This is a genomic window from Tabrizicola sp. T74 (genome assembly GCF_057219935.1).
Genome location: NZ_JBXVVT010000002.1, coordinates 105,962 through 160,827, shown reverse-complemented (window position 1 = coordinate 160,827; position 54,866 = coordinate 105,962). Strand labels below are relative to the sequence as shown.

Here is a 54,866-nt window from a genome sequence, read left to right as displayed (position 1 = left end):
TGAAGCTGCGCGCGTCGGCCATGAACCCGGGGATCATGACCAAGGGTTCGGGAGGTGTCGGATTCCGAAGGACAAGCACACTCACAACACGGGCCTTCCGCGCAGGATTTCTGCAAGCAGCGAGGTTGGTCTTTGTCGAAGCGTATCCGACAAGCCTATGGAATCAAGACAAGATTTCAACGGTTCTCGTTCGATCGGCGGAAAGGCCGCATCAGCGGATGTTCGAAACCTTCAAGCCTAGGCTGTCCTCCACGGGCAGCGCCTCACGCGCGCGGATCACGTCCTCGATGGCTTCGGTGATCATCGCCAGGCAGGGCGGCGTGGAAAACCGGTGGTCGGCGTCCTTGACCAGGGTCAGCCGCAGGTCGGGGCTGCTGATCTGGTGGAAGAGCGAGATTGCCACGGTCGGCGGCACGTCGGTATCGGCGCTGCCTTGCAACAGGCGGACCGGGACGGGCAGGTGCAGCGGGCCGTTCATGACAAGGTTCTGGCGACCATCCTCGATCAGGCGCAGGGTGATGGGGTACGGGTCGTCCGAGTAGTCGGAAGGGCGGAGGAAAACGCCCTCTTCCAGCAGCGTGGTGCGTTCGGCGAGGGTGAACTCGGCCTCCCACATCCGTTCGGTGAAATCCGGGGCGGCGGCAATGCCGATCAGGCCTGCAACGCGGTCCGGCATGTCGCGGGCGAGGAGCAGCGAGATCCAGCCGCCCATGGACGAGCCGACGAGGATCTGCGGGCCTTCGGTCAGCACTTCGATCACCGCCGCCGCATCCTCGCGCCAGTCGGTGATGGCGCCGTCGACGAAAGCCCCGTGCGACTGGCCGTGGCCGGAATAGTCAAAGCGCAGGAAGGCACGGCCCGTCGCTTCGGCCCAGGATTGCAGGGCCTGCGCCTTGGAGCCAGTCATGTCGGACCGGAAGCCGCCCAGAAAGACCACGCCGGGCCCTTTGCCGGGGGTCTGGTGGTAGGCGATGTGGCGGCCTTGCGGGGTGGTGAGAAAGGTTGTCATGGCAGGAAGATAGCAAGCGGAAGGAGGTTGCGGCAGGGTGGTCGCAACCCACGGGCGAAGAACCGCGCATGGCTTGACTTGGGCGCTTCGCGGGGGCATCAAGCGGCCCGACATAACCCGCAACCGGGCGTTTCGTAGGCGCCAAACTGACGAGGAGACGGCCGATGGCCCAGATTTCCCTGACATTTCCCGACGGCAACAAGCGTGTCTATGACGCGGGCGTGACACCTGCGGAGGTGGCGGCAAGCATTGCTCCGTCGCTGGCGAAGGCGTCAATTTCGGCGATGGTCGACGGCAAGCATTGGGACTTGGCTTGGCCCATCCACTCGGATGCCACGATTTCGCTCAACACGATGAAGGACGACGCCCCGGCGCTGGAGCTGATCCGGCATGACCTGGCGCACATCATGGCGCGGGCAGTGCAGGAGATCTGGCCGGAGGTGAAGGTCACGATCGGGCCGGTCAGGGATCAGGGCTGGTTCTACGATTTCGACCGGGAGGAGCCGTTCACCCCGGAAGACCTGGGTGCCATTGAAGCGAAGATGAAGCAGATCATCAACGCGCGGGACCCGGTGCGGACCGAGGTTTGGGAGCGGGCGCGGGCGGTGGAGTACTACCGGGGCCGCGGCGAGCCATTCAAGCTGGAGCTGATCGACCGCATTCCCGAGGGCGAGGACCTGCGGATGTACTGGCACGGGAACTGGCAGGACCTCTGCCGGGGGCCGCACCTCCAGCATACGGGGCAGGTGCCGGCGGATGCCTTCAAGCTGACTCACGTCGCGGGGGCCTACTGGCTGGGCGATGCCAGCCGCCCGATGCTCCAGCGCATCTATGGCGTGGCGTTCAAGAACCGCGACGACCTGAAGGCGCATCTGACGATGCTGGAGGAGGCCGCCAAGCGCGACCACCGCAAGCTTGGCCGCGAGATGGAGCTTTTCCACCTGCAGGAAGAAGCGCCCGGCATGGTCTTCTGGCATCCGAACGGCTGGACGATCTATCGCCAGCTTGAGGATTACATGCGCGGCCGGTTGCGGCAGGCGGGCTACCGCGAGATCAAGACGCCACAGGTCGTGGACCGGGTGCTCTGGGAGAAGTCGGGCCACTGGGAAGCCTACCGCGAGAACATGTTCATCGTGGAGGTCGACGAAGAGGGTGCCAAGGAAAAGCGCATCAACGCGCTGAAGCCGATGAACTGCCCCTGCCATGTGCAGGTGTTCAATCAGGGCCTGAAGTCCTACCGCGACCTGCCGCTGCGGCTGGCGGAGTTCGGGTCGTGCCACCGGTATGAATCGTCGGGCTCCATGCACGGGCTGATGCGGGTGCGCGGGTTTACCCAGGACGACGCGCATATCTTCTGCACGGAAGACCAGATCGAACAGGAATGCGCGGGGTTCATCCGGCTGTTGTCCAGCGTCTACAAGGACCTCGGCTTCGACAGTTTCGAGATCAAGCTGTCGACGCGCCCCGAAGTGCGGATCGGCACGGATGAACAGTGGGACAAGGTCGAAGGCGCGCTGCAGGGCGCGATCGAAGGCCTTGGACTGCCCTACGAAATCAACCCCGGCGATGGGGCATTCTATGGGCCGAAGCTGGACTTCAAGCTGACCGACGCCATCGGGCGGCAGTGGCAGTGCGGGACCTTCCAGGTCGACGCGCAGTTGCCGCACCGGCTGGGTGCGGAATATGTGGGCGAGGATGGGGCGAAGCACATGCCCTACATGCTCCACCGCGCCGTGCTGGGGTCTTTCGAGCGCTTCATCGGCATCCTGCTGGAGAACTATGCCGGGAAGCTGCCGTTCTGGCTGGCCCCGCGACAGGTTGTCGTCGCCTCCATCGTCTCGGACGCCGATGCTTATGTGCATGAGGTCGTGGCGGCCCTGCGCAAGTCTGGGGTCCGGGCCGAGGCGGACGTGCGGAACGAGAAGATCAACTACAAGGTCCGCGAGCATTCGGTTGGCAAGGTCCCGGTGATCCTGGCCATCGGCATGCAGGAGGTCGAGGCGAAAACCGTCTCGGTCCGGCGGCTGGGCGAGAACCGGACTGAAACAATTTCGCTGGATCAGGCGGTCGCCACTTTCGGGTTCGAGGCGCTGCCGCCTTCGGGAAGCTGACGACAAGCCATTGGAAAGACGCGTAAATGCCGCGGTTCGCCGCGGCATTTTCGTTTGGTGCTGTGCGACAGGTGTTCACGAAACCGTTGGCGCGGCGACCGTCCTGTAACCTTGGCCGCCCTCGCCCGAACTGTCCTGTGCATCGCAATCAGGCAATCGCCCGGTGCAGGAACAGTAACCCAGACCAACCCAATCAGAGGGAGCTTCACATGTCCTATCAGTCCAAATCGCTCGTCATCGCCGGTGCCCTTGTCACGGCGCTTTCGGGGATCGCCGGCATGGCCCAGGCCCAGGAAAACGAAAAGTGCTTTGGCGTGGCACTTGCCGGCCAGAACGACTGCGCCGCGGGCGAAGGCACCACCTGCGCCGGGACCTCGAAGGTCGACTACCAGGGCAACTCGTGGAAGCTGGTCCCGGCCGGCACCTGCGAAACGATGGAACTCCCCGCCGGAATGGACGGGATGGCGCGCAAGGGCTCGCTGACCGCGCTGGAGCGTGACCTGCCGAAGGCCTGACGCCCAACGCCCCCCGGCCCGTCACTGACCGGGGGGCGCACTTTACCTTGGGGGGACACGATGCTTGACCAGACCCTGAAAGGGCTGCCCGCACAGCCGGGCGTAGGTTACAAACCGCAGCATTTCGCCGCGATCATGGCCGATCCCGGCCCGGTCGGCTGGCTGGAAGTGCATGCCGAGAATTACATGGGCGAGGGCGGACGTCCGCTGGCGCAGCTTCGCCACCTTGCCGAACGTTTCCCCATTTCGGTGCATGGCGTCGGCCTGTCCATCGGCGGCGAGGGGCCCTTGGACCGTGACCATCTGGCCCAGCTGAAGCACCTCTGCAGCTGGCTGAACCCCGCAAGCTTTTCCGAACACCTGGCCTGGTCGACCCATGACGGGGCTTACCTGAACGACCTTCTGCCTGTTCCCTATACGGCTGCCACTCTGACCCGTGTGGCCGACCATATCGACGAGGTGCAAGAGGTGCTTGGGCGGCGGATGCTGCTGGAAAACCCCTCGACCTACGTGGCTTTTGCCGAGACGGCGATGGGCGAGGTGGACTTCCTGACCGAGATCGCGCGGCGCACGGGCTGTGGGCTGCTTCTGGACGTGAACAACGTCTATGTCTCGGGCACCAATCAGAATTATGACCCGGTGGCCTATCTGGACGCCTTCCCGCTGCATCTGGTGGGCGAGGTGCATCTGGGCGGCCATGACGAAGACCGCGATGATCAGGGGCGCAGGCTGCTGATCGACAGCCACGGGGCCGAGGTGGTCGACCCGGTCTGGGCATTGTACGCGCGGGTCATCGGGCGGGCGGGCGCACTCCCGACGCTGATCGAATGGGACAATGACGTGCCGGACTGGCCGGTCCTTGCGGCCGAGGCGGGGCGTGCGGCCCGGGTGCTTGAGGCCGTGCGATGAGCCAGTCGGCCTTTGCAGCGGCCCTCCTTGACCCCGAGGCAGCGATCCCCGCGGGTCTGGTCGATCCTTGGGGGGAGCCGGCACCGAAGCGGTTTTCCGTCTATCGCAACAATGTCGCATCCTCGCTGACCCGGGCATTGGAGGCGGCGTTCCCGACGGTGCGCAAGCTGGTGGGGGAGGAGTTCTTTGTGGCGATGGCCGGGGTGTTCCTGCGGGCGCATCCGCCCCGGTCGCGCATGCTGATGCTGTACGGGGCCGAGTTCCCGGGCTTTCTGGAAGGCTTCCCGCCAGTTGCGCACCTGGGCTATCTGCCCGACATGGCGCGGCTGGATCAGGCGATGCGCGAAAGCTATCACGCGGCGGACAGTCGGGCGCTTCCCGAACCCGAGTTCCAGCGGCTGGTCGGGGCGGATATCGCCGGGCTGCGCCTGCGGCTGGCGCCTTCCCTGCGGTTGGTCCAGTCGCGCTGGCCGGTGGTGTCGATCTGGGCGGCGAACCATGCGGGCGGGCCGAAGCCCGTGGCAGTGGCCGAGGACGCGCTGGTCCTGCGCCCCGAGTTCGACCCCCAGCCGCATTCGCTGCCCTTGGGTGGCGCAGCCTTCGTCGAGGGGTTGCTGCAGGGCCGGACCCTGGGCGACAGCGTGGATTCTGCCGGGTCCGATATGGACCTCGCTGCCCTTCTGGGCCTGCTGATCGCGGGCCGTGCCATCATCGGAGTTTCGGAATGACCCTTTACACCCGTGCCGCTTCGGCGCTGAACCGCCGCGCCGACTGGCTGTTGCCCACACTTGCCCGCCTGGTCTTCGGTGGTGTGCTGGCAGGCTATTTCTGGGCCTCGGCGCAGACCAAGTTCGACGGCCCTTTCACCCCGTCGATGGGCGCCTATGCGCAGATCTTCCCCAAGGCCTTCGAGGCGGCGGGCTATGACGCCAGCCAGTTGGGGCTTTGGCACTGGCTGGTGGTAATGGCGGGGGGCTATGCCGAGTTCGTCCTCCCCGCGCTGATCCTTCTGGGCCTCATGACCCGGGTCGCGGCGCTGGGGATGCTTGGCTTCGTCGTGGTACAAAGCCTGACCGACATCTGGGGTCATGGCGCGGCGGCGGGGGCCTGGTTCGACCGCGCCTCGGACGCGCTGATCCTGGACCAGCGGGGGCTGTGGATTCTGCTGCTTTTTGTGCTTGTGCTGAAGGGACCCGGGCCTTTGTCGGCGGATCGCCTGCTTGGGGTTGAGCGGACTCGCCTTGCTGCTTGATTTTCGGCGAATCCTAGGCATCATCGCCACAGTGACGACAGATTTCCTGCACGGCTCTCGGAACGAAGCCCTGGAAGACCTGGTGCCACGGCCCGCGGTAATGGCGCCGCGGGGGGTTCTGAGAGGAGAAGCGGAATGCCGACAGGCACCGTGAAGTGGTTCAATTCGACCAAGGGCTATGGCTTCATCGCGCCGGATGACGGCGGCAAGGACGTGTTCGTCCACATCTCGGCGGTGGAGCGTGCGGGGCTGAAGGGCCTGAGCGACAACCAGAAGATCGGCTACGAGCTGCAGTCGGGCCGCGACGGCAAGCAGTCGGCCGGCGATCTGCGTCTGCTTTAACCGGTCAGCGCGGCTTCGGTCGCGCTGTCCCAGCCAAGGAACCAGCGATCCCCATCCTGGATGACCGGCCGTTTCATGACGGTCGGCTGTGCCATGATCTGCGCCTCGGGGTCGGAGGCTTTCAGGAAATCGTTGAAGCTGCGGTAGGTGGTGGACTGCTGGTTCACCGCCCTGGACCCGAACTCTTGCACGATACGGTCGACCTCTCCTTGCGTCAGCGGGGTGGCCCGGATGTCGCGGAAGGTGACGTCTTTTCCAGCGGCCTGCAGGGCCTTCAGCGCCTTCTTGCAGGTGTCGCAGGTGGGGATGCCGTAGAGGATCATTCTCGCTCCTTGTCCACGGTGGACGGATTCATGGCCCGTTTGTTTTCAAGCACTTGGCCGTGGGCCTTCACCGATTGGTAACATATCCCCCGGGGGCCGCAAGGGGATCAGCCGTGGATTATCCGGGTGATGGTGACCCCGGCCCAGGCGGAAAAGGCAGTCAGGACTCCGCCCCAGGTGGTGTCGGTCACCACCATCGTCCAGTGCCAGTCCTTCATCACCGCCCAGGAGGTGAACTCGTAGGTGCCATAGGCCATCAACCCGATGATGAGGGCAGGCAAGATGATCGGCGCGCCGGTCTTCAGGGCCGGGAGCGAGACGAGGTAGACGAGGCCGCCCACGTAAGCCAGGTAGAAGAGCGCGGCGGGGGCGATGCGGATCGGCTCGGCCAGGTGCGGGCCGATGTGGCGGGTGAAGAGGGGCTTCATCACCAGCGTCAGCATGATCGCGTCGAGGATCAGGAAGACGGCGGCAGTCGCGACGTAGAGGGTGAGGGTCATCGGCGGCTCCTTCGGCGGAAAAGGTAATACGGAGGGCAGGCCGGACCAGTGCCCGCTTGCAACCATTCGCGAATCTGCGCGTTATCCAAGGGAAATGCGGCGCGAGACCGCGCTGGAAGATGAGGAAGATCGATGCGGACCCTGACCCTGCCCCTGATGCTTGCCACCAGTCTGGCCCTGACGACCCCTGCCCCGGCGCAGGACATTGAAGACATCATCGGCGGTATCGCCGACAGCCTGCTGCAGCAGGAGCTGGACAAGCAGGCCTATATCGCCGCGCAGAATGCGAACACGGTGGCGGCCTATCAGAACTATCTGAAGAAGTACCCCAAGGGCATCTACCGGGGGAACGCCGAACGCGCCCTGGCCCGGTTGGGCGCCCCCGCCGACGGGACGGCGGATGCGGTGGCGGCGGCGGAGGCGAAGCTGGGGATCACCCGGACGCAGCGGGTCGCGGTGCAGCGGGAGCTGACGCGGCTGGGCTATCCGACGGGGGGCACGGATGGGGTCTGGGGGCGGAACACCCGGTCGGCCATCGCGACCTGGCAGCGCGACCGGGGCGAGAAGGTGACGGGCTACGTGACCGAGGCGCAGTTGCGGGCTCTGACGCGCGGGGCGGTGGTGGTGCCGCCAGACGAGGTTGATCCGGGGACGCTGGCGCCGGCGGAGATCGAGGCGTCGTTGAAGCTGACCCGCACCCAGCGGGGGACGATCCAGAAGCAGCTCATCACGCTCGGCTATGATGCCGGGGTGGCGGACGGGTTGTGGGGGGCGAAGACCAGGGGTGCGATCAAGGCCTGGCAGAAGGCCAACAAGAAGACCCAGACGGGGTATGTGACGGCCTCTCAGGTCAAGCTGATCGCCGACCAGGCCGGGAAGGTGGCGCCGCCTCCGCCGACCAATGAGGCGGCGCTGGAGGAGCAGCTTCTGGAGTTGTCGGTCGAGGAGCGGGCTGACCTGCAGGCGCGGCTGATCCGGCTGGGGTACGAGACGGGGCGGAGTGACGGGACCTTCGGGGCGGCGACGCGGCGGGCGATCGGGGCCTGGCAGGCGGACGAGGGGGAGCGGATCACCGGCTACCTGACGGCCGACCAGGTGCGGCTGATCTGGGCGCAGACGGGGCGGTAGGGGCCGCAAGGGCATCCTCTGTCCACGGTGGACATTTTCGGATTCGCGTTTGGGTCCAAGGTCTTGGGCGTGGGCGTTAGGGGTTTGTTAAGGGGGTGGTTAATCGCCCCTTAGCCGAGCTTCGCCTTGTCCCGCAGCCAGTCGGCGAGGTCGCCATCCGCCATCAGACCTTGCGCGCAGCGGATGATGATCTGGCCGATTTCCTGCGCATCCCAGGTGATCTCGATCCCGTTCAACGTCAGGCAGGTATCCATTGATTGGTGGGCGGTGCGCTTGTTGCCGTCGTTGAAGCAGTGACCCCGGGCAATAGCCATCGCATAGGCGGCGGCCAGATCGAAGGCATCCGCGACCATGCCGTAGGCAAGGCGGTTGTCGACGCGGGCGAGCGCGGAGTCCAGCGACTTGTCCCGCGCCCGACCAGGAAGTTCGCCGGGGTTCAGGATCGCATCGTGGATCGCCTCGACCAATTCTGGCGAGAGGAGCCGCAGGTTCATTTGTCCTTGAGGTAGTCAAGAACCGGCTGGTTGATCGCGCGACGACGGTTCACGGCCTCCATCACCTCATCGAGGGTGGCGGTGCGGTGGTCGCCTGTGTCCACCGCCTCTTCCGGGACGAGGTAGGCCACCACGGCGGAGTTCTTGAGGATCGCCACCGGCTTGCCGCCCGAGCGTTCGAGGACTTTGTGCGGCTCACGCAGTTCGGTCATCGTGGCGATGTGGGGGGTGAGGAGGCGGGTCATGGGGGTGTGTCCTGTGATGTGCGGTGGAATGTATATTATAATGTGGGTTTTGGCAAGGGTGAGCACCGGCACCGCGCGCCCCGGCGCGTGGGGCGAAAGCAGTCCAGTGGACTGATTTCAGGTGCGAGGGGCCGGGTGGGGTTGCGAGGGCCGGGCGGGCGGTGGGTTTGGTGTCATCCCCGCGGAGGCGGGGATCCAAGGGGGCGCCGCAGAAGATGGATCCCCGCCTGCGCGGGGATGACAGGGGGAGAGAGGCGCACGGGTTGGTCGGGCATCCGCGGGAGTGGCCGTTTTCGTCGTGGGTGAGACCCGACCCCGCATTTGCGGGGTGAAAACGGTCCAGTGGACCGTTTTCAGGGTCGAACGCCCGCGCAAGCTTGCGCGGGCGGGTAGGCGATGCGGGCGGGGCGGTGTGGTAGGGCGGGGTTCACCCCGCCAACGCGCCGGACAAAGAGTCGGGGTGAACCCCGACCTACATTTTCGATGACTGCCCGCTAGGCATTCCTGGGAAAGTCGCCGGAAGCTTCCAATACGATGCTTCGCGCAGCTTCGAGCACGCAAAGTATAAATTTTTCAAACTCAGCGGTATCAAACCGAAGTAGTGTCCCAACACGCCCATTATAGTCGGTTCGGCGACAGAATTCAGCATCTGCTATGCCACGATTGTGGACGATAACATTTCGAACTCTGCTCAATTTGTACAAATTTTTGGACTTCAGCGCTAAAGCGAGTTGCCCCGAGTTTGGGTAAAGAGACGAAAATGCTTTCTCAATTGAACGAGAGCTACTCATGTCGCGGCGCGATACAAGTATGTCACCAAGCGAACCAGATACGTTAAAATCTCTTTCTTCTAGCGTCTCAATATCGATTTGCTGGATTTCTCTCCTGAAATCGGAATCGACAAGCAATCTTCGATAGAGTTCAGGTTTTGCGTTTAAAACAGATCGAAGAATTTCTCTAGAGAAGCTTTCAAAGGATGTCCATACGAGTACCAATGATTGTCGCGTGAGATTATCTGCTTGCTCTGCAAATGCTAGTTTTTCGACCAGATGGAATATGCGGCCCGCCACGGCAGAAATCCATTGATCTCCGTCACTCACGTACTCTCGCGTCCGTATTATTGCCTTCTGAAGAGCGGCTTTCTCCTGCTCTTCTGTCAAATCCTTATCTCCGTTGCCCGCTCTTACTCCAGCAGCCATCTGGAGAATCCGCTCTGCCGCATGATGCCTACGAAAGTGTGACTCCTGCTCAAACTGAGAGCATATATCGTATATCACAGTCGAAAGAGACATGCATGACTCTATGCTTTTGTAGAAGTTCGAGTATATCTCTGATAGGAACGTTTCGGTGGGCGGTAAGGTTTCAATTGGAGGAATGTTAAAGGGCCGTATTACCTTTTCCTGGAGCAAGCCAACAAGTTGTCGGGTCTCGAGCCGGAGATCGCTTTTTGAGTTTGGCTGATCTTCACTCACCCCCAAACCTCCACAAACTCCCTCCACTCACCTTTGCTCATGCCGGAGGCCTCTTGCGTCACCGTCTCCCCGGCGAGGCGACGCTTCAACACCGCAATGGCCTTCGCCGACAGCGTCACTCCGCCCATCCGGTAGTCCTCGAAGGCCGCGTAGGCCAGGGGGACCCAGTCGCGCACGGTGGCCGCGATGGCCTCGGCGTAGACGCGGATTTCGTATTGGGCGTGGGGGTCGGCGCGGAGGCGGAGGAAGTGGAAGAGGTTGTGCAGGTCGACCTTCCAGTACCACTGGGTGTAGATGTTGGCGGGGAGGTTCATGCGGGCGAGCTCACGCGCCAGGCCCTGCTGGCCGTCCTGGGAGAGCATCGCCTCGTAATGGTCATAGGCGCGGTTGGCGTCGGATTTCAGCAGGTCGAGGACGCGGGCGGCTTCCTCGCCCTGCAGGACCTCGCCCCGGCCCTGGTTGTTGACGGTGGACTGGGCGGCGAGGTGTTCGGGGGCGGGGATGTAGAACTCACGGTCGAGGATCGAGTAGCGGGCGGAGTATTCGTTGACGTTGGCGGTGCGGTGGCGGATCCACTGGCGGGCGACGAAGACGGGGAGTTTGACGTGGAGCTTGATCTCGCACATCTCGAACGGGGTGGAGTGCCAGTGGCGCATGAGGTAGCGGATCAGGCCTTCGTCGTTCTGGACGTGCTTGGTGCCGGCGCCGTAACTGACGCGGGCGGCCTGGACGATGGCGCTGTCGTCGCCCATGTAGTCGATGACGCGGATGAAGCCGTGGTCAAGGACGGGGTGGGCGCGGTAGAGATGCGCCTCCATCCCTTCCGACACGGCGCGGAGGGTCATGCGGGGGGTGGCGCGGGCGGCCTCGATCTCAGCAAGTTGGTCGGGGGTGAGCATGGCGGCCCTCATGGTTGTTACGAGTCGGGGGTTACTATAGCTTGGGGTGCAGGCGGGTGATACCGCAAGATGGATGGAGATGGCGATGATCAAGTATCTGCACACGATGGTGCGGGTGAAGGACCTGGAGGCCTCGCTGGCGTTCTACCGGCTGCTGGGGCTGGAGGAGACCCGGCGCTATGACAACGAGGGCGGGCGGTTCACGCTGGTGTTCATGGCGCCCCCGGGTCAGCCGGAGTGCCCGGTGGAACTGACGTACAACTGGGATGGCGACGAGGGGCTGCCGAGTGACAGCCGGCACTTCGGGCACCTGGCCTATGAGGTGGACGACATCTATGCCACGTGTGCTCACCTGCAGGCGAACGGGGTGGTGATCAACCGGCCGCCGCGGGACGGGCGGATGGCCTTCGTGCGGTCGCCCGACAATGTGAGCGTGGAGCTGTTGCAGAAGGGTGGGGCGAAGGCCCCGGCAGAGCCCTGGGTGAGCATGGGCAACACCGGGCACTGGTAAGGCGGGGCACTGGTAAGGCGGGGCACTGGTAAGGCGGGGCACTGGTAAGGCGGGGCACTGGTAAGGCGGGGCACTGGTAAGGCGGGGCCCGATGTGAGACGGCCCGCCCCGGGGTGGGGCGGGCCGCTTGAAACCTGGGTGTGCGCCTTAGTTCGAGGCGGCCGGGGCCGGCGAGAGCGAGGCGATGAAGGCCCAGACGTTCTTGGCGTCTTCTTCCTTCGGGAGCTTGAAGCTCATCTTCGACTTGGCGGCCTTGTCGCCGGACTTTTCCTTCAGGAACTTGGCCGGGTCGGCCACGTAGGCCACGAAGTCGGCCTCGTTCCAGGCAAAGCCCGAGGCGCCGAGCGCGACGATGGATTCGCCGTACTTGAACTCCGGGTAGGTGCCGGCGGCGCGGCCCGGGAGGCCGTAGAGGTTCGGGCCGGTCTTGGAGTTCTTGCCGGCCAGGACCTCGCCCGCCTCATTGGCGATGACGTGGCAGGTCTGGCACTTGGCGAAGACCTTTTCGCCGGCGGCGGCGTCGCCCGTGGGTGCGTCCTGCGCCAGCGCGGGGCCGGCGAGAAGGGCAAGAACGGCGGCGGTGAGTTTCAGCTTCATGGGTGTCCTCCCGATGTTGGCGGCCATGACAAATGGTCCGCCCAAGTGAAAAGGCAAGGGCGCGCCGAACACGTCGGCGAGATTTCCCTTAGGCAACGGCGTGGGCGATGGCGCAGCGGCTCCAGAGCGAGGAGAGCGCGGTGATGAGATGGGCGATATCCTCGGCGGAATGGAGCGGGCCGGGGGTGATGCGGAGCCGTTCGGTGCCTTTCGGGACGGTGGGGTAGTTGATCGGCTGGACGTAGATGCCCCAGTCGGCCATCAGCATGTCGGAAATCATCCGGCACTTGACCGGGTCGCCGATCATCACCGGGATGATGTGGCTTTCGTTCATCATGTGCGGGATGCCGTGGGCGTCGAGCTGGGCGCGGACATGGGCGACGTTGGCCTTCTGCCGGGCGCGTTCGGCGCCGGAGGCCTTGAGGTGGCGGATGGAGGTGGCGGCAGCTGCGGCACAGGCCGGGGGCAGCGCAGTGGTGAAGATGAAGCCCGAGGCAAAGCTGCGGACGAAGTCGATGAGTTCGGCGCGGGCGGTGATGTAGCCGCCGACGACGCCGAAGGCTTTGCCGAGCGTACCCTCGATCACGTCGATGCGGTGGGCTAACCCGCGTTCTTCCGACACACCGCCGCCGCGGGGCCCGTACATGCCGACGGCGTGGACCTCGTCGATGTAGCTGAGGGCACCGTGGGCCTCGCAGACTTCGACGATTTCGCGGATCGGGGCGATGTCGCCGTCCATCGAGTAGACGGATTCAAAGGCAACGATCTTCGGGCGGTCACCGACGGCGTGGAGCTTGCGGTCAAGGTCGCGCCAGTCGTTGTGCTTCCAGATGACCTTGTCGGCGCGGGAGTGGCGGACGCCTTCGATCATGCTCGCGTGGTTCTTTTCGTCGGACAGGATCACCGCGTTCGGGATCTGCGCGCCGAGGGTGGAAAGGGCGGCCCAGTTCGAGACGTAGCCGGACGTGAACAGTAACGCCCCCTCTTTCCCGTGGAGATCGGCAAGTTCGCGTTCCAGCATCACGTGGTGGTGGTTGGTGCCCGAGATGTTGCGGGTGCCGCCCGCGCCGGTGCCGCAGGTTTGCACGGCCTCGACCATCGCGGCTACAACGTCGGGGTGCTGGCCCATGCCGAGGTAGTCGTTCGAGCACCAGATGGTGACCTCTTCCTTGGTCCCGTCCGGGCGGTGGCGCTCGGCCTTCGGGAAGCTGCCGCAGCGTTTCTCAAGGTCCGCGAAGACACGGTAGTTGCCCTCGGACTTGAGGGCGGTGAGGCGGTCCTGGAAATAAGTGGCGAAGTCCATGTCTGCTTCCTGTCAGGTGTCGTGTTTCGTTGGGACGGTGGGGGCTTCGGGAAGCATCCAGCGCCAGAGTTTGTGGTCTGGAACAGGGACCACCATGAAGAGGTGTTCGATCAGGGCAAGGGCGGTGAGAACGGCCAGCAGAAGATAGCCGATGAAACTGGCGTCATTGGCGGCATGCGAGGCTTGGGCGGCCCACCAGCCGGTCGCGAGCGCCAGGGCCGCGATGGAGACCGGAAGAAGGGCGGTCGCGCGGGCCTGACGGAAGTGGCTGGCGATATGGGCGAGCGGGCGCGGGAGAAACTCGGTATTGATGCGCGGCGCGCCGAGGAAGAGGTTCAGCTTGGCCGAGACGCGGGCAAAGAAGAGCGTGGCGAAGGTCAGCGCCGAGAACGGGTTCGGGGCGTTCAGGGTGAGGTGGGTCAGCGCCAGAAGGCCCGCGATCAGCGCGAATTCGTGCCAGAGGATCGAGCCCACGGCGCGCCAGATCCGTTCGGGCAGGCGGGCATCGGGCGGGCAGGGTTTGCGGTGTGGCCCGGTGACGATTCCGGACAGGAAGGCCAGCTCGATCCAGCCCCAGAAGGCGAGGGCGGAGAGGAAGCTGAGGTAGACGGAGCCCACGGTCAGGTGGTCGACGGAGGTATGCGCCCCCGCGATGCCACCGACGAGGAGCGGCAGCCCGAGGAGGACGGACCAGAGATGGGCGTCCGGTCCGCCGTGATCGGCCTTCCGGACGCGCCAGAGGATCAGCCCCGTCGAGGCCCACCAGAGGAAGATGGCAGACAGGGCGATGATCCAGGGATTGGTCATGTGCGGCACCCCCGAGACAGGGGTGCCGCACGCGATGCCCGGACGCGCCCATCCGGCATCGCACCTTCCGCCGAGGCGGAGGTATGGGGTCTAACGGTCAATACGACGGCTCCAGCCGCACGGAGGCGGGCGGGGTGCTGCGCTTGACCGGGATCAGGTAAAGCCGCGCGAAGGCGAGCATGGCGCGGGCCGAAGCGGTGGCATGTTGCAGGCGGCCCGAAAGCCCGCCCTTCTTCTTGCCACGCTCCATGTCGATCATCGCGGCGTTCATCCGGTTCAGGTTCGGAATCCAGGCCGGGTGGTCGATGTCGATCTCCATCGGGAAGACTTGCTTGGCGATGGTCGAGGTCTTGCGGAACACCTCCTGGTCGTACCAGTCGATGTCGACGCCAAGCGCGTTGTGGAAGTCCTTCCGCGCGTGGTCGCGGACCCACATCGTCGAATAGACGGCGACGAGGAAGAAGCGAATCCAGAGCTTGTTGGCGAAGCTTTGGGTCAGTTTCGGGTCGGTCCGCATCAGCAGGGCGAAGGCCTCGCCGTGGGAGAACTCGTCGTTGCACCATTCGCGGAACCACTTGAAGATCGGGTGGAAGCGGTGTTCGGGGTGTGCTTCCAGGTGCCGGAAGATGGTGATGTAGCGGGCGTAGCCGATCTTCTCCGACAGGTAGGTGGCGTAGTAGATGAACTTCGGTCGGAAGTAGGTGTACTTCTTGGCCTTGGTCAGGAAGCCGAGGTTCACGGCAACGCCAGCCTCACGCAGGGCGTCGTTGATGAAGCCGGCGTGGCGCGCCTCATCGCGGGACATGTAGCTGAACAGCTCGCAGATGTCGGCGTTGGAGCCGCGGCGCTTCATTTCCTTGTAGAGGACACAGCCGGAGAATTCGGCGGTGCAGGAGCTGACGAGGAAGTCGATGAATTCCGCGCGGAGCGCGGGGTCCATGCCATCCCAGTCGACCGCGTCCCAGTCGGCGGTCTTCTTGAAATGGCCCTTGTTCGGGTCGGACTTCATCTGGGCGAGAAGCGCGTCCCATTCCTTGCGGACCGGGGTCACGTCGATCTTGTCCATCTCGTCGAAGTCGGTGGTGTAGAAGCGCGGGTTGAGGAGTGTAGTCTCCGTGGCCATCGCGGTCGTGTCGAAACGGTCGGCCAGTTCGGAATGCAGTTCCCCGTGGGTGGTGTCGTTGAGGGAGTCCTTCATGCCATCAGCTCCTCTGAGAACGAGAATTCGCACAGTTCCATGAACCCGAGATCGCCGGTGGCGCGGGTCCACCAGCGTTCCAATGGCGTGGCGCGGGTGATGGTGGCGGTGCGGCGTTCGACGATGACCTCGCCGTAGGCGGCCATGATCGGCGCGCCGTGGACGAGGACTTCGTCCCCCGGGTTCACCACGGCGCCGTTGTCAAAGCGGACGTGGGCGTGGAGGCTTTCGAACCGGTGGCTGACTTCGACCGTGCAGGGCACGGTTTCCTTCGCTTTCTTGAAGATACCCATGATTTTGTTCCCTTATGGTTGGTCGAGAAGCCGCTCTACGGCAGCTTTGTTGTCGTTCCCGAAGGCGTAGAGTTCGATCGACGCCCCCGAGGCAGGGTCTTCGGCCACGAGGCGGCCGTTGTCGTACTGGACGATGTGGATGGGCGGGTTGCCCTGGACGCGCGCCACGGTGCGGGCGCGCTGGATGGCGTTCTGGATCACGGTGATGAAGCCGCCGTGGTCCATGTCGGCGAGGAGCTGGCCTTCGGCGTCATAGATGGTGACGGCCTGGGCCGAGCGGCCTTCGAGGATGATCGCGCGTTCGGCCACGACCTTGCCGGGGGCGGGCTGGCCCACGGGCGGGCGGTCGGTGAGGACCGCGAAGGCGGTGATCGCCAGTGCCGAGACGGCAAGGCCGAACATCGCCCAGAGCAGCGTCCGCGGGATCATCTCGCGTTCGGTCGAGGGGCGGTCGGCGAGGGCTTTCATGTAGGACATTGGCCTTACTCCGCCGCGACGGCCGTCTCGGCCGTGAAACTGACGACGGGTTCGTTCACCCGGGTCTGGGCGGCGTCCGACAGGATCCGGGCGACTTGCGCGGCATCGGGGATGCAGCGGAAGGCGGGCTGGACCTTGCGGGCGAAGCCGGGGCGCAGATGCGGCCAGAGCGCGAGGTAGGAGATGTGCTGGCCGTCCACCAGCTCTAGCGCGATGGTGCCGGTGCCGGTGATGGGCCGGGTCGAGAGAGAGGCGCTGGCGACCTTGGTGTAGGGGATCGTCCAGGTGACCTGGAGCGCGGCGCCGATCCGCAGGATCACGCGGTTCGAGGTGATCGAGTAGATCGCGGCCTTTGCCACGGCGCGGGCCATGAGGCGGATGATGCCATAGCCGGCAAGAGCCAGTACGAGGTAGGGCACGAAGACCGCGACGGACAGGCCGAAGCCGCCCTCGGGGAAGGCGACCGAGGCGCGCCAGACGGCGATGGCCAGAAGGTAGCCCAGGATCCAGTTCGCCTTGAAGGCCTCGCGGGCGAGGGCGGATGGATCGGGGGAGCCTTGCCAGAGCAGGTCCTCGCCTGCGGGCAGGGGGGCCGGGAGACCCGGCCGGGGTTCGAAGTTGAAGTCATGGTCTGACATGGCAGACCCTTTCGCACTTGGGGTAAGACGAAGCGGCGCGGGCGCGCGCCGCTTCCCTTCGTCGTCAGAACCCGCGCTTTCGGCCCTTGGCGTAGAGCCAGCCGGAGGCCACGTAGGCAGAGATCTTTTCTTCTTCGAGCTTGGTCACCGAGGTCTGGCTTTTCGTCGCAGGGATCGCGGCGAAGAGGTCGGAGGTGATGGCGTTCACCCGCACCCGGTCGGCCCAGATCTTGGCCATGGTCATCGGGATCAGGCGGGTGCCGCCTGAGTTCAGGTCGACCTCAAGGTAGCGGACCAGCTGCTCCGGCACGTCGATCCACATGTCCTTGATGCGGCCCACGACTTCCAGGTCACCGGCCTGCACCGGCAGACCACGCGGGTCGCGCCCGGCGCTGACTTCCATGCCGGCGACGGCCGACATCGGCTTGATCTTGGCGTGGCCATGGGCGTCAACCTCGGGCTCATCACGCCGTGGCACCCAGGAGGCGGGGCCAACGCCGTCGAGCATCGGGTTGCCGGTCGGGATCAGGGGGAAGCCCTCGGACCCAGACGGCACCAGCGCCAGGTCGGTGCGGCGATGCGCGGCTTCGTTTTCCGCCGAAGGGACGGTCACGGTGCCCTTGCCCAGCGGCAGGATGAAGGTCTTGGGCTTGGGGAGCGGGTAGATCGCCTGGTTCGAGGCCTCGGTCCCGTCCTCGTTCTCGAAGGGGAAGCCTTCGCGCATGTTCTCGGTCTGCAGGTAGTAGATCAGGAGCGCGAAGAAGCCCCAGAAGAGCCAGATCGAAAGCGACGCGAGGTCGAAGTTGCCGAAGAAGTTGACACCAACCATTCAGGGGTCCTCCGTTGTCAGGTTGGGAATTCGGTCAGCCGCAGACGCGACTGGCCTTGGTCCGTAGGGGATTGCGGGATGCCGATGCGGACCAGGGGTCCAAGCGCGGCAAGGGTGAGGAAGAGAAGCGCGATCTCGATGTGGTAGACCACGGTGTAGCCAAGGCTGACGTCGTGCAGCGGACCGAAGAGCCCGGCCTCGGCCAGGTGGCTGACCACGTCGCGCAAGGTCCCGCCCAGCAGGATGGCAAGGCCCGCCGCCGTGGCCTGGGCCGAGCCCCAGGCGCCAAGGATCAGGCCCGCGCCCATCCCGCCCTGTGCCCGTGCCATGGCGGCGTTCAGGGTCGAGAGGCCGAAGATGCCGTTGCCAAGGCCGATGGCGAAAGCGCCCAGGTAGAAGAGGGGCCAGCTTGCGAGCGGGCTGGCGAAGATCACCGCCGAGAAGGCGGCGACCCCGATCAGGAGGCCGATGGCGGCCTGGCGGAACGGGTCGGACCCGCGACCAAGGCGGCGGGTGGCCCAGAGGAAGCCTGCCAGCGCGCCTAGCGCCCAGAGGGCGGTGAGGACGGTGGTGGCCGAGACGGAAAGGCCGAGGACCTGGCCGCCGTAGGGTTCCAGAAGCACGTCCTGCATGTTGAAGGCGAGCGTGCCAAGGAAGACGACGACCAGAAGGCGGCGGGCACCGTCCTGTTGCATCAGCGCGGCCCATGCGCCAGAGAAGGAGGGCCGCGGCGCCGTGCGTTCGGCCTTGGACATGGGCTTCACGCGTTCCTGTTTCCAGAAAGCGATGATGTTCAGGATCAGCGTGGCTGCCGCGCAACCCTGGACGACCTGCACCAGCCAGATGGGCTCGTAATTCCGCAGGAGGAAGCCCACGATCAGGGCCGAGATCCCCATTCCGACAAGGTAGAGGATATACAGCATGGCGACGACGCGGGGGCGGGTCTCGTCGGTGGCGCGGTCGGCGGCAAGCGCAAGTCCTGCGGTCTGGACCATGTGCATGCCGAGGCCGGCCATGAGGAAGGCCAGCGCCGCAAGGACTTCACCGGCCCAGGCGGGGCCCGTGAACTGGTCGCCGGACAGGACGATCAGTGCGAAGGGCATGACGGCAAGCCCGCCCATCTGCCAGAGCGAGCCGAACCAGAGGTAGGGGATGCGCTTCCAGCCCAAGGCGGAACGGTAGGTGTCGGAGCGGTGGCCGAGGAGGGCACGGAAGGGGGCGACGAGGATCGGGATCGAGATCATCAGCGCGACGACCATCGCGGGGACCGAAAGCTCGACGATCATCACGCGGTTGAGGGTGCCGAGGAGCAGGACCTGCGCCATGCCGACCGAGACCTGGAAGAGGGCAAGCCGCCAGAGCTGGCCGAGGGGGAGGTCCTCGGAGGCCGCGTCGGCGAAGGGCATCCAACGCGCGCCAAGCTGGGCGATATGCTTCTTCCGGAGGATCATGTGCGATGCTCCAGACATTCCGAGATGTAGAAGCCCGAGGAGACGCGGCCGACGCGGGTCAGCTTGCCGGGGCAGTGTCTTGCCAGGCGGGCCGCGTCGTGCGGGACCATGGTGGGCGAGCGGTCGGAGCGGGGGAAGAGTTTCCCTGCGTGCCACATCGCCATGAGGAGCGTGGTGCGCGGGGCGACGGTGAAGACGATGCTTTGGCTGGTCCTTTGGCCAAGGTTGCCGATGACGCGGCCGATGTCGGCGTCGCGGTAGTAGATCAGGCTATCCATCGCGAGGGTGAAGTCGAAGCGGCCGAGGGCCGGGTCGGACATGTCCCCGGCCTGAAAGTCGACTTGATCCGTCAGGGCGGGGTGCAGGCGGCGCTTGGCGATCTCGATCAGCTGGGGCGAGATGTCGACGGCGGTGACTTGCGCGCCGCGCTGGGCAAGCTCGGTGGCCATCGCGCCGGTGCCGCAGCCGGCGTCGAGCACCCGCGCGCCGCGCAGGTCTTCGGGCAGGCGCGAGAGCATCAGGGCGCGCATCCGGTCGCGGCCCTTGCGGACGGTTTCGCGGATGCGGGAGACCTTCTCATGGCTGGTCAGCCGCTCCCACGTCTGGGTCGCGGTGCGGTCGAAGTAGGTTTCGACCCGGTCGCGGGTGAGGCCGTAGTCGGACATCAGTCAAATCCAAGGAGTTCGAAGATTTCGCGGTCGGGGAGCGGTTCGGGCGAGGAGCCTTCGCCGCCGACGGACCGCCAGAGCGTGTCGGCCAGGCGCAGGTATTCGGCGCGGGCGGTGACGATGTCCTGCTCGTCGTCCATTTCGAAGAGGGTCTTCTTCTTCAGGCGCGAGCGGCGGATGGCGTCGATGTCGGGCATGTGGGCGAGGCGGTTGAAGCCGACACGTTCGCAGTAGCGGTCGACCTCGTTGGTCTCGCGGCTCCGGTTGGCGACGCAGCCCGCGAGGCGGACCTTGTAGTTGCCGGACTTGGCCTGGACGGCGGCGATGATGCGGTTCATCGCGTAGATCGAGTCGAAGTCGTTCGCGGTGACGATGACGGCGCGGTCGGCGTGCTGGAGGGGGGCCGCGAAGCCGCCGCAGACGACGTCGCCGAGGACGTCGAAGATCACGACGTCGGTGTCTTCCAGGAGGTGGTGCTGCTTCAGAAGCTTGACGGTCTGGCCCACGACATAGCCGCCGCAGCCGGTGCCTGCGGGGGGACCCCCGGCCTCGACGCATTTCACGCCGTTCCAGCCGTCGGCGATGTAGTCCTCAGGCCGCAATTCCTCGGCGTGGAAGTCGACCTCCTTGAGGATGTCGATCACGGTCGGCTGCAGGCGGCCGGTGAGGGTGAAGGTCGAGTCGTGCTTCGGGTCGCAGCCGATCTGCAGGACGCGCTTGCCCATGACCGAGAAGGCGGCGGAGAGGTTCGACGAGGTGGTGGACTTGCCGATGCCGCCCTTGCCGTAGACGGAGAAGACCTTGGCGCCCTCGATCTTGAGCGCGGGGTCAAGGTGGACTTGCACCGAGCCGTCGCCATCAAGGCCACGGAGGTTCGGAATTTCGTCGCGCGGGCTCATGCGGTGGCCCCTTTCATGTGAGGTGTCATTCGGCGGCGATCCCTTCCAGGCGATCCTCAAGTTCGTCGGCGGCCTGTTGCAGCGCGGCGAGGGTGGCGGGATCGGGTGTCCAATAGGCGCGGTCCGAAGCTTCGAGCAGGCGCTGGGCCATGCGGGAGGAGGCTTCGGGGTTGAGGTTGGCGAGGCGGCGGCGCATCGCCTCATCCGTGACGAAGGTTTCGGTCAGGCGCTGGTAGACCCAGGGTTCGACTTTGCCGGTGGTGGCGGACCAGCCGAAGGTGTTCGAGACATGGGCTTCGATCAGGCGGACGCCCTCGGCCCCGTGCTTCAGGAGGCCTTCGTAGAACTTGGGGTTCAGGGTGCGGGAGCGGCTTTCCAGCGCGATCTGGTCCGAAAGCGTGCGGACCACGCCGCCGCCACGGGTCTGGTCGCCGATGTAGACCGGGGTGTCCTGGCCGCCGCGCGCGCGTTTCACGGCGCGGGCGATGCCTCCCAGCGTGTCGAAGTAGTGGTCGACGGAGGTGACGCCGAGTTCCACGGATTCGAGGTTCTGGTAGGCGAGGTCGACGTCCTTGAGGGCTTTCTGGAGGAGCGCCGGGTTGCCGGTGGCCTTGCCGGTCACGCCATAAGCGAAGCTTTTCCGGTTCTGGTAGGCGTCGGCGAGTTCGTCCTCGTCCCCGAAGGCAGAGTTGTCGACCATGATGTTGACGTTCGACCCGTAGGCCCCTTCGGCGTTCGAAAAGACGCGGAGGGCGGCGGTTTCCATGTCCACGTTCATCTCGGCGGCGTAAGCGAGGGCATGGGCGCGGATGAAGTTGAGCGCCTCGGGTTCGTCGGCGGTGGCGGCCTTGAAGGCGGCTTCGGCGAGCATCCGGGTCTGCAGGGGCAGGAGGTCGCGGAAGATGCCGGAGAGGGTCATGACGACGTCGATCCTGGGGCGACCAAGGTCGGCGAGCGGGATCATGTCGGCACCGGAGAGGCGGCCGTAGCTGTCGAAGCGGGGCTTCGCGCCGATGAGCGCCAGGGCCTGCGCGATGGGGCCGCCGTCGGACTTGATGTTGTCGCTGCCCCAGAGGACGAGGGCCACGGTGCGCGGCAGGGTCGGGTGGGTGGCGAGCAGGCGGTCAGCCTGGGCCTTGCCGTCGGCGAGCGCAAAGGCGGTGGGCATCCGGAACGGGTCGAAGGCGTGGATGTTGCGGCCGGTGGGGAGGATCTGCGGCGAGCGGATCAGGTCGCCGCCGGGGACGGGGGAGATGAAGCGGCCCGAGAGGGCGCGGAGGAGGGCGGGGATTTCGGTGTCGTGTTGCAGGTGCTGCGCCGCTGCCGCGCGGGCCTCGGGGTCGTCGGGCATGAGCGCGAGGTATTCGGCGCGCTGGGCATCGGTGAACGGGCGGCCAAGGACGTGGAGGCCGTCGGTGATGAGCGCGCCTTCGGTCTCCAGGAGTTTGAGCCAGAGGGTTTCGAGGTCGGTCGCGTCCATGTCGACGGCCTTCGCCTGCTCAGTGATGAGGAGGGCGAGGTCGTCGCGGTCAGGCGCGTCTGGGGCCAACGCGCGGAAGCGGGTGAGGCTGTCTTTCAGGTCCACGAGGCCCTTGTAGAGGCCGGATTGCGCGAGCGGCGGGGTCAGGTGGGTGATGGTGACGGCGTTCGAGCGGCGCTTGGCGAGGGTGGCCTCGGACGGGTTGTTCGCGGCGTAGAGGTAGACGTTGGGCAGGTTGCCGATCAGGCGGTCGGGCCAGCAGCTGCCGGAGAGGCCCGCCTGTTTGCCGGGCATGAATTCAAGCGCGCCGTGCATCCCGAAGTGCAGGAGGACGTCAGCGCCGAAATCCCTTTTCATCCAGTCGTAGAAGGCGGTGAAGGCGTGGGTCGGAGCGAAGCCTTTCTCGAAGAGAAGCCGCATCGGGTCGCCTTCGTAGCCGAAGACCGGCTGGATGCCGACGAAGACGTTGCCGAACTGTTTCCCCAGGACGAAGACATCGGCCCCGTCGGACTGGGCGCGGCCGGGGGCGGGGCCCCAGACTTTCTCGGTTTCCGACAGCCACCGGGAGCGGCGGACAAGGTCGCGCGCGGGGATGCGGGCGGCGACGTTGGCGGGCTGGCCGAAGGCTGTGGCGTTGCCGTTCAGGACGGCGTCGCGGAGGGCCTCGACACTGGCGGGGGGCGTGACGTCGTAGCCCTCGGCCTTCATCGCGTGGAGGGTGTTCAGGAGGCTTTCGAAGACGCCGAGGTAGGCGGCGGTGCCGACGGCCCCGGCGTTCGGCGGGAAGCCGTAGAGGACGATGGCGACCTTGCGCTTTGCGGTCTCAGAGCGGCGGAGGGTGGCGAGGCGGAAGACTTTCTCGGCCAGCGCCTCGATCCGTTCCGGGCAGGGGGCCATCACGCGGGAGGCGTGGTCGGCGGGGGCGGCGCACATCCTGGCGCAGCCGGTGCAGCCGCCGGCGTCGTGGCGGCCGGCGAAGACGGTGGGGTTGGTCGCGCCGTCGATCTCGGGCAGCGCGATGAGCATGGTGGTCTCGACCGGACCCAGGCCGCCGTCGGTGGATGCCCATTGGCCGAGCGTCTGGAATTCCAAGGGGTGGGCGGCGACGTAGGGGGCGTCGAGGGCTTCCAGCGCGGCGATGGCGGCGGGGCTGTCGTTGTAGGCGGGGCCGCCGACGAGGGAGAAGCCGGTGAGGGAGACGAGGGCGTCGATCCTTCCGTCCGTCATGAAGGCGTCGATGGCGGGGCGGCCGTCGAGACCCGAGGCGAAGGCGGGGACGCAGGCGATGCCGCGCGCCTCAAACGCCCGGATGACGGCGTCGTAATGCGCGGTGTCCGAGGCAAGGATGTAGGAGCGCAGCATCAGAAGGCCGACGGTGGCGGTCATGCCGTCGGGTTTCGGGAGCAGCGAGGGGTCGGTGAAGACGCGGGCCGGGACGTCGGGGTGGTAGAGGCCGACGTCAGGGTAATCGACGGGGGCGGCAGCCTTGACCTTGTTCCAGTCGCGGTTCGGGGCATAGCGGCTGACGAGGTAGCGCACCATGCTTTCGATGTTGTCGTCCGACCCGCCAAGCCAGTATTGCATCGACAGGAACCAGGCGCGCATGTCCTGGGCCTTGCCGGGGATGAAGCGCAGGATCTTCGGCAGCCGCCGCAGCATCGCCATCTGCTTTTCGCCCGAGGAGCCGGAGGGGGATTTGTTGCCCCGCAGCTTCTTGAGGAAGGCCATGGCTCCGGACGCAGGCAGCGACATGTCGAGGTCGCCCATTTTGGTCAGCTTGACGACCTGCGGGTCGGAGATGATGCCGACGCAGGCGTCGAGATGCGGGCGGCGGGCCTGGATCTGCGGCAGGATCTGGGTGAGGTGCTCTTCCAGGAAGATCAGGTTGGCGACGATGATGTTGGCCTGCGCCACGTCGGCGCGCGCGCGGGCGAGGGCGGCGGGGTTTTCGGCCCATTCGGCGGCGGCGTGGACGGAAATGGCGATGCCGGGGAAGTCCTTGGCAAGGCGGCCCGCGACGCGCTGGGCGGGGCCTGCGGCATGGGCGTCTAGGGTGACGATGACAAAGTGGTAGAGGCCGTCGGCGACGGGGGTCTTCGGTTCCAGCGATGTGAACCGGTCATCGCGCATAGTGGGCCTTGGCCTCGTAGAGGGTCTCGATGCTGATCTGGGTGACGCCCTTTTCGGCGGCGTATTTCTCGGTGTTGCGGCGGGCCTTGGCGCGGACGAAGAAGGGGATCTTCTTCAACTCGCGCTCGGCGTCGGGGAGCCAGTGGAGGGCGTCGGCGAGGGCCTGTGCGGCCTCGATCATCTGGGTCGCGGCGTCCGGGGTGGGTTCGAGGATTTGCTGGGCGGGCGCGGGCGCGGCCTTGCCGCCGTGGTGGCTGGGGCCGGCTGCGTCGTGGAACTCGAAATCCTCGCGGAACATGGTGAGGAGGTGTTCTTCGAGGCCCATGACGAGGGGGTGGATCCAGGTGTCGAAGAGGACGTTGGCGCCCTCGAACCCCATCTGCGGCGAGTAGCGGGCGGGGAAGTCCTGGACGTGGACCGGGGCCGAGATCACTGCGCAGGCGATGCCGAGGCGCTTGGCGATGTGGCGTTCCATTTGGGTGCCGAGGATGAGCTCGGGAGCGGCGGCGATGATGGCAGCTTCGACGTCGAGGTAGTCGTCGGAGATGAGGGCTTCGAGGCCGTATTCCTTGGCGCAGGAGCGCATTGGCCTCGCGAATTCGCGGTTGTAGCAGCCGAGGCCGACGACTTCGAAGCCGATTTCCTTGGAGGCGACGCGGGCGGCGGCCATGGCATGGGTGGCGTCGCCGAAGATGAAGACGCGCTTGCCGGTGAGGTAGGTGCTGTCTACGGAAGCCGACCACCAGGGCTGGCGGAGGTTCGCCTCACTGACTTCGGCGCTGACGTTGGCGAGTGCGGCGACTTCGGCGATGAATTCGCGGGTGGCTTCGGCGCCGATCGGGATGGTTTTCGTCCAGGGCTGCTGGTGGGTCTTTTCCAGCCAGCGGGCGGCGCCTTCGCCGGTTTCGGGGTAGAGAAGGACGTTGAAATGCGCGGCGGGTAGGCGCTTGAGGTCGTCGGGCGTGGCGTCGAGGGGGGCGGCGACGTTCACGGCGATGCCCATCTGGGTGAGGAGTTTGGTGATCTCGGCCACGTCGTCGCGGTGGCGGAAGCCAAGGGCGGTCGCGCCGAGGATGTTGCAGGAGACTTCTTTGGTGCGCTCTTGAGGAACGGCGAGGGCGCGGGTCAGGGCGAGGAAGGTTTCGTCGGCGCCGAAGTTTTCCTTGCGGGAGTAGCTGGGCAGGTCCAGCGGCACCACGGGGCAGGGGAGGCCCAGGGTCGAGGCAAGGCCGCCGGGGTCGTCCTGGATGAGCTCGGCCGTGCAGGAGGCGCCGACGATCATCGCTTGCGGCTGGAAGCGGTCGAATGCGCCTTGGGCCGCGCGCTTGAAGAGGGTGGCGGTGTCGGCGCCGAGGTCGGAGGCCTGGAAGGTGGTGAAGGTGACCGGCGGGCGGTGGTTGCGCCGCTCGATCATCGTGAACAGGAGGTCGGCGTAGGTGTCGCCCTGCGGGGCGTGGAGGACATAGTGGACGTCCTTCATGCCGGTTGCGACGCGCATCGCGCCGACGTGCGGGGGGCCTTCGTAGGTCCAGAGGGTGAGTTTCATGGCGTCGCCCCCGTTTCTGACCGGGTGCCCCCCACCCCATCCCTCCCCCACAGAGGGGGGAGGGAGGCGCTTGTGGCTGGCGTTGCGAGATATGTCAGGCGGGCGGTCATTCGGCTGCCCCCTGAAGCAAAGCGCGGCGGCGGAGGGGGCGGGAGAAGAGACCGGCGAGGTCTCCGGCCTGTTCGTAGAAGTGGACCGGGGTGAAGACCAGTTCGATCGCCCATTTGGTGGCATGACCGGCGGCCTCCAACGGGTTGGCGAGGCCCAGGCCGCAGACGGTGAGGTCGGGATTGAGCGCGGCGTGGCGGTCAAGCTGCAGGTCGACGTCCTGGCCTTCGGAAAGGACGGTCTGCGGCAGGAGCGCGAGTTCGGGCTCCATCAGGCCGCGGTGGAGGTAGGGGGTACCGACCTCGACCGGGACCATGCCGCATTCGCGGGCGAGGAAGCGCGCGAGCGGGATTTCCAGCTGGCTGTCGGGGAACATGAAGAGCGTCTTGTCGCGGAGCGTTTCCGCATGGGCGGCGACGGCCTTGCGGGCGCGGGCGCGGGGGGCGGCGGTGACGGCCTCGAACTTCTCCAGGTTCACGCCATGGGTCTTGGCGACGGCGCGGAGCCAGTCGGTGGTGCCTTCCTCGCCAAAGGGGAAGGGGGCACAGATGCGCTGGCCCCCCCGGCCTTCCAGGGCGTGGGCGGTGTCGGCCAGGAAGGGCTGGGTCAGGATGAAGCGGGTGTTTGGGCCGACCCTCGGTGCACCAGAGGCGCGGCGAGAGGGGAGGAAGGCGACGTTCTTGATGCCCATCTGGGTCAGGAGCGACAGGCACTGATCCTCGACCACATCGGGCAGGGCTCCGACGACGAGGAGGTTGGCGTCGGTCGTCTCCTCCAGGCCCGGGACCATCGCGGCGAGGCAGGCGTCTTCGCCTTGGGTGAAGGTCGTCTCGATGCCGGAGCCGGAGTAGTTGTAGACCCGGACCGAGGGCCCGTGGCGGGCGTTCAGGCGTTCGGCGGTGCGGGAAAGGTCAAGCTTGATGACCTCGGACGGGCAGGAGCCGACGAGGAAGAGCTGGCGGATGTCGGGGCGGCGGTAGAGGAGGCGTTCGACCTCACGCTCCAGCTCCACATGCGCGTCGGCGAGGCCGGCGAGGTCCTTCTCTTCGAGAATCGCGGTGCCGAATCGTGGCTCGGCGAAGATCATCACCCCGGCGGCGGATTGCAGGAGGTGCGCGCAGGTCCGGGAGCCGACCACGAGGAAGAAGGCGTCCTGCATCTTGCGGTGCAGCCAGATGATCCCGGTGAGGCCGCAAAAGACCTCACGCTGTCCGCGCTCGCGCAGGACAGGCGTGTGCAGGCAGCCGCTGGTGGGGGTGTCGAGGCTCATGCCGGGTGCCCCCTAGGTTCGGCGCTGTCAAGACGGGCGCGGCGGAGCTTCAGGAGGAACTGCGCGGCGTTGACGAAATAGGTGGCATAGGCCGCGAGCGTGATCAGCATCAGCTGCGTGGGCGCGATGGAATCTGTAAGCAGGCCATAGAGATAGATCGTGTGCAGCGCGATCACGCCGAAGCTGACCACGTCCTCCCAGAAGAAGGCGGGGGCGAAGAGGTACTGGCCGAAAACCACCTTCTCCCAGATCGCGCCGGTGACCATGATCGTGTAGAGAAGCGCGGTCTTGAGGAGGATCGAGACAGTCGCGGCTGTGTAGCCGTCACCCGTCATCAGGTAGCGCAGGACGAGGACCAGCGAGACCGCGCAGACCAGGAACTGGATGGGCGCAAGTATGCCCTGGACCAGGGTCCAGACGGTGGCATCGCGCCGTGCGCGCTGGCTGGGCGTGTACAGCGGTCTGGACCTGGTATCGGAGGCCGCAGCGGACATTCCTTACGCCTCGATATTAAAGCCGCGTTTACACTCATCGTAGTCAGGCAGCGTTGGCTGTCAATGCAGATTTACACATTTCCGCGAGGGTTTGGCATGAGAAGCGCCGCGTTCGCAGCCACTCGGCGCGCAACAGCATCTGGAAAAAATATATAAATTACATGAATTTACCGGATAGCGAAAGGCATGATCTGCACTGAATGTCAATTTTGGTAGACATGTTTGTCGGATTCAGGTGTCATGTTGACAACGAGTCGATGGCTTTCATTCGCGCTTGCGCAGTGCTAGCTTGCCCCGGCATCAGTGCATGGGCCCAGGGAGGGTCGCCGATGCGAGACAATGGTATACCGGAACCGCCCGATCAGGGATGTCTGGACTGGTTCGCTGGGCTTGCGCAGGAGGCGCTGGGTCGATTGGTGTCGGTTCGCGATCAGGACGGGGTCGGGGTCAAGCAAGAACACCTTGATCTGCTTCTCGAAACCCTGGCCAGTGACCTTTCGATTGATCCCGGCGTGCTGCTGGAAGCCATGATGTCGCGGCGCCTGCTCCCCGAGGCGGTGGCCTGTGGCTATGCCGGAGAGGCGGCGCGGTCCCTGGGCGCAAGCTGGGAGGCCGACAAGCTGAGCTTTGTCGATGTGACAGTCCGCAGCGAGCGGCTGCAGGCCCTGGTGCGGCGGGTCGACGAGATGCTGGTGTCGGCCAGCGCGTCTGCCGGACCTTCGGCGCTGATCGTGGTTGCCGAGGCGGAACAGCATACGCTGGGTGCCTCGATCCTGGCGCTGCAGCTGCGGCTTGCCGGATACAGCGCGCTGGTCCGCGTTGCGCCGGTGGCGGCGGATCTGTCGGTGCTGCTGGCGGCCAACCGGTTCGACCTGGCGCTGGTGTCGATCGGCTGCACGGCGGGGCTCGATTCGGGCATCGGCCTGGTGCGCACGCTGCGTCTGTTGTCGCGGGGCGAGCTGGTGATCTATGTCGGCGGCGCAGTTCCCGTGTCGGATGCGGAACTCATGTCACGGACCGGCGCGGACCAGGTTTTGCGCGACGTTTCCGCACTCATCGCGGATTTTGCGGCGCGAAGGGCAGTGCCTGCGCTTGATCGGCGCGACAAAAGAGGCGAAACGGTCGGCACAGGATCGTCGGTAAAGGGATATCACGGTGACACCTGACAGCCATCTGCCGCAGCCGCCCGACGATGCCGCAGCGCGCGTCGTGCTGGATCTGGTCAGTGCTGTCGCCGATCTGACGCTGGTCGTGACCCCCGAACAGGTGGTCGAGGCTGTGATCGTCAACCCGCAGTCGAGCCTGGCCGCCATGGCCTCGGGCTGGAAGGGACAGACGCTGGACGCCCTCTTCGCGCCGGAAAGCTGGTCCAAGCTGGGCCCGCGTCTGGCCGCGCCCGACCAGGCGCTGCCGTTGGAGCTGAACCACGGCGGCGCGGCGCAGTACGAGTTTCCCGTGCGCTATACGCTGCGGCGCTGGCCGGGGACCGACCGGATCCTGCTTCTGGGCCGCGACCTGCGGCAACTGGCGGAAGTGCAGCAGCAGCTGGTGCAGGCGCATCGCGCCATCGGCCGCGACCACGAGGCGCAGCGCGAGCTGGAGACCCGCTATCGGGTGCTGATGGAAGAGAATTCGCTGCCGCTGATGATCGTGTCGGAAACCACCGGGCGGATCGTGGACCTGAACAGCAGCGCTGCGCGGCTGCTCGGGGCGGCGCGGAATGACCTGTTGAACGCGCCCATCGCGCAGGAATTCGACGGGCGTCGGCGGGGCGAGCTGCTGGAATCGCTGGCGCGCAACGGCACCAGCGACGGGGCGGGCTATCTGGACCTGAACGTCCGCCGCACCGGGCAGCGGGTGAAGATCAGCGCCAAGATGTTCCGCGCCTCGCGCGACCGGCTGCTTCTGTGCCGCGTCGGGCTGTCGGAAAGCGCCCAGTCGCAGGAAAGCGACCGCGGCGCGATGATGCACAACCTGTTCGAGAAGGGCACCGACGCCATCGTCTTCCTGGACGGCAGCGGGCTGATCAAGGCCGCGAACGAGGCCTTCCTGAACCTGACCGACAGCCACAGCCAGTCGGTCGTGGTGGACCGGTCGTTCTCGGATTTCCTGTCGCGCGGGGCGGTCGACCTCAAGGTGCTTCTGGACAACGTCCGGCGCATGGGCCACCTGCGGCATTACCGTACGCGGTTGAACACGGATTACATGGGCGAGGTCTCGGTCGAGCTCTCGGCGACGCTGTTCCAGGACAAGGGCAAGCAGGTCGTGGCCATCGTGGCGCGCGATCTGGTGGTGTCGGATCAGGTGGTCTGGCCGGTAACGGGCACCGACAACGAGGGCCTGCGCAACGTGATGCGGCTGGTGGGCTATTCGACGCTGAAAGAGATCGTCGACGAGACGACCGAGATCATCGAGAAGATGTGCATCGAGGCGGCGCTGGAGATGTCCGGCAACAACCGGGCGGCGGCGGCCGAGCTTCTGAGCCTGTCGCGGCAGTCGCTGTATGTGAAGCTGCGCAAGTTCGGCATCCTGAACAAGGAAGCCAGCGACCAGGCGTGACCCGCTTGATGTAGGTCAAGTCGGTCCCCCTTCCGATCTGTCAATCTTGATTGACACCGCCCCTTCCGGCGGGTGCCTTGGCACGGAGGGCTCGCCCATGCGCATCGTCTTCATCCATCCCAACTATCACTCCGGCGGGGCCGAGATTGCGGGGAACTGGCCCCCGGCCTGGGTCGCCTATCTGGCGGGCAGCCTGAAGCGGGCGGGGTTTTCCGACATCCATTTCCTGGACGCGATGACCTATCACCTGGGGCCGGACGTGCTGCGGGCGAAGCTGGCGGAACTGCAGCCGGACATCGTGGGCGTGACCTCGATCACGCCGTCGATCTACGAGGCGGAGGAGGTTCTGCGCATCGCGTCCGAGGTCGCGCCGGGGGCCTTGCGGGTTCTGGGGGGCGTCCATGCGACCTTCATGTTCCGGCAGGTTCTGTCCGAGGCGCCCTGGGTCGACGTGATCGTCCGGGGCGAGGGCGAGGAGATCATGGTGGCCTTGGCCCAGGCGGTGCAGGATGGCCGCTGGCCTGCGGATCGGCGCAAGATCAAGGGGTTGGCGTTTGCCGAGGGTGGGGAGATCGTGGCGACGCAGGCGGCCAGCACGGTCAAGGACCTGGACGGGATTGATCCCGACTGGTCGATCCTGGACTGGGACAGCTACATCTACATCCCGCTTGGCGTGAAGGTCGCGATCCCGAACATGGCGCGGGGGTGTCCGTTCACCTGTTCCTTTTGCAGCCAGTGGAAGTTCTGGCGCGATTACCGGGTGCGGGACCCGAAGAAGGTCGCCGACGAGATCGAGCGGTTGGTGACGGATCACGGGGTGGGGTTCTTCATCCTGGCCGACGAGGAGCCGACCATCAACAAGAAGAAGTTCGTGGAGTTCTGCCAGGAGCTTATCGACCGGGGCCTAAACAAGCGGGTGAAGTGGGGCATCAATACCCGCGTCACCGACATCTATCGCGACCGGGACTTGCTGAAGTTCTACCGTGAGGCGGGGCTGGTCCATGTCTCCCTGGGGACCGAGGCCGCGGCGCAGTTGAAGCTGGATCTCTTCAACAAGGAGACCAAGGTCGAGGAGAACAAGGAAGCGATCCGGCTGCTGCGCGAGGCGGACATCTTCACCGAGGCGCAGTTCATCGTGGGGTTGGACAACGAGACGCCGGAGACGCTGGAAGAGACCTACCGGATGGCCTGGGACTGGCAGCCGGACCTGGCGAACTGGTCGATGTATACGCCCTGGCCGTTCACGCCGCTGTTCCAGGAAATCCGCGATCAGGTCGAGGTGTTCGACTACTCCAAGTACAACTTCGTGACGCCGATCATGAAGCCTGCGGCGATGACCCGGGGTGCCTTGTTGGAGGGCGTTCTGAAGAACTACCGCCGCTTCTACATGAAGAAGGCGTTGTTCCATTACCCCTGGCGGGGGACGGGGTTCAGGCGGCGGTATCTGCTGGGCTGCCTCAAGGCGTTCCTCAAGGCCGGGGTGCAGCGCAGCTTCTATGACCTTGGAAAGCATGGCTATTTCAAGCCGGTGAAGCGGGACAACCTGGAGTTCGGGTTCGATACCTCGCGCACCATCGCCGAGGCGCAGATGGCGGATTGGGAGGCTTCGGCGGACAAGGCCGCGAAGGCGGCAGAGCGGCGGGCGGCGGTGAAGGCGCAGATGAAAGAGCGGGCTTTGGATCGCGCGGTGCCCGATCCTGGGCCGATGGCTTGCGGGGGCGGTCGCGAACAGATGCAGGAGCCGGCGGAGTAATGGAGGCTGGCCGGATCGGGCCGAACGCGATCCTGCAGCTTGCGGACGTGCTGGAGCGGCGGTGGGGAGGCGAGCGTCTTTCTGCGGTGCTGGCCGAAGCGGGGGTTTCGCGGCCGCCGCGCGATGCCGGAATGCTGCCCGAGGCGGACTGCGCGGCGGTGCATCAGGCAGTGCGGCGGTTGCTGCCCGGGCCTGAAGGGCTGTTGGAGGAGGCGGGGCTGGCGACGGGGGACTACATCCTGGCGCACCGGATTCCGAAGCTGGCGCAGGCGGTGCTGCGGGTGCTGCCCGGCGAGTTGGCGGCGCGGGTTCTGACCAAGGCGATTGCCAAGCATTCCTGGACCTTTGCCGGGACGGGGGAGTTCCGGGTGGACTCTTCGCGTCCGTTGGTGGTGTCGGTGGCGCGGAACCCGCTGGTGGCGGGGTGGAAGGCTGGGACGCCGCAGTGCATCTGGCATGTTGCGGTGTTCCGTCGGCTATATGGGCGGTTGGTCTGGCCTTCGGTTGAGGTGCGCGAGGTGGCGTGCTGTGCCTGTGGCGATGCGGCCTGTCGGTTCGAGATTTCGCCCCGGTAGCCCCCCCACCCGCATCCCCTCCTCACGGTAGGGGAGGAGAGGCGTTTGGGGCAGCGGTCTGGACCTTCGCGGCAATGTAATCCTTGCCAGACTCGGCAGTGTCAGGTTTAATTGACACATGAGCGACGCACTCATCCACACCCCGCACAGCTGGCCGGAACCCCGTGCCATGCTGACATTGATCAAGCCGATCACCTGGTTCCCGCCGGTCTGGGCGTATTTGTGCGGCGCGGTGTCGTCGGGCGTGCCCCTGGGCGCGAACTGGGGGACGGTGGTTTTGGGGATGGTGCTGGCCGGTCCCATCGTCTGCGGGATGAGCCAGGCGGCGAATGACTGGTGCGACCGGCACGTGGACGCGGTGAACGAACCGCATCGGCCCATCCCCTCGGGGCGGATACCGGGGCGGTGGGGCTTGTGGATCGCGCTCGCGATGACGGTGCTGTCCTTGGTCGTGGGCTGGATGCTGGGGCCCTGGGGCTTTGGCGCTACGGTCGTTGGTGTGATCGCAGCCTGGGCCTATTCGGCAGAGCCTGTGCGGCTGAAGCGGTCGGGCTGGTGGGGGCCGGGGCTGGTCGGGCTGAGCTATGAGGGCCTCCCTTGGTTCACTGGGGCGGCGGTGCTGCTGGGAACTGCCCCGAGATTCGAGAACGTGATGATCGCCGCGCTATATGCCTTTGGCGCGCACGGGATCATGACGCTGAACGATTTCAAGGCCTTGGAGGGTGATCGGCAGCATGGCGTGCGCTCGCTGCCCGTGGTGCTGGGGCCGGAGGTCGCGGCGAAGATCGCCTGCACGGTGATGGGCATGGCGCAGCTGCTGGTGGTGGCGCTGCTGGTGATCTGGGGCAAGCCTTGGCACGCGATGGCCGTGCTGGCGGTGCTGGCCGTGCAGGTCGCGGCGATGCGGGTGTTGTTCCGCGATCCGAAGGGCAAGGCGCCCTGGTACAACGGGACCGGCGTGGTGCTGTATGTCACCGGCATGATGATTTCCGCCTTTGCGATCAGGGGGTTGGCATGACCTTGTCCTGGGTTCAGATCGTCCGGCTTGGGTTGGTGCAGCTGTGTCTGGGCGCGATCGTGGTCCTGATGACCTCGACCCTGAACCGGGTGATGGTGGTGGAACTGGCGCTGCCCGCTTTGGTGCCGGGGCTGCTGGTCGGCTTGCACTATGGCATCCAGATCACCCGACCGAACTGGGGCTTCCGGTCGGACACCATGGGCAACCGGACGCGGTTTGTCGTGGGCGGCATGGCCGTGCTGGCGCTGGGGGCGATGCTTGCGACGCTGGCCGTGCTGTGGATCCCCGAGGCGAAGGCCCTGGGGCTGGCGCTGTCGGTGCTGGCTTACGGGCTGATCGGGGTTGGGGTCGGGGCGTCGGGCACTTCGCTGCTGGCGCTTCTGGCAACGGCCACCGCGCCGCGCCGGAGGGCGGCGGCGGCGACGATCACCTGGCTGATGATGATCTTCGGGATCGCGGTAACTGCCGGGGTCTCGGGGCAGTTTCTGGACCCCTACACTCCGGCCCGGCTGATGGAGGTCGTGACGGTGGTCTGCGTCGGCGCCGTCGTTCTGACCGGTGCGGCGATCTGGGGGATCGAGGCGCGGGTGGTGGCGGCGCGCGAGCCCGCAACGATGCCGTTTCGGCAAGGGATCGCAGAGATCTGGAGCGAACGCCGGACCCGGAACTTCACCCTGTTCGTGTTCCTGTCGATGGTCGCCTATTTCATGCAGGAGCTGATCCTGGAGCCCTATGCGGGCCTCGTCTTCGGGTTCACTCCCGGCCAGTCGACCAGCCTTTCGGGCGCGCAGAACGGCGGGGTCTTTGTCGGCATGGCGCTGGTTGGCGTGCTGGCGACCGGGTTCAGGCTGGGGAGCCTCCGGGTCTGGGTCAGTGCGGGTTGCCTTGGGTCGGCGGCGGCCTTGGCGGCGATCGTCGCGGTTGGCCAGGCGGGGCTGCCGCTTCTGGTGCCGGCGGTCGTGGCGCTGGGCTTTTTCAACGGCATGTTCGCGGTCGCGGCCATCGGGTCGATGATGGCGCTGGCCGGCGAGGGGCGCGGCGCGCGCGAGGGCACCCGCATGGGGCTTTGGGGCGCGGCGCAGGCGTTGGCGGCGGGCTTCGGCGGGCTGCTGGGCGCGGTGCTGGTCGATATTGCTCGTACCGTACTGCCCGATGTGACGGCTTTCGGCGCGACCTTTGCGCTGGAAGCGGGGCTGTTCGTGATCGCGGCTGTCATCGCGATGAGGGTGCTGCAAACCATTCCCGACCGGCGGCAGATGCCCTCCGGTCTGGCCATTCCGGGAGAGTGACCATGTATGACGCATTCGTGGTGGGCGGCGGGCCTTCGGGCGCGACAGCGGCGGAGGACCTGGCGCGCGCCGGGTATCGCGTGGCTCTGTTGGACCGGGACGGGCGGATCAAGCCGTGTGGCGGGGCGATCCCGCCGCGGGCGATCAAGGATTTCGACATTCCGGACCATCTGGTCGTCGCCAAGATCAAGACGGCGCGGATGATTTCGCCGACGGGCCGCGCGGTCGATATCCACATCGAGGGCGGCTATGTCGGCATGGTCGACCGCGAGGATTTCGACGAATTCCTGCGGGATCGCGCGCGAATGGTGGGGGCGGACCGGTTGACCGGCACCTTCCTGCGGGTAGAGCGCGATGCTTCGGGCACTCACGTCGTCTGGCGCGAGAAGGCGTCGGGGCAGGAGCAGCGGTCGTTGTGCCGGGTCGTGATCGGGGCCGATGGGGCGAAGTCGGGGGTGGCTCGGGCGGAAGTGCCGGGCGGGGACAAGATCCCGTATGTCATTGCCTATCATGAGATCATCAAGGCTCCGCCGGCCAATGCGGGTTATGACCCGGTGCGGTGCGATGTGGTCTATGACGGGCAGATCAGCCCTGACTTCTACGGCTGGGTGTTTCCGCATGGCGACAAGGCCAGCGTCGGGATGGGGACCGAGGACGGGGCGGTGGACCTGAAGAAGGCTACTGCGGACCTGCGGGCGATGTCGGGCCTGACCGATTGCGAGACGATCCGGCGCGAAGGCGCGCCCATTCCGCTGAAGCCCTTGGACCGTTGGGACAATGGGCGGGATGTCGTGCTGGCCGGGGATGCGGCGGGGGTTGTGGCTCCGTCCTCGGGCGAGGGCATTTACTACGCGATGGCCGGGGGGCGGGCGGCGGCGACGGCGGCTCAGGCCTTCCTGCGGTCGGGGAAGGCCAGCGAGTTGAAGATGGCGCGGAAGATGTTCCTGAAGGAGCATGGGACCGTGTTCAAGGTCTTGCGGTCGATGCAGAACGCGTATTATCGCAGCGACGACCGGCGCGAGCGGTTCGTTTCGCTGTGCCATGACATCGACGTCCAAAGGCTGACCTTCGAGGCCTACATGAACAAGAAGCTTGTCGCAGCGCGACCCTTGGCCCATCTGAAGATCGGGGTGAAGAACGTGATGCACCTCATGGGAGTCGTCAGTCCAAAATGGTCGTGATGGAGCCGATAGACCTGCCGATCCCGGCCTTCGGGCCGGACGGGGTGCTGCGCCCGGTGGGCAAGCTCGCCGTGCACCGGCAGGGTCTGCGGCATCCGGCGGTGTCGGTCTTTGTCCTGCGCGGTGGTGAGATCCTGATCCAGCAGCGGGCGGCGGGGAAGTATCATACCCCCGGGCTTTGGGCGAATACCTGCTGCACGCATCCGATGTGGGGTGAAACGGCTGCCGATTGCGCGGTGCGGCGGCTGGGGCAGGAGCTGGGGATTTCGGGCCTGGACCTGCGGCATGTCGGGCAGGTGGAGTATCGGGCCGACGTACCGGGCATCCGCGAAAACCTGATCGAGCACGAGGTGGTCGAGGTCTTCGTGGGCGAGGCCGGGTGGCCTTTGGACCTGGAACTGGACCCCGACGAAGTGCAGGCGGTGCGGTGGGTCTCGCTGGATGCCCTGCGGGCCGAGATTGACGCGAAGCAGGAGGCGTTTACGCCCTGGCTGCGGATTTACCTGGAGAAGCACGCGGCGATGATCTTTGCGGAGTCAGGGCTGGCCGAGGCTGTCCAGGATCAGGGCTGAGAGGCCGTCCTCCGTTTCCTCATGCGCCAGGTGGCCGAGCTTCGGCAGTAGGTGCAATTGTGCGCCCGGGATGCGTTTGGCCGCGTCGATGGAGACCTGGGCAGGGACGGCGCGGTCGCCTTCCGAGGCGATCAGGGTGACTTTTGTGGTGGTCTGGGGGAGGCGGTTCAGAAGCGGCTGCAGCTTCCAGTCGGCCATCATGCCGAGCGCGCCTGTGACGTGGTCTGCGTCGCGGACGAGCCGCAGGTATTGCGCGCGGCCTTCCGGGTCGAGGGGCGAGCCGGTGCCGGTCAGGATCCGCTCTACCGTGCCGGGGCGGCCGAAGAAGGCGGTGATGCCCGAGGACACGAAGGGGAGCGTGGCGAGGCCCTTGGCGATGATCGGGAAGAGGAAGGCGGCGGCACCGTCGAATTCCCCCAGCGCGGCGTTGAGGCCGATGACCTGGGGGATGGGGCGGAGTTCGGCCATGCGGAGGCCGATGGCGGCGCCGGCGGAGTGGCCGATGACGGCTTGGGGCTGGATGTGGAGGGTGTCGAGAAGCGTCCAGAGGTCCTGCGCCATCGCATCGAGGCCGAGGCGGCCTTGGAAACCCTTGGCGGAAAGCCCATGGCCGGGGAGGTCGGGGGTGATTGTGCGGTAGGTTTGTGAGAGGCCGGGGATGGTGCGGCGGAAGCTGTGGAGGGAGGCTCCGGTGCCGTGCAGGAGGAGGAGCGTGGGGGCGTCGCACGGGCCGGTGTCGGCGACCCAGAAGCGGTGGCGGCCTGCGGTGATCAGGCTCGATTGGGCCTTGAAGGGCCAGTCGGCGGGGAGCGAGGCAGGGGTCATCTCAGGCCAGCGTTGCAGCAATCGCCCGGGCGTCGGCGCGGGGCAGCGGAACATAGCGGCTGTTCATCAGGCTGGACAACTGGGCGAGCGCGGGCTGCGGGCGGTTGGCGACATCCAGCGTGACGGCGGCGATGCCTGCGGCGCGGATGGCGGTGGCAATCTGTTCGGCGTCTGCTTGCGCCTGGGCGCGGTCGGGCTGGCCATTGAGGGCGATGTTGGCGCGGCCGTCGGTGAGGAGGGCAAGGCTGGGGGTCATGCCTTGGCGTCTTGCGCGCAGCGCGGTGTCGAGCGCGGTCGCGAGGCCTGAGGCGAGGGGGGTGCCGCCGCCCCCTGGCAGGCCTCGGAGCCGGGCCTTGGTGGTGGTCAGGCTGCGGGTGGGGGGGAGGATCAGTTCGGCCTGTTGGCCACGCAGGACGACAAGGGCCACGTGGTCGCGGCGGCTGTAGGCCTGGGCGAGCATGAGTTCCACCGCGCCCTTGGCTTCGCCGAGGCGGGCCATGGCGGAGGAGCCGGAGGCGTCGACGATGAAGATCAGGACGCGGTCGGAGACTTCCTTGTAGCGCTTCAGGCGGAGGTCGGAGCGGTGGACGATCAGGGCACGGTCGTGCTGGTCGGTCCGTTTGCGCAGGACCTGCCAGGGTGCGGCCTGGCGGAGGGTGGCGACGAGGTCGATGCGGGAGCGGCCATCGGGGCGGCCGGGTCTTGAGGGGAGCGGGCGGCCCCTGCGGTTGCCTGCTTTCGCGGCGCCGGTTCCCGAAGCGCCACGTGCCGCGCGGGTGGCGCGGTCGGACTGGAGTTTCGCCAGGATGTCGGGGGGGAGGGCGGCCTGCGCGGCCTCGATCAGGAGGTCGGCGAGGGACTGGAGGTCTTGTTCTTGCGGCTGGGTGTCTGGCTGGTCGGGTTGGTCCGGCGGCGGCTCGGGGGGCTGGTCGGGTTGGGCTTCGGCTTCAGGTAGCGCGCGGTGGGCAAGGCCGAGTTCGGCGGCCTGGATGAGGTCGTCTTCGGTGACAGTTGGGCGGGCGTTCAGCGCGGCGATGGCGCGGGCGGCGCGGCGGGTGGTGAGGAGGGCCCGGGTGCTGGTGATGCCAAGGCGGGAGGCGAGTTGCGCGAGGGCCTGGGTCAGGTCGTCGGGGAAGGCGACGAGGGGGAAAAGGGCGCGGGCCTTGGCGAGGCGTCTCCGGCCGATTGGGCGCGGGAGGAGGCGGGGGCCGCGTTCGCCGTCGAGAGTGAGGAAGAGGCCAAGGCGGTCGGAGAGGGTGCTGGGGAGGCCCTCGCCATCCTCGGCGGCCTCGTCGAGGGCGATGAGGGCGTGGTGGCCTTTGTCGAGCGCCTGGGCGAGGCGGGCGGTGAGGGATGCGGGGGCGGATTCTGCCATGGGGAGGATCAGGAGGGCCGGGTCGGCGAGGAGGCCCGGGCGATGGACGGGGCGGCCTGCGGCGAGGGTGGCGGCGGGGTCGGGGCCTCCGAGGAGGGCGAGGTCGTCGATCGAGGCCGAGAGGCGGCGCTGGGGGCGGTCGAAGGGGGTTTGCGCCAGGAGCGTCGTGGCAATGTCGCGGACGGGGCCGGCGCGGGAGCGGAGCCAGAGGCCGCCCATGCCCACTGGATCGACGGCGAGGATGCGCAGCGCGAGGTTCAGGCGCGCGAAGTTGTCCATCACCGGGGGTCCATCAGTTCAGCGTTTCGCTGACGGCGCGGGCGACGCGGTCGGAGGCCCCGGCTTCGTCCAAGGGGTCGCGGCGGAGGCGGTGGCCGAGGGACATGGCGGCGACGCGGGCCAGGTGGTCGCGGGTGACTTTGGGGGCGGTCTCGCTGGCGGCGAGCGCCCGGGCGGCGCGGAGGAGGGTGAGCTCGCCCCTCACACCGTCGGAGCCGAGGGCGATGCAAAAGCGCGCGCAGTCTTCCAAGGCGGCGCGGGGCGTCTGGACCTTGGGCAGCGCGGCGCGGGCCTTCAGGATGGTGGCGCGGAGGGCTGCTTCTTCGGGTCCCCAGGTGGCCGCGAAGGCGATGGGGTCGGCCTCATAGGCCTCACGCCGCAGGACCACCTCGACACGGGTGGCGATGTCGCGGGGGGAGCGGACTTCGACGGAGAGGCCGAAGCGGTCGAGGAGTTGAGGGCGGAGGTCGCCTTCCTCGGGGTTGCCGGAGCCGACGAGGACGAAGCGGGCGGGGTGGCGGATCGAGAGGCCGTCGCGTTCGACCACGTTCTCGCCGGATTGCGCGACGTCGAGGAGGAGGTCGACGATGTGGTCTTCGAGGAGGTTGACCTCGTCGATGTACAGATAGCCCCGGTTGGCGCGGGCGAGGAGGCCGGGCTCGAAGGCCTTGACGCCTGCGGCGATGGCGCGTTCGACGTCGAGGGCGCCGGTGACGCGGTCCTCGGAGACGCCGAGGGGGAGGTCGACGACGGGGGTCGGCTTGTCGATGACGGTGGCGTCGGGGATCTGCGCCCAGGCGGGGCATTGGTCCGGCGAGGCGCTGTTGACCGGGCAGGAGGCGACCGCGCGGATGGGGGGCAGGAGGGCGGCGAGGCCACGGACGGCGGTGGACTTGCCGGTGCCGCGGTCGCCGAAGACGAGGACGCCGCCGATCATCGGGTCGATGGCGGTGAGGACCATCGCAAGGCGCATGTCGTCCTGGCCGACGATGGCGGTGAAGGGGAAGGGAGGCTTGGCCCCGCTCGCGGCCTGGGCGGGGGCCTTCTGATTGCGGTGCAGCGCGGTCATGCGGCGTGCCTTTCTGTAGTCCAGGCGTCTGCCAGGGGGTCGGCGCCGTTCCATTTGCCTTGTGCTTCAAGGACATGGAAGCGGGCGTAGAGTTCTTCCGAAAACCAGCCATTGTCCCGCGCGGCCTTCATGGCAGTGGCGTGCGGGCCCATGTGGCGGGCGAATTCGGCCATGCGGGCGGCGTCGGGCCAGATCGAGAAGGTGACCTGGTGGAGGAGCGGGACCTCGCCGATGCCGATCTTGAAGAGGACGTTCTGGTCCGACCCGATGCGGGCCGAGATGTCGGGGACCCGGGACCAGAAAGCGCGGGCGTGCTGCGGTTTCACCGTCGCGCGGGTCAGGGCGGCGATGGGGCCCTGGTGGGCCTGGGCGTCGGTGGTGTCGGTGAGGGGGTTCACGCCCGCCCAACTGCCCCGGGCCGAGAAGGGGGAGAGAAAGACCGTCCAGTCCTCGACCGCCCGGGCGCGCCAGCGGGTGATGACCTTGTGGGTGGCGATGTGGTCGCGCGCGCGAGCAAGGTCCGGCCAGACCGCGAAGATCGCCCAGACGGACCAGTTGGGTTTAGGGGTGAAGCCCTCGCCGGTGCCAGAGCCGCAAAGCTTGACAAAGCGCGCGCCGGACCAGAGGTGCCGGGGACGGGCAAGGGCCATCTGTCCGAACACCCAAAGCCGTGAGGCGGGCGTCGCAAAGCGGAAGACGCTGAGCGTGGCTACGGAAATGAGTCGATCCTCCCAGGCGCGGGTGTCAGGACAAGATTACACTTAATGCGGCGGCAGGGAAGTCAAATCAGCCCTGTTTTGTGCGGCAAAAAACCCAAGTTGTAAATCTGAGTGGACAGTATAGGCTGGGGGAATGACACAGCATCATCGCCTTGGACAGGTTGCCACTCTGCCTCTCGGGACAGCCGGTCAGGGCCGGGCGGTGGTGATCGGGGCGGGGCTTGGCGGCCTTGCCTCGGCGATGCGGCTGGGCGCGAAAGGCTGGCAGGTCACGGTGGTGGACCGGCTGGACCGGCCGGGGGGACGGGGGTCCTCGATCACGCAAGGGGGCCACCGGTTCGACCTGGGGCCCACCATCGTGACGATGCCGCAGACCCTGCGGGAGCTGTGGGCGGTGTGTGGACGGGATTTCGACCGGGACGTGCGGCTGGTGCCGATGGACCCGTACTACAGGATCCTGTTCGAGGACCGGTCCAGCTTTACCATGCGCCCGGGTGACGCCGTGATGGAGGCCGAAGTGGCCCGCCTGTCTCCGTCCGACCTGCCGGGGTTCCGGCGGTTCCTGAAGGACGCCGAGGCGCGCTATCATTTCGGGTTCGAGGACCTGGGCCGCCGGTCGATGCACAAGCTGTGGGACCTGGTGAAGGTGCTGCCGAAGTTCGCCTGGTATCGCGCGGACCGGTCGGTCTATGCCCATGCGGCGCGGCGGGTGAAGGACGAACGGCTGCGGTTCGCGCTGTCCTTCCATCCGCTGTTCATCGGCGGCGATCCGTTCCACGTGACCAGCATGTATGCCCTTGTCAGCCACCTGGAGCGGGAGTTCGGGGTGCACTACGCGATGGGTGGCGTGCAGGCGATTGCCGAGGCGATGGCCGGGGTGGTCAAGGCGCAGGGCGGGGCCGTTCTGCAGGGTGTCGACGCGGATGAGGTGCTGGTCTCGCAGGGCCGGGCCTCGGGCGTGCGGCTGGCCGATGGGCGGGTGTTCCCGGCCGAGGTCGTGGTATCGAACGCGGACCCGGCGACGACCTACACGCGGTTGCTTCGGAAGCAGCCGGTCAGGCGCTGGACCGCGGCGCGCCTGATGCGGTCGCGCTGGTCGATGAGCCTGTTTGTCTGGTACTTCGGGACCAAGGGGACCAAGGGCATGTGGCCCGAGGTCGGGCATCATTCCATTGTCGTCGGGCCGAGGTATCGGGAGCATATCCGCGACATTTTCCAGACCGGGCATCTGGCCGACGACATGAGTCTGTACGTCCACCGGCCTTCGGTGACCGATCCGTCTGTGGCGCCCGAAGGGGACGACACGTTCTATGTCCTGTCGCCGGTGCCGCACCTGGGGCACAAGAACGGGGTGGATTGGGCGGTCGAGGCCGAGCCCTATCGGCAGAAGATGCTGAAAGTGCTGGAAGACCGGCTGTTACCGGGTCTTGCGGGGCGGGTATCGGAAAGCCTGGTCTTCACTCCGGAGACGTTTCGCGACCGGTATCTGTCACCGCACGGGGCGGGCTTTTCGCTGGAGCCGCGGATCTTCCAGTCGGCCTGGTTCCGGCCGCACAATGTGTCCGAGGAGCTGCCGGGCCTCTATCTGGCAGGCGCCGGGACGCATCCGGGGGCCGGGGTGCCAGGGGTGATCGGGACGGCGGAGGTGCTGGCCTCGCTGGTGCCGGATGCTCCGGTTCGGGCGGCGGCACCGCTGCGGATGGCGGCGGAATGATCGCGGCGGAGGACATGGCCGCCTGCCGGGCGATGATCCGCACCGGGAGCCTGTCGTTCCATGCGGCCTCGCGCTTGTTGCCTGCGCGGGTCAGGGACCCGGCGCTGGCGCTTTATGCCTTCTGCCGGGTGGCCGATGACGATGTCGATGAGGTGCAGGACAAGGCCCATGCCGTGCTGCGGCTGCGGGAACGGCTGGACCTGATCTATGCGGGGAGACCCGAGCAGCGGCCCTCGGACCGGGCCTTTGCGGCGGTGGTCAAGGATTTCGACATGCCGCGTGCGCTGCCGGATGCGCTGCTGGAGGGGCTGGCCTGGGACGCGATGGGGCGGCGGTATCACACGCTGGCCGACCTGCATGCTTACAGCGCGCGGGTGGCATCGAGCGTTGGCGTGATGATGTGCGTCCTGATGCGGATACGTGACCCCGATGCGCTGGCACGGGCGGCGGACCTTGGGCTGGCGATGCAGCTGACCAACATCGCCCGCGACGTGGGCGAGGATGCGCGGGCCGGGCGGCTGTTCCTGCCGGTGGACTGGCTGGAAGAGGCGGGGATCGATCCGGAGCGGTTTCTGGCCGACCCCAAGCCCTCACCGGCGCTGGCGCGGGTGGTGCGGCGGCTACTCGCTGTGGCGGACGATCTTTATCATCGCGCGGGGGCGGGGGTGTTCAGCCTGCCGTCGGATTGTCGGTTGGGTATCGCGGCGGCGCGGCACATCTATGCGGCGATCGGGGATCAGGTCGCCAAGGCTGGGCATGACAGCGTGACGGGCCGAGCGCGCACTTCGCGCGGGCAGAAGCTGGTGCTGATGGGCCGCGCGATGGGCTCGGCGGCCTTGACCCATGTGATGCCGCGGCCTGCGCAACTGCACGCGCGTCCGGTGCCGGAAGTGGCCTTCCTGGTCGAGGCAGCGGGCCAGCGCCCCGCGCGGGCGCAGCGGTCCGAGGCGCTGTTGTCGATCCTCGCCCAGCTTGAGGCGCGCGACCGGCGCGGGGCGGTCTAGGGGAACACCGGCGGGGGCGCTGGTGTTTCCCGGGCACAACCGCTAGGATCGCGCCATGGATATCTGGGTCTTCTTCATCTTCCTTCTGGCCTGCGGGCCTGCGGCGGCGACGGGCGCGATGTTCTCGCCCGGGGCCTGGTATGAGGCGCTGAAAAAGCCCAGTTGGACCCCGCCGAACTGGCTGTTCCCAGTGGCCTGGACGACGCTGTACATCTGCATGGCGCTGGCCGGCGAACGGGTGGCGCGGCAAGCTGGCGCGGACCCCACGGTCGGGATGGCGCTGGCGCTGTATGCGCTGCAGATGGGGCTGAACTGTCTGTGGACGCCGGTCTTCTTCGGCCTGCGCCGGATGCGGGCGGGGATGCTGGTGCTGGCGCTTCTGTGGCTGGCCGTGGCGGCGACGCTGGTCGCGTTCTGGCGGGTGGATTGGGTCGCGGGGCTGTTGTTCGTGCCCTATCTGACCTGGGTCACGGTGGCCGGGGCGCTCAACTGGTCGGTCGTGACGCTGAACCCGGAACAGGCCAAGGCTGCGGTTTCTTAAGTCTAAGAATTTTCGACGAAAATTCGGTGGCTGGCGTCACGGCCAGCGCGCCCGGCGCGGGACGCGGACCGCAAGCATCGGTTTCAGAATCGGCTGGCGGAAGCGGGTGAGGTCTAGGGCCTCGTGCATCCCTATCGTGCGTTCGCCCTCGATCTGCGTTTCCACCAGGGCGCGCGAGTAGAAGGGCGCCTCCAAGAGCGACAGGTGTGGGCGGGGTTTCGTCCCGGGATCTGCGCGGGTTTCGCGGCGGACGGCCCAAGGATTCCGGGCAAAGCGGGTGCGCGGGGGGGCGGTCGTCTCAGCGACCCGGCCATCGGGGGTGATTTCCACGGCAAGGTCGAAATGGCGGCCGTCGCGCAAGGTCGCGTCGTAGAAGCACAGCGCGCGGTCCTTGAGCGGGTAGCGGCCCCAGGTCCAGAAGCTGAAGTCGGCCTCAAGCGCCCGGGTGCCGAAGTTGGCATCGAAATAGCCGTGGCCTTTCCACTTGTGGCCTTGGGTCAGGTCGACCTCGATGTCGGCGATGGGGGCGAAGGGGCGCCAGAGATGGGCGCCGTCGGGGGTGAGCCAGACCTCGGTCTGTGTCACGGCGCGGGGGGTGAGGGTGATGCGGCCCCGGACCGGCGTCACCATCGGCGGTGCGCCCCATTCGTTCACCTCGATCACCAGCTGGCGACCGGTCCAGGTGACGGAGGAGGGGCCGATTTCCAGGCGGTCAGGGGACTGCTTCAGTGCCTGCCGTCCCCGGTCGGTCATGGTGAAGCGGCCGTTCAGGCCCGAGGTTACCACGTTCAGGCAGCAGTGGTTCTGCGGATCGCGACGGCCCGACCACTTGTACCAGGGCGAGAAGACCGAGCCGATGAAAGCGATCAGCGAGACGGCCTTTGTCCCGTCGTCAGAGATGCCGTCGACATACCACCAGGCGTAACCGTCCGGCCCGACGGCGAGGCTGAAGTCAGGTCCTGCAACGCCTGTAAGGCGGCTTGCCGGCCGGAGAGCAGCGCCATCGGCACCCCCGCCCCCGGATGCACCCCGCCCCCGGCCAGATAGAGCCCCGGCAGCCCCGTCCGCGCCACCGGGCGTTGGAACGCCGCCAGCGTCCCTTCGGGCGAGGCGCCATAGATCGCGCCCAAACTGGCCGGAAAGCGCGCTGCCAGGTCCTTCGGTCGGGTCAAGGCCTCCGGCCCCGGCGGGGCTAAGAAGGTCAGGCCCATTTGCTCCAGCGCGGGGAAGGTGCGGTCGTGACATGTGCGGTCCTCGTCTGGGTGATTGGGCTGGCCGGAGGGCGCGTTCAGGATGATCTGGAAGCGTTCCGTGGATGGAGTCGGTCCCAGCTCGCGGTCTTGCGCGTTGAGGTAGAGCGTCGGGCTGACCGGCATCCGGCCCTTGCCGATGGGGCCGAACTCGGCCTGCGGATCGGCGGTGAAGAAGAGGTTGTGCTGGAGAAGGTCCTGCGCGCGGGGGCCTTCGGGGGTGGCCGCGAAGGACCAGACCCAGGCGGAGAGGCTGGGTTTGCCGGGGGGCTTCAGGGCGGATTGTGCTGCTTCGCCGAGGTGGCCGTCGGTCAGTGCGCGCGGGTCGCCGTTGAAGACGACGATGTCGGCGGGATAGTGACCCTGGTCAGTTTCCACCAGGCTGACGCGGCCGGACTGCCGGGTGATGCGACGGGCTTGCGTCGCGTAGTGGAAGCGGACGCCGAGGGTTTCCGCGGCGCGGGCAAGGGCTTGTGCCAGCGCCTGGATGCCGTTGGTCACCGCCCAGACGCCTTGCGCCTCGGCCTGCCAGACGAGCGACAGGACGGCTGGGGTGTGGGCGGGGCGGCCGCCGACGTATGTCGCGTAGCGGCCGAAAAGCTGGCGGAGGCGGGGGTCCTTGAAGAACTGGCCCAGCCAGCGGTCGAGCGTCATGCCGGGGAGGAGGGCGGGCCAGAGTTTCGGCTGGCGCAGGGTGGCACGCGCGATGGCCGGAAGGTCCGGCTTTGCGGCGCGCATCACGGGGTGTTCGAAGGCCTGATAGAGCGCACGGGCGGCGGCGTCGAAGCGGGCAAAGCCGTCTGCCTCGGCAGGTCCGGCGAAGGCGCGGATGGCGGCGATGTTGGCCTCAGCGTCGGGGAAAAGGTCGAGGGGGCCGGAGCCGGGCCACCAATGCCGGGCGAGGCGGGGGAGGCGGGTCACTTGGACCTCGGCCTCGGTGGTGGTGTGGGCCAGGGCGAAAAGGGCGTCGACTTCGCATTTCATCGTCAGGACGGTGGGGCCCATCGGGGCGGGGCCGGCCTCGGTCGCGCGGGCGCGGGCCTTGCCGCCGGGCGTGTCGGCGCTTTCCACCACGGTCACGCGGCAGCCCCCGGCGGCCAGCCGGATCGCAGCTGCCAGCCCGCCCATTCCGGCACCGATCACCACGGCGCGGGGCAGGCCTTTCGTGGTCGGGGCAGGCATCGGGGATCGCCTCTTGTCAGCTACGAATGACAACCTAGTGTAAATTCAAGTTTACACATGCCGGTCGCAATGCCAAACTGAATCGACAGGCTTCAGGAGTGCGCCCATGCCGTTCGCCGACCGTATCGAGAAGGCCCTGCACGAAAGCCTTGCCCCCCTGAACCGCAAGGATGCTCCGCCCAAGCTATCGGCGGCGATCCCCTATGCGGTCTTCCCGGGCGGTGCGCGGATCCGGCCCACGATCCTGCTGGCGGTGGCCACGGCCTGCGGCGATGACCGGCCGGAGATCGCGACGGCGGCGGCTGTGGCGCTGGAGCTGATCCATTGCGCGAGCCTCGTCCATGACGACCTGCCCGCCTTCGATGATGCCGACCTGCGGCGGGGCAAGCCGACGCTGCACCGGGCGTTCAGCGAACCCCTGGCAGTCCTGGCGGGGGACAGCCTGATTGTCCTTGCCTTTGAGGTGCTTGCAAGGGCCGGTTCCCACGCTCCGGACCGGGCCTTGGCCTTGACCGGGGCCTTGGCGCGGCACACCGGCGCGCCCTTCGGCATTTGCGCAGGGCAGGCGTGGGAGAGTGAGTCGAAGGTCGATTTGCTCGCCTATCACCGGGCCAAGACGGCGGCGCTGTTCGTCGCGGCGACCCAGATGGGGGCTGTGGCAGCGGGGCAGGAGGCCGAGCCCTGGGCCGAGCTTGGCGACCGGATCGGCGCGGCCTTCCAGGTGGCCGATGACCTGAAGGATGCGCTGTTGACCAGCGACCAGACCGGCAAACCGGCCGGGCAGGATGCGGTGCATCTGCGGCCCAATGCGGTGGCCCAGATGGGGGTCGAGGGCGCGCTGGCGCATATGAAGGACATTCTGGCGGGGGCGATTTCGTCGATTCCGTCCTGCCCGGGCGAGGCGATGCTGGCGGGCCTTGTGACCGCGTATGCGCGCAAGATGACCGTCCTGCCCGAGACCGCGAGATGAACGCCGAGCCGCGCCCGCCGCCTGCGCGGCCCGAGGCGCTGGGGTTCCTGACCCGCCTTGCGCTGTCGCCTGCGTTCCACCGGCTGGCCTCGCGCATCCCCGGCCTGCGCTGGAAGGCAAGGCGCGAGGGGGCAGAGCTGTTTTCCGTCCTCTCGGGCTTTGTGCAAAGCCAGGCGCTGGTCGCGCTGGTCGAGGGGCGGGTGCTGCATTTCCTGGCCTCTGGCCCGATGGACATAGAAGACTTGTCGCGGCGGGCGGCCATACCGCCTGCGCCCTTGCAGGTCCTGTTGAAGGCCGGGGCGGCGCTGAAACTGCTGTCGGGCGACCGGCACGGCCGCTGGCATCTGGCCCCGCGCGGGGCGGCCTTCCTGACCGTGCCGGGGCTGGAGCCGATGGTGCGGCATCATCATGTGCTCTACCGCGATCTGTCTGATCCGCTTGCGTTTTTCCGGGGCCAGACCGAGACCGAGCTGGCCGGATTCTGGCCCTATGTCTTCGGTCCCTTGGCGCAGGAAGATGCCGGGTTGGCGGCGCGCTATTCCCGGCTGATGGCGGAAAGCCAGGTGCTGGTGGCCGAGGATACCTTGCGGCTGGTCGACCTGTCGAAGCGCAAGCACCTTCTGGATGTGGGGGGTGGGACGGGGGCTTTCCTGGCCGAGGTCGGCAAGGTGCATCCGGGGCTGACCTTGTCGCTGTTCGACATGCCCGCGGTGCTGGCGGGGGTGCCTGCTGCGCTGCGCGACCGTCTGGCGCTGCATCCCGGCAGCTTCCGCACCGACCCGCTGCCGCAGGGCGCGGACACGATCAGCCTGATCCGCGTGCTGTACGACCACGACGACGCCAGCGTCGCGGCGTTGGTGGCCAAGGTCCATGCGGCCCTGCCGCCGGGCGGGATGATCCTGGTCTCCGAGCCGATGTCGGGCGGCGACCGGCCTGACCCGGCGACGGATGTGTATTTCGCGATCTACACGCTCGCGATGCGCACCGGGCGGACCCGATCCCTGGCCGAGATCGCCGAGCTCCTGCGTCGCGCCGGGTTCAGCGATCTGCGCCTGCGGCCGGGGGATCGGCCCTATGTCACCTCGGCGGTGACCGGAGTTCGGACCTGAGCGCCGCCTCATCTTTGACCTGGGTCATCGTATGTGTCGAAAAAGTGTCCATTTAGTTTGACATCCTTAACTGTCAGTTTAAACTTACACATAGCGTGGAGCCCACGCTGATTCAGGAAGGCTGCAGACACGTGGACACCAATGCCGTCATCCTATCAGGCCCCCAATCCCTGAGACTGGGACCGGTTGCACTGAAGGCTCCGGTGGCAGGTGATGTAGTTGTCCGCGTGCGGCATTCCGGGATTTCCACCGGCACGGAAAAGCTGTTCTGGCTGGGCACGATGCCGCCCTTCCCGGGCATGGGGTATCCGCTGGTCCCGGGCTATGAAAGCTTTGGCGAAGTGGTCGAGACCTGTGGCGAGACTGGCCTTGCGGTCGGCGACACGGTCTTTGTGCCAGGTGCCAACTGCTATGAGGGCGGGGTGCGCGGGCTGTTTGGCGGTGCCTCGAGCCTTCTGGTGACGCCCGCCGCGCGGGTCGCCAAGCTGGACGGCGGCTATGGCGAACAGGGCGCGCTTCTGGCGCTGGCCGCGACCGCCCATCACGCGCTGGCCGGGGGTGCGTTGCCTGACCTTATCATTGGCCACGGAACCTTGGGGCGTCTGCTGGCCCGGATGGCCGTGGCGATGGGCGCCGCGCCAACGGTTTGGGAGACCAACCCGGCGCGCCGGTCCGGTGCCATGGGCTATGGCACCATCGCGCCCGACAACGATCCGCGCCGCGACTACCGGGTGGTCTTTGACGCGTCCGGCGCGTCGGGGCTGCTCGACACGCTGATGCCCCGGATCGTCAAGGGCGGCGAGATTGTCCTGTGCGGCTTCTACACCGAAGCGATCAGTTTCGCCTTCCCGCCCGCCTTCATGAAGGAGCTGCGGCTGCGGATTGCCTCTGAATGGCAGCCTGCCGATCTAGAGGCGACCCGTCGCCTGCTGGACGAGGGCCGCCTGTCGCTGGACGGACTTATCACCCACCGCAGAGCCGCTGCTGACGCGGGGGCTGCCTACACCACTGCCTTCACCGACCCCGCCTGCCTGAAAATGATCCTGGATTGGAGTGCCGCCGCATGACCCTCGACGTGCCGAACCTGAAGGATTTCGACGCCCGGCTGCGGGATGAAGCCGCCGAAGAGCCCTCCTTGGAGGTGCCGCTGGACCCGCCGTCGAAGAAGACGCAGATCATCGCGATCTACGGCAAGGGCGGGATCGGCAAGTCGTTCACGCTGGCCAACCTGAGCCACATGATGGCCGAGATGGGCAAGCGCGTGCTGCTGATCGGCTGCGATCCGAAGTCGGACACGACCTCGCTTCTGTTCGGTGGCAAGGCCTGCCCGACGATCATCGAGACCTCGACCCGCAAGAAGCTGGCGGGGGAAGAGGTCAAGATCGGCGACGTCTGCTTCAAGCGGGGCGGGGTCTTCGCGATGGAGCTTGGCGGGCCGGAAGTGGGCCGGGGCTGCGGCGGGCGCGGGATCATCCACGGGTTCGAGCTTCTGGAGAAGCTGGGGTTCCACGACTGGGACTTCGACTATGTGCTTCTGGACTTCCTCGGTGACGTGGTCTGTGGCGGGTTCGGCCTGCCGATTGCCCGCGACATGGCGCAGAAGGTGATCGTGGTCGGGTCGAACGACCTGCAAAGCTTGTATGTGGCGAACAACGTCTGCTCGGCGGTGGAATACTTCCGCAAGCTGGGCGGGAACGTGGGCGTCGCGGGGCTGGTCATCAACAAGGATGACGGCTCGGGTGAGGCTGCGGCCTTTGCCAAAGCGGTGAACATCCCGGTGCTGGCAAGCATCCCGGCGGATGACGATCTGCGGCGGAAATCAGCGAATTATCAGATCGTTGGCAGCAATGCCACGCAGTGGGGTCCGCTGTTCGAGATCCTTGCGAACGCTGTCGCGGATGCCCCGCCGCTGCGGCCGAAGCCGCTGACGCAGGATGGCCTCCTCGGCCTGTTCGATGCCGAGACGACGGGATCGAACTTCGTCCTGGAGCCCGCCTCGGACGCCGACATGCGCGGGTCTTTTGCCGCCGTGAAACCCAGCCTGGAAGTGGTCTACGACAATGTTTGACCTCGACGCACTCGCCAAGATCGACGAAGCGCTGAAGGCGCTGCGGGAGGGTCGCAAGTGACCGACCACCCCGCCACCAATCCGGTCGACGGAATGGGCTGCCACGCGGGTGCGGGGCAGATGGCCGAGGCCGCGCGGGCGGCGGGGAATTCCGAGGTGCTGGACCGCTATGCGGCGGACTATCCGCAAGGCCCGCACGACAAGCCGCAGTCGATGTGCCCGGCCTTCGGCTCGCTGCGCGTGGGCCTTCGGATGCGGCGGGTGGCGACGGTGCTGTCGGGGTCGGCCTGCTGCGTCTATGGCTTGAGTTTTGTGTCCCATTTCTATGGGGCTCGGCGGTCGGTCGGGTATGTGCCGTTCAACTCGGAGACGCTGGTGACCGGCAAGCTCTTCGAGGACATCCGCGATGCGGTGCATGAGCTGGCGGACCCGGATCGCTACGACGCGGTGGTGGTGACGAACCTCTGCGTGCCGACGGCGAGCGGCGTGCCGCTGCGGCTGTTGCCAAATGAAATCAACGGCGTGCGGATCATCGGCATCGACGTGCCGGGGTTTGGCGTGCCGACCCATGCCGAAGCGAAGGATGTCCTCGCGGGGGCAATGCTGGCCTATGCGCGGTCGGAGATCGAGGCGGGTCCTGTGGCGGCTCCGGCTCAGGGGCGGAGCGACCGGCCTACGGTGACCCTGCTGGGCGAGATGTTCCCGGCCGACCCGATGATGATCGGCGCGATGCTGGCCCCGATGGGGTTGGCGGCGGGGCCGGTGGTGCCGTGCCGCGAGTGGCGCGAGCTTTATGCGGCGCTGGATAGCGGTGTCGTCGCGGCGATCCATCCGTTCTACACGGCGGCGATCCGCGAGTTCCAGGCGGCTGGGCGGAAGATCGTGGGGTCTGCTCCCGTGGGGCATGACGGGACGATGGACTGGCTGGCGGCGATTGGTGATGCCTATGGCGTAGCGGCCGGGCAGGTCGCGGCGGCGCAGAATGCGTTTGGGCCTGCGATCAAGGCGGCATTGGTGGCGAACCCGATCAAGGGGCGGATCACGCTGTCGGGCTATGAGGGTAGCGAGCTGCTGGTGGCCCGCCTGCTGATCGAAAGCGGGGCCGAGGTGCCGTATGTCGGCACCGCCTGCGCGAAGAATGAATGGTCCTTGGCGGACCGGGAGTGGCTGGAAGCCAAGGGCTGCGTGGTGAAGTACCGCGCGAGCCTGGAGGATGACCTGGCCGCGATGGAGGCGTTCAAGCCGGACCTGGCGGTCGGGACGACCCCGGTCGTGCAGAAGGCGAAGGAGCGGGCGATCCCGTCCCTCTACTTCACCAACCTGATTTCGGCGCGGCCCCTGATGGGACCGGCGGGGGCGGGGTCGCTGGCGCAGGTGGTGAACGCCGCGATGGGCAACAAGACCCGGATGGAGGGTATGAAGGCCTTCTTCGAAGGGGTCGGAACTGGCGACACCTCGGGCATCTGGGAAGGTGCGCCGAACCTGCGGCCGGACTTCCGGGCGATCCATCAGAAGAAGCTCGACAAGGCCGCCAAGGCTGCGAAGGCGGAGGAGATGATATGACCCGCCGCGACGATTTTTCTGCGAAAAATCGGGGTTTCGATCCTTCGACGAAGGATCGGGGACGGTGGCCATGCTGATCCAGGATCATGACCGGGCGGGTGGCTACTGGGGGGCGGTCTATGCCTTCTGCGCCGTCAAGGGCCTGCAGGTCGTCATCGACGGCCCGGTGGGGTGTGAGAACCTGCCGGTGACATCCGTCCTGCACTACACCGATGCGCTGCCGCCGCATGAGTTGCCGATCGTCGTGACGGGCCTCGGCGAGGAAGAGCTTGGCCGCGATGGCACCGAAGGCGCGATGCGGCGGGCGTGGAAGACGCTCGACCCGGCTTTGCCTGCGGTGGTCGTCACGGGGTCGATTGCCGAGATGATCGGCGGCGGCGTCACGCCGATGGGGACCAATATCCAGCGCTTCCTGCCGCGGACCATCGACGAAGACCAGTGGCAGGCCGCCGACCGGGCGATGACCTGGATCTTCACCGAATTCGGGATGACCAAGGGGCGGATGCCCCCGGAAACCCCGCGCGCGGAGGGGTCGAAGCCGCGGGTCAATATCCTGGGGCCGATGTACGGCACGTTCAACATGCCCTCGGACCTGGCCGAGATCCGGCGGCTGGTCGAAGGCATCGGGGCCGAGATCAACATGGTGATGCCCCTGGGCGCGCACCTGGCCGAGATGCGGAACCTGGTCAATGCCGACGCCAACGTGGTGATGTACCGCGAGTTCGGCCGGGGTCTGGCCGAGTGCCTGGGCAAGCCCTATCTGCAGGCGCCCATCGGGCTTGAAAGCACGACCCTGTTCCTGCGGACGCTGGGCGAGATGCTGGGGCTCGACCCGGAGCCGTTCATCGCCCAGGAAAAGCATTCGACGCTGAAGCCCCTTTGGGACCTCTGGCGGTCGGTGACGCAGGACTTCTTTGCGACCGCAAGCTTCGCCATCGTCGCGAACGAGACCTATACGCGGGGCATCCGGAAGTTCCTTGAAGACGACCTCGGCCTGCCTTGCGCCTTCGCGGTGCCACGGCTGGCGGGGCAGAAGACCAACAACGAGGGCGTCAGGGCGCTGATGAAGCAGCACCGGCCGCTGATCGTGATGGGGTCGATCAACGAGAAGATCTACCTGGCGGAACTGAAGGGCGGGCATGGGCCTGCGCCAAGCTTCATTCCGGCGAGCTTCCCCGGGGCCGCGATCCGCCGCGCCACGGGGACGCCGTTCATGGGCTATGCCGGCGCGGTCTACCTGCTGCAGGAGGTCTGCAACGGGTTGTTCGACGCCCTGTTCCACATCCTGCCTTTGGGCAGCGACATGGACAGCGCCTCGGCCACGCCCACCACGCTCCGCCGTGACATGCCCTGGGATGCCGATGCGCAACTGGCGCTGGACCGCATCCTGCAGCAGCACCCGGTGCTGACCCGCATTTCCGCCGCGCGCACCCTGCGCGATGCGGCTGAAAAGACCGCGCTCGACCAAGGGGCCGAGCGGGTCATCCTGGAATTCGTCGAACCCCTGGCGGGCGGTAGCCCCGTAGGGACTGAAAGGGGAGAGAAAGCATGAGCGACCAGAGCTACATCAGCCACGTTCAGCTGAAGACGGCGCACTGCAAGCGTACGCCCAAGGCGGAATACGCGACCTACTTCGCGCTGATCCTGATCCTTGCGCTGCCGGTGCAGTGCCTGGTCTGGCTGGGTTCGACCCTGCGGCACATGCGCCTTCCGGCACAAGGTCCCCTCGCGCGCGCGCTTCGCGATGCCGAGGAGATCACGCCTTCGATCTTCCGCCCCTGAAAAGGCGGATCATAAGACCGACGCGGTGCGCCCGCCCGTCCGGTGAAGCCTTCGGGAGGGGCGGGGGAAACCCCGGCCCTTCCGGAACCAACGGTGCAGCAGTCCGCTGCCCCGTGTACCCAGCCGCAGGGGATGCGGCGTCAGTCTGCCAATCCGGAGGATAGAATGGCTGATAGATCCGACCTGAGTTTCACAGGTCTCACCGACGAGCAGGCGCAAGAACTGCACTCCGTCTACATGCAAGGGCTTTGGTTGTTCGTGATCATCGCCGTCGTTGCACATGCGGCAGTGTTCTTCTGGCGCCCGTGGTTCTGAGGAGGAACGATAAATGTCCAAATTCTACAAGATCTGGCTCATCTTCGATCCTCGTCGCGTCTTCGTGGCACAGGGCGTGTTCCTGTTCCTCCTGGCGGCAATGATCCACCTCGTGCTGCTCAGCACGCCTGCCTACAACTGGTTCGACATCGCGTCCGCCAAGCACGGCTACGTCGCGGCGGAAGCAGCCAGCGAATAGGCCATGCGCTTCGTTGGGGGCGGCGTAGCCCTGCGCCTGCCGCCCCTGACAACCTGA

The 54,866-nt window shown here is 66.8% G+C and carries 57 protein-coding genes (1 of these 57 cut by a window edge); 28 read left to right on the top strand and 29 right to left on the bottom strand.

The window, feature by feature from the left end:
* Positions 1–37, bottom strand: partial view of an alpha/beta fold hydrolase gene (locus AC2EAL_RS07490; RefSeq protein ID WP_484723571.1) — the start only. The gene continues 665 nt to the left of window position 1, outside the view; the window shows 37 of its 702 coding nt (coding positions 1–37); the start codon lies at positions 35–37; its stop codon lies beyond the left edge, outside the window.
* Between the two features lie 174 nt (positions 38–211).
* Positions 212–1,009: an alpha/beta hydrolase gene (locus AC2EAL_RS07485; RefSeq protein WP_484723570.1), complete on the bottom strand. Its 798-nt coding sequence runs from the start codon at positions 1,007–1,009 to the stop codon at positions 212–214.
* Positions 1,010–1,173: 164 nt separating this feature from the next.
* On the opposite strand from AC2EAL_RS07485, the gene thrS reads away from it, so the two are divergent.
* The 6 genes from thrS to AC2EAL_RS07455 all read left to right on the top strand — a co-directional run bounded on the left by thrS (position 1,174) and on the right by AC2EAL_RS07455 (position 6,138).
* Complete coding sequence (gene thrS / locus AC2EAL_RS07480) at positions 1,174–3,120, top strand: threonine--tRNA ligase (protein ID WP_484723569.1); 1,947 nt, start codon at positions 1,174–1,176, stop codon at positions 3,118–3,120.
* 209 nt (positions 3,121–3,329) lie between these two features.
* Positions 3,330–3,635, top strand: coding sequence for a BufA1 family periplasmic bufferin-type metallophore (locus AC2EAL_RS07475; RefSeq protein WP_484723568.1), 306 nt, complete (start codon positions 3,330–3,332; stop codon positions 3,633–3,635).
* 60 nt (positions 3,636–3,695) lie between these two features.
* A complete protein-coding gene (gene bufB, locus AC2EAL_RS07470; RefSeq protein ID WP_484723567.1) occupies positions 3,696–4,544 on the top strand; it encodes an MNIO family bufferin maturase in 849 nt (282 codons plus the stop codon).
* The gene (locus AC2EAL_RS07465; RefSeq protein ID WP_484723566.1) at positions 4,541–5,272 is read left to right on the top strand and encodes an HvfC/BufC N-terminal domain-containing protein; all 732 of its coding nucleotides are present in this window, start codon (positions 4,541–4,543) and stop codon (positions 5,270–5,272) included. Before bufB ends, AC2EAL_RS07465 begins: the two co-directional genes overlap by 4 nt.
* The gene (locus tag AC2EAL_RS07460) at positions 5,269–5,796 is read left to right on the top strand and encodes a DoxX family protein (protein ID WP_484723565.1); all 528 of its coding nucleotides are present in this window, start codon (positions 5,269–5,271) and stop codon (positions 5,794–5,796) included. Before AC2EAL_RS07465 ends, AC2EAL_RS07460 begins: the two co-directional genes overlap by 4 nt.
* Before the next feature lie 135 nt (positions 5,797–5,931).
* Entirely contained in the window at positions 5,932–6,138 is a 207-nt protein-coding gene (locus AC2EAL_RS07455) for a cold-shock protein (RefSeq protein ID WP_128514143.1), read from the top strand.
* On the opposite strand, the gene AC2EAL_RS07450 is transcribed toward AC2EAL_RS07455, so the two are convergent.
* Positions 6,135–6,461 carry an arsenate reductase family protein gene (locus tag AC2EAL_RS07450; protein WP_484723564.1) on the bottom strand — a complete coding sequence of 109 codons (327 nt, stop codon included), beginning with the start codon at positions 6,459–6,461 and terminating at the stop codon, positions 6,135–6,137. The two genes, AC2EAL_RS07455 and AC2EAL_RS07450, sit on opposite strands and share 4 nt — an antisense overlap.
* 107 nt (positions 6,462–6,568) lie before the next feature.
* Positions 6,569–6,961, bottom strand: coding sequence for a DUF2177 family protein (locus AC2EAL_RS07445; RefSeq protein ID WP_484723563.1), 393 nt, complete (start codon positions 6,959–6,961; stop codon positions 6,569–6,571).
* Positions 6,962–7,093: 132 nt separating this feature from the next.
* Between AC2EAL_RS07445 and AC2EAL_RS07440 the strand changes: the two genes are divergently transcribed.
* The gene (locus AC2EAL_RS07440) at positions 7,094–8,089 is read left to right on the top strand and encodes a peptidoglycan-binding domain-containing protein (RefSeq protein WP_484723562.1); all 996 of its coding nucleotides are present in this window, start codon (positions 7,094–7,096) and stop codon (positions 8,087–8,089) included.
* 110 nt (positions 8,090–8,199) lie between these two features.
* On the opposite strand, the gene AC2EAL_RS07435 is transcribed toward AC2EAL_RS07440, so the two are convergent.
* From AC2EAL_RS07435 to thyX, 4 genes are all read right to left on the bottom strand, one after another.
* A complete protein-coding gene (locus AC2EAL_RS07435; RefSeq protein WP_484723561.1) occupies positions 8,200–8,583 on the bottom strand; it encodes a type II toxin-antitoxin system death-on-curing family toxin in 384 nt (127 codons plus the stop codon).
* Complete coding sequence (locus AC2EAL_RS07430) at positions 8,580–8,828, bottom strand: hypothetical protein (RefSeq protein ID WP_484723560.1); 249 nt, start codon at positions 8,826–8,828, stop codon at positions 8,580–8,582. Before AC2EAL_RS07430 ends, AC2EAL_RS07435 begins: the two co-directional genes overlap by 4 nt.
* Before the next feature lie 494 nt (positions 8,829–9,322).
* Positions 9,323–10,027, bottom strand: coding sequence for a hypothetical protein (locus AC2EAL_RS07425; RefSeq protein WP_484723559.1), 705 nt, complete (start codon positions 10,025–10,027; stop codon positions 9,323–9,325).
* A gap of 269 nt (positions 10,028–10,296) precedes the next feature.
* A complete protein-coding gene (gene thyX, locus AC2EAL_RS07420) occupies positions 10,297–11,199 on the bottom strand; it encodes an FAD-dependent thymidylate synthase (RefSeq protein WP_484723558.1) in 903 nt (300 codons plus the stop codon).
* A gap of 85 nt (positions 11,200–11,284) precedes the next feature.
* On the opposite strand from thyX, the gene AC2EAL_RS07415 reads away from it, so the two are divergent.
* The gene (locus AC2EAL_RS07415; protein ID WP_484723557.1) at positions 11,285–11,710 is read left to right on the top strand and encodes a VOC family protein; all 426 of its coding nucleotides are present in this window, start codon (positions 11,285–11,287) and stop codon (positions 11,708–11,710) included.
* Between the two features lie 147 nt (positions 11,711–11,857).
* Here the strand turns inward: AC2EAL_RS07415 and AC2EAL_RS07410 are convergent, their stop codons facing one another.
* The 15 genes from AC2EAL_RS07410 to bchF all read right to left on the bottom strand — a co-directional run bounded on the left by AC2EAL_RS07410 (position 11,858) and on the right by bchF (position 27,898).
* The gene (locus tag AC2EAL_RS07410) at positions 11,858–12,307 is read right to left on the bottom strand and encodes a c-type cytochrome (protein WP_484723556.1); all 450 of its coding nucleotides are present in this window, start codon (positions 12,305–12,307) and stop codon (positions 11,858–11,860) included.
* Positions 12,308–12,395: 88 nt separating this feature from the next.
* Positions 12,396–13,610 (bottom strand): 5-aminolevulinate synthase, encoded by a 1,215-nt coding sequence (hemA, locus tag AC2EAL_RS07405; RefSeq protein ID WP_484723555.1) that lies wholly within the window; start codon positions 13,608–13,610, stop codon positions 12,396–12,398.
* A 12-nt stretch (positions 13,611–13,622) separates the two neighbouring features.
* On the bottom strand, positions 13,623–14,417 hold the full coding sequence (puhE, locus tag AC2EAL_RS07400; RefSeq protein WP_484723554.1) for a putative photosynthetic complex assembly protein PuhE: 795 nt from the start codon (positions 14,415–14,417) through the stop codon (positions 13,623–13,625).
* A gap of 97 nt (positions 14,418–14,514) precedes the next feature.
* On the bottom strand, positions 14,515–15,615 hold the full coding sequence (acsF, locus tag AC2EAL_RS07395; protein WP_484723553.1) for a magnesium-protoporphyrin IX monomethyl ester (oxidative) cyclase: 1,101 nt from the start codon (positions 15,613–15,615) through the stop codon (positions 14,515–14,517).
* Positions 15,612–15,908, bottom strand: a complete 297-nt coding sequence (locus AC2EAL_RS07390; RefSeq protein ID WP_484723552.1) for a hypothetical protein — start codon at positions 15,906–15,908, stop codon at positions 15,612–15,614. Before AC2EAL_RS07390 ends, acsF begins: the two co-directional genes overlap by 4 nt.
* A 12-nt stretch (positions 15,909–15,920) precedes the next feature.
* Positions 15,921–16,385, bottom strand: coding sequence for a photosynthetic complex assembly protein PuhC (puhC, locus tag AC2EAL_RS07385; RefSeq protein ID WP_484723551.1), 465 nt, complete (start codon positions 16,383–16,385; stop codon positions 15,921–15,923).
* 5 nt (positions 16,386–16,390) lie between these two features.
* The gene (gene puhB, locus AC2EAL_RS07380; RefSeq protein ID WP_484723550.1) at positions 16,391–17,023 is read right to left on the bottom strand and encodes a photosynthetic complex putative assembly protein PuhB; all 633 of its coding nucleotides are present in this window, start codon (positions 17,021–17,023) and stop codon (positions 16,391–16,393) included.
* 64 nt (positions 17,024–17,087) lie between these two features.
* Positions 17,088–17,852 carry a photosynthetic reaction center subunit H gene (gene puhA / locus AC2EAL_RS07375; RefSeq protein WP_484723549.1) on the bottom strand — a complete coding sequence of 255 codons (765 nt, stop codon included), beginning with the start codon at positions 17,850–17,852 and terminating at the stop codon, positions 17,088–17,090.
* 17 nt (positions 17,853–17,869) lie between these two features.
* A complete protein-coding gene (locus AC2EAL_RS07370; RefSeq protein ID WP_484723548.1) occupies positions 17,870–19,303 on the bottom strand; it encodes a PucC family protein in 1,434 nt (477 codons plus the stop codon).
* The gene (bchM, locus tag AC2EAL_RS07365; protein WP_484723547.1) at positions 19,300–19,968 is read right to left on the bottom strand and encodes a magnesium protoporphyrin IX methyltransferase; all 669 of its coding nucleotides are present in this window, start codon (positions 19,966–19,968) and stop codon (positions 19,300–19,302) included. The genes AC2EAL_RS07370 and bchM overlap by 4 nt, the downstream gene beginning before the upstream one ends.
* Positions 19,968–20,870, bottom strand: a complete 903-nt coding sequence (gene bchL / locus AC2EAL_RS07360; RefSeq protein WP_484723546.1) for a ferredoxin:protochlorophyllide reductase (ATP-dependent) iron-sulfur ATP-binding protein — start codon at positions 20,868–20,870, stop codon at positions 19,968–19,970. The genes bchM and bchL overlap by 1 nt, the downstream gene beginning before the upstream one ends.
* Before the next feature lie 25 nt (positions 20,871–20,895).
* Positions 20,896–24,480 (bottom strand): magnesium chelatase subunit H, encoded by a 3,585-nt coding sequence (locus AC2EAL_RS07355; RefSeq protein ID WP_484723545.1) that lies wholly within the window; start codon positions 24,478–24,480, stop codon positions 20,896–20,898.
* On the bottom strand, positions 24,470–26,026 hold the full coding sequence (gene bchB / locus AC2EAL_RS07350; RefSeq protein WP_484723544.1) for a ferredoxin:protochlorophyllide reductase (ATP-dependent) subunit B: 1,557 nt from the start codon (positions 26,024–26,026) through the stop codon (positions 24,470–24,472). The genes AC2EAL_RS07355 and bchB overlap by 11 nt, the downstream gene beginning before the upstream one ends.
* Before the next feature lie 106 nt (positions 26,027–26,132).
* Positions 26,133–27,404, bottom strand: a complete 1,272-nt coding sequence (locus AC2EAL_RS07345; protein WP_484723543.1) for a ferredoxin:protochlorophyllide reductase (ATP-dependent) subunit N — start codon at positions 27,402–27,404, stop codon at positions 26,133–26,135.
* A complete protein-coding gene (gene bchF / locus AC2EAL_RS07340) occupies positions 27,401–27,898 on the bottom strand; it encodes a 2-vinyl bacteriochlorophyllide hydratase (protein WP_484723542.1) in 498 nt (165 codons plus the stop codon). Before bchF ends, AC2EAL_RS07345 begins: the two co-directional genes overlap by 4 nt.
* 416 nt (positions 27,899–28,314) lie before the next feature.
* Here bchF and AC2EAL_RS07335 point away from each other — a divergent pair, with 416 nt between their 5' ends.
* The 8 genes from AC2EAL_RS07335 (at position 28,315) to idi (ending at position 36,845) form a co-directional block, all read left to right on the top strand.
* Positions 28,315–29,064, top strand: coding sequence for a hypothetical protein (locus tag AC2EAL_RS07335; protein ID WP_484723541.1), 750 nt, complete (start codon positions 28,315–28,317; stop codon positions 29,062–29,064).
* Positions 29,054–30,457 carry a transcriptional regulator PpsR gene (gene ppsR, locus AC2EAL_RS07330; protein WP_484723540.1) on the top strand — a complete coding sequence of 468 codons (1,404 nt, stop codon included), beginning with the start codon at positions 29,054–29,056 and terminating at the stop codon, positions 30,455–30,457. The genes AC2EAL_RS07335 and ppsR overlap by 11 nt, the downstream gene beginning before the upstream one ends.
* Positions 30,458–30,554: 97 nt before the next feature.
* The gene (gene bchE / locus AC2EAL_RS07325) at positions 30,555–32,210 is read left to right on the top strand and encodes a magnesium-protoporphyrin IX monomethyl ester anaerobic oxidative cyclase (protein WP_484723539.1); all 1,656 of its coding nucleotides are present in this window, start codon (positions 30,555–30,557) and stop codon (positions 32,208–32,210) included.
* Entirely contained in the window at positions 32,210–32,785 is a 576-nt protein-coding gene (gene bchJ, locus AC2EAL_RS07320) for a bacteriochlorophyll 4-vinyl reductase (RefSeq protein WP_484723538.1), read from the top strand. The genes bchE and bchJ overlap by 1 nt, the downstream gene beginning before the upstream one ends.
* A gap of 118 nt (positions 32,786–32,903) precedes the next feature.
* On the top strand, positions 32,904–33,803 hold the full coding sequence (gene chlG, locus AC2EAL_RS07315; protein WP_484723537.1) for a chlorophyll synthase ChlG: 900 nt from the start codon (positions 32,904–32,906) through the stop codon (positions 33,801–33,803).
* A complete protein-coding gene (locus AC2EAL_RS07310) occupies positions 33,800–35,092 on the top strand; it encodes a BCD family MFS transporter (RefSeq protein WP_484723536.1) in 1,293 nt (430 codons plus the stop codon). Before chlG ends, AC2EAL_RS07310 begins: the two co-directional genes overlap by 4 nt.
* Positions 35,093–35,094: 2 nt before the next feature.
* Positions 35,095–36,273: a geranylgeranyl diphosphate reductase gene (locus AC2EAL_RS07305; protein WP_484723535.1), complete on the top strand. Its 1,179-nt coding sequence runs from the start codon at positions 35,095–35,097 to the stop codon at positions 36,271–36,273.
* Positions 36,273–36,845, top strand: coding sequence for an isopentenyl-diphosphate delta-isomerase (gene idi / locus AC2EAL_RS07300; protein WP_484723534.1), 573 nt, complete (start codon positions 36,273–36,275; stop codon positions 36,843–36,845). The genes AC2EAL_RS07305 and idi overlap by 1 nt, the downstream gene beginning before the upstream one ends.
* Here idi and bchO read toward each other — a convergent pair.
* From bchO to crtA, 4 genes are read right to left on the bottom strand one after another with little or no spacing between them, the layout of a single operon-like run.
* Positions 36,810–37,670, bottom strand: a complete 861-nt coding sequence (gene bchO / locus AC2EAL_RS07295; RefSeq protein WP_484723533.1) for an alpha/beta fold hydrolase BchO — start codon at positions 37,668–37,670, stop codon at positions 36,810–36,812. The two genes, idi and bchO, sit on opposite strands and share 36 nt — an antisense overlap.
* 1 nt (position 37,671) lies before the next feature.
* On the bottom strand, positions 37,672–39,324 hold the full coding sequence (locus tag AC2EAL_RS07290) for a magnesium chelatase subunit D (protein ID WP_484723532.1): 1,653 nt from the start codon (positions 39,322–39,324) through the stop codon (positions 37,672–37,674).
* Between the two features lie 13 nt (positions 39,325–39,337).
* On the bottom strand, positions 39,338–40,393 hold the full coding sequence (gene bchI, locus AC2EAL_RS07285; RefSeq protein ID WP_484723531.1) for a magnesium chelatase ATPase subunit I: 1,056 nt from the start codon (positions 40,391–40,393) through the stop codon (positions 39,338–39,340).
* Entirely contained in the window at positions 40,390–41,112 is a 723-nt protein-coding gene (crtA, locus tag AC2EAL_RS07280) for a spheroidene monooxygenase (RefSeq protein ID WP_484723951.1), read from the bottom strand. Before crtA ends, bchI begins: the two co-directional genes overlap by 4 nt.
* A gap of 133 nt (positions 41,113–41,245) precedes the next feature.
* Between crtA and AC2EAL_RS07275 the strand changes: the two genes are divergently transcribed.
* From AC2EAL_RS07275 to tspO, 3 genes are read left to right on the top strand one after another with little or no spacing between them, the layout of a single operon-like run.
* Entirely contained in the window at positions 41,246–42,826 is a 1,581-nt protein-coding gene (locus AC2EAL_RS07275) for a phytoene desaturase (protein ID WP_484723530.1), read from the top strand.
* Positions 42,823–43,830, top strand: coding sequence for a 15-cis-phytoene synthase (gene crtB / locus AC2EAL_RS07270; protein ID WP_484723529.1), 1,008 nt, complete (start codon positions 42,823–42,825; stop codon positions 43,828–43,830). The genes AC2EAL_RS07275 and crtB overlap by 4 nt, the downstream gene beginning before the upstream one ends.
* A 55-nt stretch (positions 43,831–43,885) precedes the next feature.
* On the top strand, positions 43,886–44,371 hold the full coding sequence (gene tspO, locus AC2EAL_RS07265; protein WP_484723528.1) for a tryptophan-rich sensory protein TspO: 486 nt from the start codon (positions 43,886–43,888) through the stop codon (positions 44,369–44,371).
* A gap of 36 nt (positions 44,372–44,407) precedes the next feature.
* On the opposite strand, the gene crtC is transcribed toward tspO, so the two are convergent.
* Positions 44,408–45,271: a carotenoid 1,2-hydratase gene (gene crtC / locus AC2EAL_RS07260; RefSeq protein WP_484723950.1), complete on the bottom strand. Its 864-nt coding sequence runs from the start codon at positions 45,269–45,271 to the stop codon at positions 44,408–44,410.
* Positions 45,238–46,803: a 1-hydroxycarotenoid 3,4-desaturase CrtD gene (gene crtD / locus AC2EAL_RS07255; RefSeq protein WP_484723527.1), complete on the bottom strand. Its 1,566-nt coding sequence runs from the start codon at positions 46,801–46,803 to the stop codon at positions 45,238–45,240. Before crtD ends, crtC begins: the two co-directional genes overlap by 34 nt.
* 106 nt (positions 46,804–46,909) lie before the next feature.
* On the opposite strand from crtD, the gene AC2EAL_RS07250 reads away from it, so the two are divergent.
* From AC2EAL_RS07250 to pufA, 9 genes are all read left to right on the top strand, one after another.
* Positions 46,910–47,773, top strand: a complete 864-nt coding sequence (locus tag AC2EAL_RS07250) for a polyprenyl synthetase family protein (RefSeq protein ID WP_484723526.1) — start codon at positions 46,910–46,912, stop codon at positions 47,771–47,773.
* Positions 47,770–48,882 carry a methyltransferase gene (locus AC2EAL_RS07245; RefSeq protein WP_484723525.1) on the top strand — a complete coding sequence of 371 codons (1,113 nt, stop codon included), beginning with the start codon at positions 47,770–47,772 and terminating at the stop codon, positions 48,880–48,882. The genes AC2EAL_RS07250 and AC2EAL_RS07245 overlap by 4 nt, the downstream gene beginning before the upstream one ends.
* 131 nt (positions 48,883–49,013) lie before the next feature.
* Entirely contained in the window at positions 49,014–49,949 is a 936-nt protein-coding gene (bchC, locus tag AC2EAL_RS07240) for a chlorophyll synthesis pathway protein BchC (RefSeq protein ID WP_484723524.1), read from the top strand.
* On the top strand, positions 49,946–50,950 hold the full coding sequence (locus tag AC2EAL_RS07235; RefSeq protein ID WP_484723523.1) for a chlorophyllide a reductase iron protein subunit X: 1,005 nt from the start codon (positions 49,946–49,948) through the stop codon (positions 50,948–50,950). Before bchC ends, AC2EAL_RS07235 begins: the two co-directional genes overlap by 4 nt.
* Positions 50,951–51,043: 93 nt before the next feature.
* Positions 51,044–52,513 (top strand): chlorophyllide a reductase subunit Y, encoded by a 1,470-nt coding sequence (gene bchY, locus AC2EAL_RS07230; RefSeq protein WP_484723949.1) that lies wholly within the window; start codon positions 51,044–51,046, stop codon positions 52,511–52,513.
* Between the two features lie 70 nt (positions 52,514–52,583).
* Positions 52,584–54,065, top strand: a complete 1,482-nt coding sequence (gene bchZ / locus AC2EAL_RS07225; protein WP_484723948.1) for a chlorophyllide a reductase subunit Z — start codon at positions 52,584–52,586, stop codon at positions 54,063–54,065.
* The gene (pufQ, locus tag AC2EAL_RS07220) at positions 54,062–54,295 is read left to right on the top strand and encodes a cytochrome PufQ (protein ID WP_484723522.1); all 234 of its coding nucleotides are present in this window, start codon (positions 54,062–54,064) and stop codon (positions 54,293–54,295) included. Before bchZ ends, pufQ begins: the two co-directional genes overlap by 4 nt.
* Before the next feature lie 165 nt (positions 54,296–54,460).
* The gene (gene pufB, locus AC2EAL_RS07215) at positions 54,461–54,610 is read left to right on the top strand and encodes a light-harvesting antenna LH1, beta subunit (protein ID WP_484723521.1); all 150 of its coding nucleotides are present in this window, start codon (positions 54,461–54,463) and stop codon (positions 54,608–54,610) included.
* Positions 54,611–54,623: 13 nt separating this feature from the next.
* Entirely contained in the window at positions 54,624–54,809 is a 186-nt protein-coding gene (gene pufA / locus AC2EAL_RS07210; protein ID WP_484723520.1) for a light-harvesting antenna LH1, alpha subunit, read from the top strand.
* Positions 54,810–54,866: the final 57 nt, after the last annotated feature.

Coding starts and splice junctions, on each gene's coding strand:
- bchE (WP_484723539.1), top strand. CDS start 30,555: ATGCGCATCGTCTTCATCCATCCCAACTATCACTCCGGCGGGGCCGAG.
- AC2EAL_RS07450 (WP_484723564.1), bottom strand. CDS start 6,461: ATGATCCTCTACGGCATCCCCACCTGCGACACCTGCAAGAAGGCGCTG.
- AC2EAL_RS07485 (WP_484723570.1), bottom strand. CDS start 1,009: ATGACAACCTTTCTCACCACCCCGCAAGGCCGCCACATCGCCTACCAC.
- bchM (WP_484723547.1), bottom strand. CDS start 19,968: ATGTCCGACTACGGCCTCACCCGCGACCGGGTCGAAACCTACTTCGAC.
- crtD (WP_484723527.1), bottom strand. CDS start 46,803: ATGCCTGCCCCGACCACGAAAGGCCTGCCCCGCGCCGTGGTGATCGGT.
- AC2EAL_RS07290 (WP_484723532.1), bottom strand. CDS start 39,324: ATGGACAACTTCGCGCGCCTGAACCTCGCGCTGCGCATCCTCGCCGTC.
- bchZ (WP_484723948.1), top strand. CDS start 52,584: ATGCTGATCCAGGATCATGACCGGGCGGGTGGCTACTGGGGGGCGGTC.
- pufA (WP_484723520.1), top strand. CDS start 54,624: ATGTCCAAATTCTACAAGATCTGGCTCATCTTCGATCCTCGTCGCGTC.
- AC2EAL_RS07425 (WP_484723559.1), bottom strand. CDS start 10,027: ATGGCTGCTGGAGTAAGAGCGGGCAACGGAGATAAGGATTTGACAGAA.
- bchL (WP_484723546.1), bottom strand. CDS start 20,870: ATGAGCCCGCGCGACGAAATTCCGAACCTCCGTGGCCTTGATGGCGAC.
- pufQ (WP_484723522.1), top strand. CDS start 54,062: ATGAGCGACCAGAGCTACATCAGCCACGTTCAGCTGAAGACGGCGCAC.
- AC2EAL_RS07250 (WP_484723526.1), top strand. CDS start 46,910: ATGCCGTTCGCCGACCGTATCGAGAAGGCCCTGCACGAAAGCCTTGCC.
- crtB (WP_484723529.1), top strand. CDS start 42,823: ATGATCGCGGCGGAGGACATGGCCGCCTGCCGGGCGATGATCCGCACC.
- tspO (WP_484723528.1), top strand. CDS start 43,886: ATGGATATCTGGGTCTTCTTCATCTTCCTTCTGGCCTGCGGGCCTGCG.
- AC2EAL_RS07410 (WP_484723556.1), bottom strand. CDS start 12,307: ATGAAGCTGAAACTCACCGCCGCCGTTCTTGCCCTTCTCGCCGGCCCC.
- AC2EAL_RS07310 (WP_484723536.1), top strand. CDS start 33,800: ATGACCTTGTCCTGGGTTCAGATCGTCCGGCTTGGGTTGGTGCAGCTG.
- acsF (WP_484723553.1), bottom strand. CDS start 15,615: ATGAAGGACTCCCTCAACGACACCACCCACGGGGAACTGCATTCCGAA.
- bchO (WP_484723533.1), bottom strand. CDS start 37,670: ATGACCCCTGCCTCGCTCCCCGCCGACTGGCCCTTCAAGGCCCAATCG.
- bchJ (WP_484723538.1), top strand. CDS start 32,210: ATGGAGGCTGGCCGGATCGGGCCGAACGCGATCCTGCAGCTTGCGGAC.
- thrS (WP_484723569.1), top strand. CDS start 1,174: ATGGCCCAGATTTCCCTGACATTTCCCGACGGCAACAAGCGTGTCTAT.
- pufB (WP_484723521.1), top strand. CDS start 54,461: ATGGCTGATAGATCCGACCTGAGTTTCACAGGTCTCACCGACGAGCAG.
- AC2EAL_RS07415 (WP_484723557.1), top strand. CDS start 11,285: ATGATCAAGTATCTGCACACGATGGTGCGGGTGAAGGACCTGGAGGCC.
- AC2EAL_RS07305 (WP_484723535.1), top strand. CDS start 35,095: ATGTATGACGCATTCGTGGTGGGCGGCGGGCCTTCGGGCGCGACAGCG.
- AC2EAL_RS07370 (WP_484723548.1), bottom strand. CDS start 19,303: ATGATCCTCCGGAAGAAGCATATCGCCCAGCTTGGCGCGCGTTGGATG.
- AC2EAL_RS07435 (WP_484723561.1), bottom strand. CDS start 8,583: ATGAACCTGCGGCTCCTCTCGCCAGAATTGGTCGAGGCGATCCACGAT.
- AC2EAL_RS07235 (WP_484723523.1), top strand. CDS start 49,946: ATGACCCTCGACGTGCCGAACCTGAAGGATTTCGACGCCCGGCTGCGG.
- hemA (WP_484723555.1), bottom strand. CDS start 13,610: ATGGACTTCGCCACTTATTTCCAGGACCGCCTCACCGCCCTCAAGTCC.
- AC2EAL_RS07345 (WP_484723543.1), bottom strand. CDS start 27,404: ATGAGCCTCGACACCCCCACCAGCGGCTGCCTGCACACGCCTGTCCTG.
- AC2EAL_RS07245 (WP_484723525.1), top strand. CDS start 47,770: ATGAACGCCGAGCCGCGCCCGCCGCCTGCGCGGCCCGAGGCGCTGGGG.
- AC2EAL_RS07445 (WP_484723563.1), bottom strand. CDS start 6,961: ATGACCCTCACCCTCTACGTCGCGACTGCCGCCGTCTTCCTGATCCTC.
- bchI (WP_484723531.1), bottom strand. CDS start 40,393: ATGACCGCGCTGCACCGCAATCAGAAGGCCCCCGCCCAGGCCGCGAGC.
- bchY (WP_484723949.1), top strand. CDS start 51,044: ATGGGCTGCCACGCGGGTGCGGGGCAGATGGCCGAGGCCGCGCGGGCG.
- puhB (WP_484723550.1), bottom strand. CDS start 17,023: ATGTCAGACCATGACTTCAACTTCGAACCCCGGCCGGGTCTCCCGGCC.
- AC2EAL_RS07475 (WP_484723568.1), top strand. CDS start 3,330: ATGTCCTATCAGTCCAAATCGCTCGTCATCGCCGGTGCCCTTGTCACG.
- bchB (WP_484723544.1), bottom strand. CDS start 26,026: ATGAAACTCACCCTCTGGACCTACGAAGGCCCCCCGCACGTCGGCGCG.
- puhC (WP_484723551.1), bottom strand. CDS start 16,385: ATGTCCTACATGAAAGCCCTCGCCGACCGCCCCTCGACCGAACGCGAG.
- AC2EAL_RS07430 (WP_484723560.1), bottom strand. CDS start 8,828: ATGACCCGCCTCCTCACCCCCCACATCGCCACGATGACCGAACTGCGT.
- AC2EAL_RS07440 (WP_484723562.1), top strand. CDS start 7,094: ATGCGGACCCTGACCCTGCCCCTGATGCTTGCCACCAGTCTGGCCCTG.
- puhA (WP_484723549.1), bottom strand. CDS start 17,852: ATGGTTGGTGTCAACTTCTTCGGCAACTTCGACCTCGCGTCGCTTTCG.
- chlG (WP_484723537.1), top strand. CDS start 32,904: ATGAGCGACGCACTCATCCACACCCCGCACAGCTGGCCGGAACCCCGT.
- puhE (WP_484723554.1), bottom strand. CDS start 14,417: ATGACCAATCCCTGGATCATCGCCCTGTCTGCCATCTTCCTCTGGTGG.
- AC2EAL_RS07455 (WP_128514143.1), top strand. CDS start 5,932: ATGCCGACAGGCACCGTGAAGTGGTTCAATTCGACCAAGGGCTATGGC.
- thyX (WP_484723558.1), bottom strand. CDS start 11,199: ATGCTCACCCCCGACCAACTTGCTGAGATCGAGGCCGCCCGCGCCACC.
- idi (WP_484723534.1), top strand. CDS start 36,273: ATGGAGCCGATAGACCTGCCGATCCCGGCCTTCGGGCCGGACGGGGTG.
- AC2EAL_RS07390 (WP_484723552.1), bottom strand. CDS start 15,908: ATGGGTATCTTCAAGAAAGCGAAGGAAACCGTGCCCTGCACGGTCGAA.
- bufB (WP_484723567.1), top strand. CDS start 3,696: ATGCTTGACCAGACCCTGAAAGGGCTGCCCGCACAGCCGGGCGTAGGT.
- AC2EAL_RS07355 (WP_484723545.1), bottom strand. CDS start 24,480: ATGCGCGATGACCGGTTCACATCGCTGGAACCGAAGACCCCCGTCGCC.
- AC2EAL_RS07460 (WP_484723565.1), top strand. CDS start 5,269: ATGACCCTTTACACCCGTGCCGCTTCGGCGCTGAACCGCCGCGCCGAC.
- AC2EAL_RS07275 (WP_484723530.1), top strand. CDS start 41,246: ATGACACAGCATCATCGCCTTGGACAGGTTGCCACTCTGCCTCTCGGG.
- bchF (WP_484723542.1), bottom strand. CDS start 27,898: ATGTCCGCTGCGGCCTCCGATACCAGGTCCAGACCGCTGTACACGCCC.
- AC2EAL_RS07465 (WP_484723566.1), top strand. CDS start 4,541: ATGAGCCAGTCGGCCTTTGCAGCGGCCCTCCTTGACCCCGAGGCAGCG.